We start from the raw sequence: 57,671 nt of genomic DNA, 5'->3' as shown, positions 1-57,671 counted from the left end.
ACCATTATAAAATTTTATCCATTCCAACTTCAACCACTTTTCGGAAGTGAAATCAAAATGACATAAAAAAGCACCGACTCACGTCGATGCTTCCCACATTTAAGAATCCACTTTCACTGCGGCCTTGTGATTGATTCCTCCCCATTGCCCTCGCATCGCAAACAGCAACGGAATCATCGGTTCATGGTATGGAATGAACTCGTGCTGTCGAATCATCTGCAGAATTGTCGCTTCATCCGCCCATTTCACGGCCTGCACTTCAGATTCTTGTAGCGTCAACTCGTTCAAATCCACTTCCGTTTCAACTAGGTAAATATCGTCAAACCCTTCGTCAAAATTGACCGTCAGATGCGGTCGTGTCTGAGATAGATCAAGCTTGAGCCCAATCTCTTCTTCGAGCTCACGCATCGCGGCTTGCTGGCTTGTATCCCCTACAGTTGCACTTCCTCCGACCGTGATATCCCACATGTTGGCCCAACCATCCTTGAACGGTTGGCGCTGTTGAATCAGCATTTCGCCCTTCTGGTTAAAGATACATACGTGGATGACAAGATGATACTCGTTTTCTGGCAATCGACTTCCTCGTTGCCATGTGCGGCCCGTCTTTTCACGGTCGACCGTATAAACATCCCAAAATTCCATTAGATACTCTCCCTTATGTTGCTGCACTTGATGCCGCTGCTTGATCGGCTTTCGCGCAATCGATGGCTACGACGATGGAGATGAGCAAATGTTCCATCTCCGGTTCTTCGACACGAATCTCGTAACTGTCTCCCCATGAGAACCATTTCTTCTGCACACTTCCGATGGATTGTCCGTTCTTCGTCACGTCAAAATCCATGTCCCACCAATCCCCTTGGACATCAATCCCGGCCGCATCGATCGAATATTTCGGTTTAAAGAATGAAAATTCTTTCGAGATGGTCATCATATCTGTGCCATCCACTTCCACAAAAAACTTTGGCAAGAAACTGAACGTCTTTTTCGTGATTGTTGTGACCGTCTGATCGTTCGTATCTTTGATTTCAAATGACTTTGGAAACTTCATAAAGCTACCTTCGATGAAATATTTGTCATGTCCGTCCGCGTCCTTGATGGTGAAGCGCCCGCGTAAGCTTAACACTTTTTGTTTCATATAGAGCGTGTGCATGATGATCCCTCCGATTTGTTGTAGTCCTTTACGTACGAGTCCAACTTAGAAATCGATTCACTTATCGCGAAACTGTCTCCTTTGATACAAGTTTAAGAACATCCGACAAGTGATTCGCAATATAATCCGCTTCTTTCAATTCCGCTTCTTGCGCAAAATCAAAACGGCAGCCAATCGAAGTCAGTCCGTTCGCTCGCGCAGCCATGATATCCGATAATCGGTCACCTACCACGAAGCCATCCTGTAGCTCATACTTATTCACAATTTCAGCCACCAAATCGCCCTTATCCAACGTGTCGATTTGTTGAATGCTATAAGTTTCTGTGATCCAACGATCCAATTCATAGTGCGTGACGATGGCTTGCAAATAGTCCACCAAACCATTGCTGGCAATGAAAATCGGATGTCCCATCTGCTTCAATTGTTCAAACAGCTCGAGTACCCCCGGATATAATGCTCCATTCCCGTTTTCAATGTTTTTGATGAGTCGTCGTAAGAAATAGACGTCCGTCGCCTCTCTAACCTGTACCCCGTGTTGCGGAAGCAGTGTCTCCCATACGACGGGTAACGGTACGCCCATGATGTTCCGATATTGATCAATCGGTGTCGGCCCATCCCATTCGCCATTTTTTCGTAGGTACTCAAACGTTTCATCCAACGCCAACTCTAAAATCAAATCTGTCCGAAACAATGTTCCGTCCATGTCAAAAATCACTGCGTGTTTCATCTGCTTCCCCCTCGTTGATTGAATCATCGCTTGTCTGTCTATCATACGACTGTTTCGTAAAAAAAGACTACGCAGGAATTCCCACGTAGTCTTAGCGTATACCCTTACTTATTTGATTTTCCCTTTATTCTCCAACAAGTTGAAAATTCGTTTTGCCTGATCCGTATTATCGCTCATACCGACGAACTTCTCTTGTTGTGGCCCGAACGCATATACCGGTACGTCGTCACCTGTGTGACCGTCCGTCGTCCAGCCCGTGCCTGAACGCTGATCGAAGATTTTCTCGATGGCGTTGTCGATTTCGGTCACATCATTCGTCTCAGCCGCTTTCTTCACAGAAGCAATCTCTTCAGATGTTAATTCCAAGTCAATGTTCTCACGTAAGACAGCTTCCACATCCGCTCCACCTTCAATTTCTTTCGCCATGAAGTCTGGTGTACGTTTCGCTGCTTGAATCGGTGTCGGATCCCAGTTGTAGTTCCCATCCGCTCCGATAGAAATACCGCCCGTCGAGTGGTCCGCTGTCACGACGACCAACGTCTCACCGTTCTCTTTGGCGAAGTCACGAACGACCTCGAACGCCTGCTCAAAATCCTTCATTTCACTCATCGCACCGACGACGTCGTTGTCATGTCCAGCCCAGTCGATTTGGCTTCCTTCTACCATGAGGAAGAAACCATCGTCGTTCCCTTTCAAACGGTTAAGCGCTGATGTCGTCATGTCCGCAAGACTCGGTTGCTCCTCGTCACGATCAATCATCTTATCCATGCCAACTTCTGCGAAGAGACCAAGCACTTGCTCGTTATTGTCTTGCTTCATTTCCTCAGCAGACGTGACGTAGCTGTAGCCGTCTTCTTGGAACTGCTTGGCGATATTTCGGTCCGAGCGTTCGAAGAATTTCGTTCCGCCTCCGAGCATGACGTCTACTTTATGTTCTCCATTAATCAAGTCATCATAATAATCGTTAGCGATGGCATTTTCACTCTTACGCTGCTCTTCATGTGCCCCGTAAGATGCCGGCGTCGCATGCGTGATTTCTGACGTGGCGACAAGTCCTGTCGACATGCCGTTCTCTTTCGCTTGTTCGAGTACCGTTTTCACGTCTGTTTTGTCGTTATCGACGGCAATTGCGTTGTTATACGTCTTGACACCAGAACTCATCGCCGTCGCTGCGGCTGCCGAATCTGTCACGTTCTCCGCGTCGTCTTCAGGATATGTCGATTGCATACCCACCAAATGTGAATCGAAGGCCGTCGGCTCCATCTCCACCGTCTCTTCATTGTCGTTCATGTAACGAAGCGCTGTCGTATAAGGCACGCCCATCCCGTCCCCGATCATAAAGATGACGTTTTTCGCCTTATGATTCTTTGAATCTTTCGCGGCTTCTGCTTCATTTTGTTGCTGAACGCCAACGATTCCCCCAAGTGCAAGCGTCGAAACGACCGCGAGTGGAACGAACTTCTTCATTGTCTTTTTCATCTGTAAACCCTCCCGAATGTTTGCTACTTCTGTAGCGTAACGGACGATTGTAAAGATATATTTTCAGAACGAATACAGGTGTGTATGGTTTTTGTAAATAGAGAAAGGACGCCTCATTGAGACGTCCTTGCATCCATTAACCGTTCTTCATACTAAATTCATCCGCAAGGGTGAAGGACACGTCCTTCACTTCTAGTCCGCTCAATGCGAAATAGAGTTGGAGATAATTATGCTGGTTCAAGAAGAAGACCTGCTTCGTCTGCGTCACCCATTCCCCGTCCGTCCCGTTAAACGTGAACGTCGCACCCGGGATATTGTTCGCAAACAACGTCACCGGCATCTGCGCCAACTCTCCAGCGTTCGAACGGGCCGTCAACGTGATGTCATACGTCCCCGTTTGGTCGACAGAGATAGCGAAGACATGTGTATTCCCGGTCGAGGTATCAATTCCTGACAAATCGACGTGTTCCCCGTTCTCGAGATGTTGATAGTCCAACTCGAAGGCATCCTGTTGGTTCGTCTCATCTTCAAAACCGAGCACCTCGACCGAACCATCATGAATTCCGAGAAGACGCTCCATCGCCGGTGATTTCAAGATGAATGAACAAATGTTCCGCGCGCTCCGCAACAACTCACCCCGCGTGACAACACCCTCTTCGAGCGATGCCATGGTATTGTCCTCGAATGAGTTGAGGTCCGGTCGGTCAACGACCATGTATAAGTCGTTTTGTGAGCGAACCATCGCCGCCGTATTTTGACGGTTGGCCGATTCATCCTCACGGAAGTTCACTTTTGCCCACCAGTCCGTCATGACGATGCCTTCAAAGCCCCACTCGTCACGTAAGATACGCGTATTTTGATCGTATAATCCTGCCGTCCAGATCCCGTTGACCGCACCATATGTCGTCATGATTGACGATGCGCGTCCTTCTTTCACCGCCATCTCGAACCCTTTCAAATAAATCTCGCGTAACGCCCGCTCCGAGACGACCGAATCGATATCGTGACGATGCGCCTCTTGGTTATTGGCACTGAAGTGCTTGAGTGTTCCCGTCACCCCGACACGATGCATGCCGTTCAGTTGAGCGACCGCCATCTTTCCAGTCAAATGCGGATCTTCTGAGAAATACTCAAAGTTTCGACCATTCAACGGATTTCGATGAATGTTCATCCCTGGTCCGAGCAACGTATCGACCCGGTTTTTACGCATCTCAAGCCCAGTCATCTCAAACAAGTCTTCGACGAGGTCGACGTTAAACGTGGAAGCCAAAAGCGTCCCGTTCGGAAGCGCGAACGCCTTCGTCCCGATATCCATACGAATGCCTGACGGACCGTCGGCACAACATGCCGCTGGAATCTCAAGTTCGTTCAATCGATCGGATACGCCACCAAACGCAGCTGCCGTCCCCGGTGTGACACGTGGTGAGTTCATCCCTTGTCCGCGGACAATCGTAGCCAAATCCTCATCCGTCAATTGATCCAAGAATGCGTCGAGCGACGCCTTTCCATGGTACACATCACTCAATTTGATGCCTTGGTCATCTGTGAACGGTCGCGTCTCAGGACGTTCTTCCAAATAACGTGTCTCAACATCAACGGCACGAAGCGGTGTCGATTCGTAGACCACTTCAATCCCTTGTTCTCCTTGGATTGGTTTCATCCGTTCAAACGGGAGGACGGGCGCCATGTTTTCACTTAACGTCTCGAGGACACGTTGCTCCTGTTGCTCGACTTCGAGAGCGAGTGAAGCCGAACGCACATCCGTTCCGACGTATAACCGATACGTTCCTGCCTCTAGGACGAAGCTCGATTCATGACCCGTCACGCCTGAGTCGTCATAGCTCGCAAAGTCAGTCATGTGAACGTTGAAAGAAAGGGTTTGGCGCTCGCTTGGTTCAAGGAGCAATGTTTTCTCAAACGCCACCAATGACCGGAGCGGGTTCCCAAGCTTCCCTTGCGGTTTCTCGACATAGAGCTGAACGACTTCTTTCCCGTCACAGTCACCCGTGTTCGTCACCTCCACATCAACCGTTAGGATGCCATCGACTTCCTTAGTCTGTTTGACCTCCGTTTTGAACGTCGTGTAAGACAGACCGAAACCGAATGGGTATAAAACATCATCCTTCGCGAACGTCTCGAAGTAGCGATAACCGACATAGATGTCTTCTTGATAAATGCCTTTGTCTGCATGACCGAAGTTCTTCGTCGACGGATAATCCTCAATCGAGCGAGCAATCGTATCCGTCAGTTTCCCGGAAGGACTTACATCTCCGACGAGAACGTCGACGAGTCCTTTCCCACCTTCCATCCCGCCTTGCCATGCATAAAGGATCGCACTCGGCTCATTTGCCCATTTCATGTCGATGATGTTCCCGACATTTAAGACGACGACCGTTTTGTTGAAGCGTTTCGTGACGCGCTCAATCATCGCATGTTCGATATCCGTCAATAAGTAACTGCCTGGGTCAGCCGTGTTGTCACGATCTTCTCCTGCCGTGCGTCCAATCATGATAAGCGCAACATCCGATTCCTGTGCCGCCTGTTCGACGAGTTCGTCCGTTACGTCCATCTCCTGTTGCGACCACGGTTCACCTGCCCAACCGACACCTTGGTCGAACGGATTCTCTTTCACCCATTCTTCATACGTTGTATAAAGTGACTCATTGATATGAATGTCCGTGCGTTCACGTAACGCCTCGAGCGGTGTCGTGACGTGACCGACGTTTACCATCCCACCTGAGCCCGTACCGCTCTTATAGTAATGGAACTGGCTACGTCCAAATACGGCGAGCTTCGTTCCAGACTGTAATGGGAGCGTCTTATGTTCGTTTTTGACTAACACGACGCCTTCCGCGACCGCTTGACGTGCCAATTCCTCATAACGTTTCCAATCCAATGTATACTGTTTCATTTCGTCAGCTCCTTTAATCCTTTTGCGATTTCATTCATACAATCTTCTGCCTGTGGGTAGTCTCCTAATTTGTCCATGAAGGCATGATCCATACCCCGATATTGAATGAGTCGAGTCGGAATACCCGCTTCTGAAAGTTTTCGGGCATATGCCTCCCCTTCAAGTCGTAAGTAATCGTACTCAGCCGTCACAATCAAGGCTGGCGGTAAAGTCGTGACGTCTTCTGCCAAAAGCGGTGAGACGAGCGGATGCGTGACATCCGCCTTTCCTTGAAGATAGAGGTCATTTAATAGCGAATCCGGGTCGGCGAGCGCGAGCACGACACCTCGAATCAGGTCGTGATGATTCGAAATATCATACGCATCGAGCGTCCATTCAAAATCATCTGTCGGAATCGATCCCAGATTGACGACGGGATAGACGAGCGCTTGATAACGAATGCGCGCTTTCCCGCGCTCTTGCTCCATCAGACAGCAAGCGGTCGCCAAGTTGCCACCGGCACTGTCACCGGCGACGCCGATTCGATTTTTCAGGATGTTCAACTCACTCGCATTGTCATACACCCATTCAAAGGCGCGGTAACAATCGTTCAATCCGGCCGGGAACGGATGCTCCGGGGCGAGACGATAATCGACAGAGATGACGACCGCGTTCGCCCGTTCCGCCAGCAACTTACATGGATTCTCGACTGTCTCGAGCGTCCCTCCGAAGAAGCCGCCCCCGTGGAAAAAGAGAATCGCTGGGACTGATTCGGTATGATGCGGGCGATACAGACGGGCCGGGATGTTTCCGTCTACACTTGGAATCTTTACATATTCGGTTTTGATAGCAGTCGTCGTCTGATCCCGGTTCGGCCAGCCCATGCTGGCACGTGCCACAGCGAGATTGAATTCGCCATCCGGTTCGTCACCTGAATGATTCGTGGTCAGTGTCGCAAACACGCGTGGATCGAGGTCGCCGGTACGATCTGAATCTGGAATCGGTTTGATGATGGTTTCGAGATGATTCGCTCTCGTAAGTTGTTGATGTTGATTCAGACGATCAATGAGATGTTCATAACTGTGTCCCACTATGTAAACTCCTTTCAATCAACCTTTGATATAGTCTATTTTTATGTGACATTCGCTTTCATACCGTCTTTCGGTCTATAATGGACTGTATTGCAAATAGACATTGAAATTTTCTGAAGCAGAAGTTTTCACGAAAGAATGAGGTTACCCATGAACAAACAGCAATTTACGGACTATCGCCTGAGCGACGAGATTACTCGTGCGTTAGGCATTATGAAATACGAATCACCGACCGAAGTACAACAACAGGTCATCCCACGTGCGCTCGAGCGCGAAGACTTAATCGTCAAAGCACAGACGGGAAGCGGAAAGACAGCTGCTTTCGGGATTCCGGTCATCGAGCTCATCGACTGGGCCGAAAACAAACCGCAAGTGCTCGTCTTGACACCGACACGAGAACTCGCCGTTCAAGTTCGAGAAGACATGACGAACATCGGACGTTTCAAACGAATCAAAGCGACTGCCGTCTACGGGAAAGAACCGTTCTCGAAACAGCGTGAAGAATTGAAACAAAAGACACATATCGTTGTCGGTACACCTGGTCGCATCATGGATCACATCGAGCGCGAGACCCTCTCACTCGACCGCATCGAATACTTGATCATCGATGAAGCGGATGAGATGCTCAACCGCGGATTCCTCGCTGACGTCGAGAAGATTCTTCAACAGTTGCCAAACGAGCGCGTGACGATGGTCTTCTCAGCGACATTCCCACAAGATATCGAACGTCTCTGCCAAAAGCATATGAATGCTCCGGCACGTGTCGCCATCGAGTCGACTGGCATGACCGCTTCAACAATCGAACACCGCCTACTTCCGGTTCACCGGAACGAGAAGTTAGCTGTGCTTCAAGACATCACGGTCGTCGAGAACCCGGACAGCTGTATGATTTTCTGTCGGACGAAAGAGAACGTCGACACGGTGTACGCCGAGCTCGACAAAGCCGGCTATTCAGCTGAACGCCTCCATGGTGGACTTGAACAAGAAGACCGTTTCGCCGTCATGAACGGCTTCAAGATGGGCAATTTCCGTTACCTCGTCGCGACAGACGTCGCAGCGCGTGGAATCGATGTAGACAACGTCGAACTCGTCATCAACTATGACGTTCCTGTCGAAAAGGAAAGTTACGTACACCGTACGGGTCGTACGGGACGGGCCGGCAAACAAGGAACGGCGATCACGCTCATGACTCGTCAGGAAGAACGCCTCATCGGAGCCATCGAATCATACGTTCAATTCGAGATTCCGATGATTGATGCTCCGACTGAAGCAGAAGTAGCAGCTAATCAAGATGCCTTTGAGCAAAAGTTGAGCGGACGACGCGTCGTTCGAAACAACAAGACGGCTCGCATCAACCAGGACATCATGAAGCTCCACTTCAGTGGCGGGAAGAAGAAAAAACTTCGCGCTGTCGACTTCGTTGGAACGATTGCCAAAATTCCTGGCGTATCCGCTGATGACATCGGCATCATCACAATCAATGACCAGATGACGTATGTCGATATCCTCAACGGAAAAGGCTCAATCGTCCTTCAAGCGATGGAGACAACGCCTGTCAAAGGGAAAAAACTTAAAGTGAGCAAAGCTCGTAAATAATCATGTGTAAGGACCTTAAAGTCGATATGACTCCAAGGTCCTTTTCTTATGTCCTTATGGTTGGAAAGGATTGAATCCTTCAATCGCATAAATTAACCAACCTGTTCCTGATACAGACTCCACACTTTTCATTGTCCAATATCCATTATTCGTACCAAGAAGCGAATACGGAACGCCACCTGTTCCGTAGAAATCCTGAATCTTGATGATCTCATTTAGGAAATAGTCAGCGTCAGCAGTTCTTCCTGCCATTTTAAATGAAACGACCATCTGTCCTTGACCTTCAAACCAAACATCGTTTTTATCGCCGTTAAAATCAAAACCATTGATGGTGATTGAGCTACCTTTTACACGCTTCGTTTGTGTGTTGCGATGTTGATTCATTACATAGTCCAACCCACGATCGTATTGATGTGTACCGGTTGTTCCAAGCGCTTGAACACCCCAAGCATTCGTGTCCATTGGATTGTTCGGATCATTTCGACCTGCCCAGAAGAATCCTTCTGCCTCTTGCCATACTTTCGTGTCTAAAAACGATTTAACGTTTGTAGCTTCTTGCGTGTAGCCATAGTGCTTGAGCATAGCGTAAGCATCTTGGTTATGCTCAGTTGAAGCCCATGTCAATACACTACCTGTTGTGTCGAGCCCACCATTGATTCCACCATCTGCTTGTTGGAACTGAAGTGACCAATCAATGGCACGAATGGCCATATCACGATAGGTCACCGTATCCCCTGTATCTACTTCATACTTGGCAATCGCCATCACGACCCATAAAACAGGACCGACATGTTGATTGAATTCTTGGACAGACAAGTTATTGCAGTAGTAGGCCGTATACCATGAACCTTGAGCAGTCTGTAAATTCTTCAATGTATCTAAGACCGACTTAGCGCTCGCGGTATCTCCTTTCACTAAGAAAGCGATAGCTGCTACCGCTTGATCATATGTATAAGAGATTTGTTGAGCATCTGAGAAACTGTCGACTAAACCAGTTGTACATTGTTGACCCTTTAACCAGTTATACGCCTTATTTGAAGCAGTTGATGTATCTGTTACCGCTAACGATGACGACGGGGCTGAAAAAATCACGATGAAACTCAATAAAACAAGTAATGCATTCTTCATTTTCAACATAGATAAGCCTCCTTATATCATTATCGAAAGCGCTTTCGTTGAATCGTAAAAAAATACACGTTTTCAAAGATATATTTTAACTTATAGAAAACGCTTTCACATGCATCATACCCATTACACTTATAAATTTCAACCTTCCTCACTCGATTGTCAAAAAAGAGCCCAATCTGTCGTTTGGGCTCAGTCTTCCAAGTGGAGAAAATCAAATTTTGAGTCGATGGTTGAACTGTGGCTCGTTTGATGAATCGATTCGTCACCACTCACGAGGTATGTGTACTCAGCATCCGGTTCTGTCGAAAATTTCACGAACAATGTATGAGGATTCATACTCTCAAAACCGTCCTCCCCATAAGGAATCGAGCGGACGGTGACCGTTTCGGTTGGATATCGATTCTTGAGATACGCTTCGAGCACTATTTTTTCTTCCTGCACCTGTTGATTCACCCAATAAGGACGAACTGCATAGAATATTCCGTACGCCAATACACAACATACCGTCACAATCCGTATACGCCTGCGCCATTTCCCGTGAAATTGAAACGACAGCAAAGCCAATACAATCACGATGGCGAACACAACTAACAGATCAATCAACTCAAGCGGATGCATTGCGTTTCCTCCGATCAGTCTAGCGACTCTTCAGAGATTAGTTTGAAGCCTTCAATCTCCGTCTCTTCTTCCACTTCGATCAACAAACATGGTTTCCCTTTATAGTTCACTTGCTTCACATATTTTAAATCTTGTGGACTGACAGAAATATTGGCCACTTTCGTATTGATTTTAATCGATTTCGACGTATATTTCGGAACGACACTCGTCGCTTTCATCTCATATTTCGTGTCATCCACGACTTGTTTGAACGCCTGCTCGACTTTTTCTGTCGTCACGTCTTCCACGCCGCTCGCCCGAAGGACGACCTCGACCGCACGGGAGTCGAGCATCGCTACCCGCTCTTCTTCCTGTTCGTTCTCTTCTTCAGCGACAATGATTTGATTGATCTCATCATAAACGGTCGCGAGCGTCCGGGAATTGACTTCTTCTCCGATGACCGCTTTCACCACTTCTTCGAAGACCGCCTTCTCTTCCACTGCTGTAACGATTTCCGAACCGTTCAGCACGCTCTCAATGAACGTCATATCCGGTTGATGCGCTTTATGTGCCGAATAGAGGACATGGTTCACATCGGCCGCATTATCCGTGAAGCATGGGAACAAGAAGCCACCGATAGGGGCCTCGAGTTTGATGATTGGATTCACAATCAGACTGGCTTTAAATTCCCGCTCGACGAAGTCGAAGACGAGTGATTTTTTCGGAAGTTCAGTCGGGCTGATGCTGCCGAGGATGAATTTCGTCGTATACACTTCATCGTTCGCGTGAATCTCAGACTCTTCCGAATATCGGTTCGTCGGCTTATTGTAATTCCCTCGGATGAACGTCACGACCATGTCTTTTTCAAATGGCGTGTCTTTCACCATCTTCAACGCGATGCGCTGCATATAGTCCGTCCATACGTCGGTCTCTTCCGTACGAAGTCCCTCATATAGCAATCCTTGCGTATGGTCGACCTGACCTTCCTCAGGATATTGGAACTTCACTTCGAACAATTTTTCATCGAGTTTTCCACCGAGCACTTTTTTGAAGTTCGTCAAAAACAGCTCCTGCTGCTCTTCTTCTAAGAACGGGAACGGACGCAACTCTTCATAATAAATCTCATTCGTTTCCTGTCGGATGTAAATCGTATATAAGTCAGCAATCTTTAATTTGGTCGCATTCACTTTAAACTGTCGGCGAATCGCCGCAATCTCTTTCTTGTTCATTCCATCCACCTCTTCTTTTCTCTCAATCCATGTCATTCATTATACCAGTCCTGATCGCTCACTAGTTCCAAAGAAATAACACCGAATTATCCATTAATGCTAGAGAAGGATTTGCGATAGTCTTTCTAATCATTTTGCAGATTTTCACACTTTTTCAAAATCGTCCTGTGTATGATCAAGTTGAATTTATTGCGTGATGTTTGTATCACTTCTTGTTCGACGAAAGGTTGCCCACTTGCTTCGACAAGTGTTCATTCCAAATACATAGTAGGAGGCTTTTTATGTTGAAGAAATTCATGTCTGTCGCACTCGTCACATTGCTTGTTTGGGTGGCCGCGTCATTTGACGCCACACCGGTATCTGCTTTCCCGCCGAACATTCCATCGAAAGCGGATGCGCTCACGAAACTGAATGCACTTACTGTCAAAAATGAAGGGTCGATGACAGGATACAGTCGAGACCTCTTCCCGCACTGGTCGAGTCAAGGAAGCGGTTGTAACACGCGTCACATCGTTTTGAAGCGAGATGCTGACTCGGTCGTCGACGAATGTCCGGTAACGACTGGCTCATGGTACAGTTACTATGACGGGATCACGTTCACATCAGCATCTGACCTCGATATCGATCACGTCGTCCCACTCGCTGAAGCGTGGCGTTCTGGCGCAAGTAGCTGGACGACGACAAAACGTCAAAGCTTTGCGAACGACTTGAACGGTCCTCAGTTGATTGCGGTCTCCGCTTCATCGAACCGCTCAAAAGGAGACCAAGATCCGTCGACATGGCAACCACCTCGCACCGGTGCTCGCTGTGCATATGCGAAGATGTGGGTCGAGACGAAGAGTCGTTGGGGCTTGAGCCTTCAATCTTCAGAGAAGTCAGCACTCACGACAGCCATCAACGCTTGTATTTATTGAGTTAGAAAAGGAGTCATCTATGAACAAACTTACTTCAATCTTTAAGGCAACCCACGGTGTCATGACGGAAGAAGTCGGAGTCATCAGTGGCGAGTTGGAATTGACGACGGCGTGTCAGGAAGATGGTTCCTTGACACTCCACATCACGTACGTCGGAGCAAAAGATGTGTATACGCTCCCGGGGAGTCCATATCAACTGCATGACCCGAACGATCATGACGTCATCCATCAGATGCTCGTGAACATTCTCGAGCGGACGTAAAAACATCGCCAACTCCGAATCAAGGGGTTGGCGATGTTTCGTCTTTCCGATATTTCATTAACAAGTCTTTCGGGATGTGACAATAATCATCCGGACAACGCGTCAATCGGTCCTGATGCTCGTCCGCACTCCGCACATAGTTGGTGAGCGGTTTGACTTCAACAGCGATCCGTTCCGCATCCGAGCGTCGATCGATAAACGCTTGCGCCTCCATTAAGTGCCGTGACTCCTCACTGTATACGCCCGTACGATACTTCTCCCCGACATCGATTCCTTGTTGATTGACGCTATATGGGTCGATGATTTCAAATAAATAGTGCATCAATTCATCTACCGTCACGCACTCTGGATCAAACGTTGTTTTGACACATTCGGCGTATCCGTCATACTCTCCGTCTAACGTATCGGTCGTTCCGTTCGCGCGTCCCGCTTCGGTTGATAGAACGCCAAGTAACGTCTTCACGAATTCCTGGACACCCCATAGGCATCCGCCGGCTAAATAGATTGTTTCGATGTGAATCACTCCCCGTCTATTTGAATCTTTTCTAAAAGCATACACGTAATGATGAGAGAAGGGAGAGATTCGATTGAATAAACAACGTTTTCTCACCACATTGACCAGCTCCATCATCCTCTTCGTTGCTATGACCTTTATTTTTCGCAACGACTTTTCTCTATTCGCTGAAATGGCGATCATCTTTTTAGCAGTCGTCTTCGGTCAAACCATCCTCGAACGACTATTTCGACGCTTTGCGGAGCAACGGGTATCGAATAAGACGGTATTCGTCTCGTTTCTGTCGATGCTAGTGATATTATGGACGTTCGCGGGTATCCTTTTTGATTGAATACGAAATCATTTTTCTTGAACATATCCCAATCGCTTCAAATCTTCATAAACGAGCGAAGACAACAGCGTCCGCCCATCACCGTTCAAATGGTCCGGGTTATGGAAGAACGACTGCTCATGAATGAATCGTTCATCCCCCATATAATTGAGGAACGGAACATCTAAATCCAGCTTCTTTAGGTGCTGAAACACGAGACGTTCCATGACTTCTTCATCAAAATACGTATGATATGACGCATGTACCGGCTCCATCGCCAAGACAACGCGATATCCTTTTTGTTCACAATAGTCGATGATGTTTTGTAAATGTGCCATATTCTCTTCAATCTCGTGATGGTTCATGGCATTCTCGTATTGAGCGGCCACTTCCTCATACTTACGCTCGGAATAGTTCAGTCCGCCATTCTCCCATGGCTTGTGCGCATCAAATCGAAAATCGCGAATTTCCCGGGAAATGGCAGCGTAAGCACTGCCACTATTCAGTGCAGGGAACTGTTCATGCGTATAATATTGAAACAGGCTGACCGGCTCGATGTCTTCACGGTCCAAGACACGATAATAGTTTGCCTTCCGACCGACATCTGAGTTGCTGAATGTGATCTGAGATAAAGAGACGATCACGACCCCACCTGGTTTCAAGTGTTTATCGTATTCTTTCAACATCTTTAAGTCATATTCAATCGGTTGACTTGGTAACGCCAAGTCGAGATGCGACAATCCGGTCGGTTTAAAATAATACCCATACATCGCATGAGACGTGCCCAAATTGATGATATCGACAGGATGAGGGTCTTCTTTAAACGCTAGGACGGCCCGATTGTTATTGTACTCCCACGAGTCTTTCACGAACTCGTTGACGGGAATAAAGATGGCGATAATCACGAGTAACACAACGACGATTTTAATTCCTAAACGCTTCATGCTAATTCCTTTCCTTGCATCTTAAAACCCACCGTATACAAATCCTTGGCCCGACACGCCAAACAAGAAGGCCGAGACAATTAAGAACAAGTTGATGGCCACGCTCGTCACGGCAGACTGACGTGCCATCCAATCCCAAGCCGAACCTTTCGTCCGTTCAATATGTTGGAATAAGTGAACGACGACAAAGACGACGAGGAAGATAATCAAATCGAGTAACGAGAACATCTGAATCGCCTGCACCATGCCTGACGGTGCCCATGAAGCAGGTGTCACGTACAATTTGGCATGCGAGAACGCCTCTGCCATCGAATGCGATTGAAAGAAGACGCGCGAGAAGCAGACGAGCTGGAACGTGATGGCGATTTTCCACCACCGATGCAGTGTCGGCACGCGGTCAAACCCGACCAACGATGCCATTTTTTCACGCTGCTGTTTCGTATGGTCTCCGAACACACGATAGATTCCATGAATGAGTCCCCATAAGACAAAGTTCCATGCGGCACCGTGCCAAATGCCACTCACTAAAAACGTTGCGAGGATGGCACCGTAAATCTGTTCGCGCTTCTTCTTCCCTTTCGCGAGCGGCATGAAAATATAATCCCGCAACCACATCGAGAGTGTGATGTGCCAACGATTCCAGAAGTCGGCAATCGATACGGCGAAGTGTGGCTGCTTGAAGTTTTCCGATAACCGAATCCCGAGCAATCTTGCACAACCGATCGCAATATCACTGCATGCCGAGAAGTCGGCGAATAGTTGAATCGAGAACAGCATCGTCGCGAGGACGATCTCCGAACCGGTCGGGTCCGGGCTATTGAACACACTTGCGACAATCGGGGCCAATCGGTCAGCAATCAACGTTTTCTTGAAGAATCCCCAAATAATACGCTGAATCCCATAGCTGATATTGTCGTAATCGAGATGTTGTTCCGTCTTCAGTTGCGGAAGCAGCTTTTTCGCCCGCTCAATCGGCCCCGCCACGAGTTGCGGGAAGAAGGCGAAATAGACCGAGAAATAGCCGTAATGACGCTCTGCTTTTTGCTTCCCTCGCGAGACGTCCACGACATAACTGATGGCTTGGAACGTATAGAACGAGATGGCCAACGGCAAGACGATTTCTTTGTACGGCACATCATAATCAAATCCGCTCCATGCGGCGAACGAACGGAGCGAATCATTGACGAAATTAAAATATTTGAACCATCCGAGGAAGAAGACGAGAACCGAGACACCGACCCACATGAGCCGCTTCTTCTGTTCTTTCTTTTCTTGCTTCTCAATCAGAATCCCAATCACATAAGTGAAGGCGGTACTGATCAACAGAAGCGGAATGAATTGGACGCTCAACGTGGCGTAAAAGACATAGCTCGCCAAGAGGAGGAGCATCCATCGGAAACGATGTGGGACCACGTAGTACGTTCCGACAATGATTGTTAAAAATAAGAGAAATTCAACCGAAATAAAAGTCATATTTACCACCTGATGTTATGAAACTTGACGATGTACCGATTCCTGACAATCAGGTGGTCACAAGTTCTCGCTTCGGCAATGCGGCATAACGAATCTTTCCGAACGAATTGCGTGGAATCTCGTCAATTTGCATCACCCGAACACCTTTCACCTTGATTTGTTCTTTGATGATTTTTTTAATGCGTGCGACGTCATCTTGTAGCGTATACACGTATAGTTGGTCGTCTTCTCCGGCACAGACGCAGTCATGTCCGTGCTCTCGAAGGAGAGCCTCGACTTCGTCTAAGCTGATACGACTCCCATATAGTTTAATCATGCGCTTGATCCGGCCGACGATGAAGAAATACCCATCCTCATCGCGATATGCCATGTCACCCGTACGCAAGACACCTTGATGGTCGTCACCTTTCGCAAGATCGGCCAACGAGGTCGCGTATCCGAACGACACGTTGTCGCCTTGATATACCAATTCGCCCGTCACGTCCGCATCTTTGATGTCGTTTCCGACCTCGTCTCGTAGTGAGAGTGTTCCACCTGGGATGGCGATTCCGATACTCCCCGCTTTTTCCGCATGCATCCGATCCGGCAAATACGACATCCGGGCCGTTGCTTCCGTCTGACCGTACATGATGAAAAATTGTATCCCTTTTTCTTCACACACCGTCGCGAAGTGCTGTGCGAGCTTCGAATCTAACTTCCCACCAGCTTGCGTCAACTTCTTCAAACTAGGAATGTCATACGTCTCAAATTTCAATCGTTTCAACATCTCGTAATGAAACGGGACTCCGCCAAACGTCGTCGCCTGCTCGGAACGACATAACTCCCAAAACTCTTTTTGAACGATTGAGCAATCTGTCAGAATGATGGTCGCCCCTTTCAACAGATGACTGTTAATGATGGAGAGCCCATATGAATAGTTCATCGGAAGGGTCGTGATCGGTTTATCCGTTTGATCAATGTCGAGATAGTCGATGATCGATGTGGCGTTCGCTGATAGATTCTTATAAGTGAGGCGGACAAATTTCGGACTTCCGGTACTCCCTGAAGTCGTCAACAGAAGGGCCAATTCATCATGAAGTTCATGGTGAACTGGTGCTCCTGTTTCAAACAAGGCGTAGCCGCCGTAACCGTAGTAAGCATTCAACGAGTTCGCCAAATCGTCTCTCGATTCCGGTGCCCATACGTGGGTCGGTCGATACCGTTCCATCAACTTCTGTAATTGCTCGGCTGGGATGTCCGCGTCCAACAAGACGGGTACGACGCGTCCCCGAAGGAAACCGACATACCCGAAGAGCGACTCCACCCGGTTGGCACACAAACAGAAGACGAGCGATCGTTCGCCGACTTCCTGACAAATCGAGTCTCCGACCTCTAACATCTCACTGTATGTGTAAGAGCGGTCCGCATAGACCGCCTCACGATCCGTGTACTGCTCGAGTGTTTGAAAAAGCGTCATGACTGAATGTCCACACCGAGGCGCTGCAGCAACGCGATGCCAGACTGATACGAATGGAACTCCGTCATTTCATCCGAATCGATATAGACGTCAAACGCATCCTCGATTTCTGCGATCAGCGTCATGTGTCCAATCGAATCCCATTCCGTCGACTCTCCGAGCTTCATGTCCTCGAGAACTACATCGTCCTCTAATTCCAATCCATTTTTAAATGCCTTGTTATATGCTTCAAGCGTGCTCATTGTATTCATCCTTTCACGTTCACTCCAACTGTTCGATTACATCTATTATTATTGACTGATAATGATAATCATTTGCCTTGTGATTCTATCACAATTTTTCGAAATCGGTCAATTCTTCATAGGAGAAAAAGCTTGGAGTTGAGCGATTTTGTACATGAAAAAGACCACATCGTTACGATGCGGTCTCAGAAGACGATAAAACATATTCGAGTTGTAAGTCGAGTGGTTCTTCTTCGTAGATTTCTGGCACGATTTCTTCGGCTACTTTGCATCCCATCGCTTCATAGAAATGATACGTATCGACGGCCGGGTTCGCCCCGATGTAGAGTTTCTTCGCACCTCGATCGACCGCTGCCTGACAGACCTGTTCAAATAAAACTTTACCAATCCCCTGTCCACGATTAGAACGACTCACATGAATAAATCCCAAATTCAAATACTGGGCTTCCGTTCCGAGCGGTTGTCCGTTCAGTCCAGCAAATCCAAGTAGCGTCTCGCCTTTCTGGATTGCCACAACAACTCCGCCACGGTCGATGTAGTAGTTGAGAATATCAATGACCTGTTGTTTTTTCGCATCATCCCATTCATCGATATAATGCTCATCTTTTGGATAAAGCTTACCATTCGAATCTACGGCATAGATGCGATGCGTTTCCTGAAAGCGTTCAAAGGTTGTTAGAAAATCGGGAGCGATTTGATTTGTTAGAAGACTGATGGTGTGGTTCATAAAACTCTCCTATTTTTATGATTAGTTATTTAAGAAACCGAATATGCGACTTCATTTCCTACTTCGATTCCAAGCAAACTTAAAAAACGTTCACCGAATGAATTCTTTAAAAATGTCACTTAACTCTTGTGGTGTTTCTTTCATACCGGTCTTCATCCACCTTTTCACAATACTTGCTAATGAATCTGCGTATACCGCATTCGCATACACTTCCGCTTTTTCAGATACATTGCAATTCTCATAAATTTGAAAATCTATACAAAGTAAATCGAAATGTTCCTCAAAGCGATTCAAAAGCGGAAGCAAATCATTTTCTTTTAAGAGATTCAAGAATTCGAGGTTGTCACTCCATATCTCAAAATACAACGTATCGAAATCAAGTTGCTCCTGTCCCGCTTCTGTTAATGCAAGTTGAATTCTATGCCTAAATATTTGATACATGTGATAGGTGAGTACATCCTCTTTCGTATCAAAATGAGCATAAAATGTATTTCGCGCCAATCCCGCAGTTTTAGTAAGTTCTGATATCGTAATACTCGTAAAGTTCGTTCGACGCATTAATTCCAACATAGTATCCACTAAAAGATTGATTGACCTCTTAGAATTCGTATTTACAGGTTTTTGCTTTAGCATAAGTACTCCTTAATTTGTACAGAATGAGAGATTTGTATGAATACCTCAATACTTATTGACGCAATGTCTACACTAACATTATATTGCAGGTATATTATTTGAGCAATTGTTCAAATAATATCAAATGCTCAAATTTATTTAATTTATTCAAATTCTAATCATACTAGGAGGATCACTTATGAAAACAACGATTATTTTGGCTCATCCATGGCATGGCAGTTTCAATAAATCCATCATGGATACAACAATCGAACAATTAGTACTCAAGAAAAAAGACTACCAAATCATTGACTTAAATAAAGATCAATTTAATCCTGTTTTAAATGAATCGGATTTATCTCTTTATTCGAAAGGTCAATCTCGAGATCAACTAGTGAACCAATATCAGAAGATGCTGAGCGATAGCGATGAATTAGTTTTTATTTTTCCTGTTTGGTGGTTTGATGTACCAGCTATTTTAAAAGGCTTTTTTGACAAGGTTATGTTGAAAAATTTTGCCTATGTAGAGGAATCTACCGGATTGAAAGGATTACTCACTCATATAAAAAAGACTACTGTCATTACCACTTCGGAAGTGCCTACGTGGTATTTAAGATTTTTAGCCGGGAACCCCATTAAGGGGACTCTTATTCGCGGAACATTTAAAGGAATTGGACTTAAAAATGTGAAATGGGTGAACAGCTCATTTACGAGTAGCGGGAAAGATCGTCGAAGAAAGAAATTTTTAGATAAAGTAGCGAAGAGTATCTTAGTGTAATCTGTAGTACACCATCAACTTTATGTAGGTTATATATCATCTATGACCTCAAATTTTTTTATTAATAACCAGATTAACAACATAAATTTGAGGTCCCGCTTAGATGATTTGAATTTCAATCGCGACTTTTTACGATTTTGTCAGATTTACTGACTTCATGCAAAGGATAAAAAGAACAGAATTCGTCAGTGTTCGAGCTTCAGAGATTTCACTCATTTATGATATGGTTCATTCCGATTGATCCGATATGCTCGATAAATCTGTTCACATAATACGAGCTTCATAAGTTGATGCGGGAACGTCATCTTCGAGAACGAAATCGTATCGTCCGCTCGTTTCATCACATCGTCCGACAGACCGAGCGAACCCCCGATGACGAAAGCAATTTTACTCTTTCCATACGTTGCGAGTTGATCGAGTTCACGGGCGAACTCTTCACTCGTTCGTTGCTTCCCTTGAATCGCCAAGGCGATGACGTGCGTGTCTGGGGATATCTTCGCCAAAATCCGCTCGCCTTCCTTTTGTTTTACTAGTAACATATCTGCCTCACTCAAATGCTCGGGTGCTTTTTCGTCTGAGACCTCGATTTCCTGCACTTTTGCGTAGGCAGAGAGCCGTTTTGTATACTCGGCAATTCCTTGCTTTAAATATTTTTCTTTTAGTTTGCCGACCGTGATAATTGAAATATTCATCCAATTCTTCCTTTTTCCACAGTTTTTTTGGAGTTATCCATAGGGTTATCCACAGAGTTATCCACAAATCCACATGTTGATAATTAGTTTTTGCTTGACACAACATATGTTGCATCGGCTTCACAGAACTCACATGTCACGTGTTCACTTGTGGATAATTCCTCTAACAACGGGTACTCCCCTGTTTCATCCACAATGATATCTAAAGCGATTTCAACATGTTCCTTGCATACTTTTTTTTCCACAGTTTTTCCTCCTTAAAAAAGAAGCGTCGCCGCTTCTTTAAGTTGCTTCAGTTAAAGTCGCCTCGGTTTCTCTCGTTTCCCCGCGACGTAAATACTCAATCGTAATCGTATCACCGACCGTCGCATCTCGATAGAGCGCATCGCGTAAATCAACGTATCGTTTAATCTCCCGATCTCCGATTTGCGTGATGATATCACCGACGCGGAGTCCCGCATCTTCAGCCGGACTACCTGGTGTCACCTCTTCGACGAAGACACCATCTTCTTGATCGAATGAGATGCCGTATTCTTCCCGGACGTTACCGGGTACGGCAATGACTTCTTGAATCGTGACCCCGAGCTGGGCCCGTGTCACTTTGCCGTCACGCTCTAACATGTCAATGACCGGTAGCGCCACGTTCACCGGAATCGAGAAGCCGACCCCTTCCACGCTCGCTTCGGCGATTTTCATCGAATTGATCCCGACGAGCTCCCCACGAACATTGATAAGGGCACCGCCCGAATTTCCTGGGTTGATCGCTGCGTCGGTCTGGATGACTTCTGCGTTGTAATCCATCAAGCCGTCGCTATTCGTATCGACCGGCACCGTCCGTTCGACACCACTGACGATACCACGGGTGACCGAGTTTGAGAAGACACCGAGCGGATTTCCGATGGCCATGACGGTCTCACCGGCCTGTAGCACGGTGGAATCGCCAAGCACGATCGGTTTCGCATCGATATTGTCCGGCAACTCGACTTCCGCAACCGCCAAATCGTTGAGCGGGTCCTCGCCTAAAATGGTCGCTGACGCAATCTGACCGTCGGAGAAAGCGATGTTGATTTCGTCCGCCTCTTCGATGACGTGGAAGTTCGTGACGATATACGCCGTGTTCCCTTCGACTTTATAAATGACGCCAGAGCCTGCGCCCGCCTCCCACTGCGAGTCCGAGGTGAAGGCACGCTGGATGTTCGTAATGCTGACGACGGACGTCTTCGCCCCGAGGACAGCGGTCGTGACGTCAGATTCGGTGACGGTCACGGCTTGCTCGGTCCGGGTCAGTTCGTTCGTCACAAAACGAGAGGTCGGCGAATCCCAGAGCATCACTGTGACAAAAAACAAAGCCGCTCCTAAGAATCCGCCAACCCCTCCGAGTAACAACGGTTTTATATTCGGTCTCGGCTTGTGGCGTACGTGCTCTTCTTGCTTCGGACGCCATTCACTCCGAGACGGATACGTCGGTTTTTCTTCTTTTGCTTCGTGTGCTTCAGGTTCGACGTCTTGAGGTTCATACTCATGGTGTCTCTCTTCGTTCACGACGCGTCCCCCCTTCAAGACAGTGTGATAACTGTCTTTTCCCAAGTTTCCTTATAAAGAAACGAGCGAAGTTGGGATTGTTGGGTCCGTATCGCACAATTTGATACGACCTAAGTCGACGTCCCGCATGCCGAGTGTTTGCGAGACGCTCATTTGCGCGAGCTCTTTCATGTTGTTGTCCTTGCTTAAGTGCGCCAAGTAAATCCGTTTCGTCCGGTCACCGATGACCTCGCTCATCGCAATCGCCGCATCCTCATTCGAGACATGCCCATAATCTCCAAGAATCCGTCGTTTGACGCTCCACGGATAACGCCCCATCTGGAGCATCGAGACATCATGGTTCGACTCGAAGATGAAGTCGTCGGCCCCACGGATGACCCCTTTCATGCGGTCTGAGACGTAACCAGTGTCCGTGATGTGGGCCAAACGTTTCCCATCGTGGGCAAACTGATAAAACATCGGGTCTGCTGCATCGTGACTCACGTTGAACGTCTCGATTTCAATATCACCGAACTGCTTCACGTCACCTACCTCGATATGAAACTTCAAAGCCGGGTCAATCTTTCCGATGAGTGATTCCATCGCTGCCCACGTCTTCGCATTCGCATAAATCGGTAAGTTATACTTTCGTGCTAATATCCCTACACCTTTAATATGGTCGGAGTGCTCATGGGTGACGAGCAGTGCATCGATCCCATCAAACGACCGACCGATGGCTTCGATGCGTTGTTGCATCGCTTTCCCGGTCAATCCGGCATCGACGAGCAGCTTCGTCCGTTCCGTCTCGATATAGAGGGCGTTCCCGGTCGATCCGCTCGCTAACACACTATACTGTAAACTCACACCATCACTCCTTTCATTCTTTCGTTTCGAACTCGACGCGCTCTACCGTTCCATCGATGGCATTGACGAAATACACATAATCGTCGATCGCGACCGACCAGAGCGGTGGCATGATAATCAAACCGCCAGAGCTGTCGAGTGGTAAGCTATAAAACCCTGTGTTGATGGCCCGCATCTCTTGGTTCGGTTGGAAATACTTCCGTGACGCGAGTTGAGAGATGGCTTCACTAGCCGTTAACACGAGATCGTCCTGCGGTTTTGATGAGATGTCTTTCAAGTGACGTTGTTTATAATCCGTCACTTCATATTCCTCATTCAATTGAATCAAGATGAGGGATGGTCCGATATACATCTCCGAATCTCCCTCGACTTCGGGTGCCGAGAAAATCTTATTGTCTTCAAACGTTTGGACGAAGGCGATTTGTCTCGTCTTTTCATCATATCGCCAGTATGCATACTCTTCTCCGAACGGGACATATTCTGCCACGAACGTCGAAGCGGTCGTTCTCAAATCTTTTGCATCGAGCGGCACCGGCTGCTTCAGTTCGACTTCGAGTTGCATGTTGTCAAGCGTCGTCGCCAGTTGGGCATCACGATTTTTCGTGATCATCGCGGCCGACATCTCTTCAGACGACCCCGTCAAATATCCGATGTCCCGACCCATTCGTGGCAATTTTGCCGGGTCGACGTTTCGTTGATCTAAAATCTGTGCAATCGACGTATTGTCATTCGTCACGACTTCAGTCGCCCATGTTTCGGTCACCAATTGGAACAACAGATAGATGTTCAAGGCGAGGAAGGCGAAGATTAAAATCGTTTTCGCTTTACTCCAATCCACGATACATCATCCTTTCTGTCCAATCTTCTGATTTGTCGTACGGGACCCAACGTCCCGCTTCACGTACGAACCAATTCGGTGAGAACGTCACATATCGACTCGTATCTTCGTTATATTCAATCTCGTAACCGATTCGAATCTCGGTCACGTTCTCAAACCGTCCAGAATTGATAAGTGTCCCGAGTACTTCTTCCGCGTCAGCCAGCTGCGTCGTACCGACCGTAATCAAACGGTCAATCTCTAAGTGATGTCGTGTGATGGACCGGACTTGCGCCCCATCGTTTTCCACACGCAATGTGGATAAGTCGATGGCGTCATTGTTGATAAACGCCTCACGTTGACTAAAGACCGGATATCCTTTCACGTGGAAACGGAAGACAGTCGTTTCAAAACCTTTGTTCGCCGGTGTGATGGCATCGAATCGAAGCGAGAGTCCTTGATTCTCAGAAGACTCGTCAACCCATCCACCATGGAAATTCACGAATTCGACAATCGAATCCAAACCGAGTGCCGTTTCACGCTCGGTGCTGTTCCGAGACAAGTTCCGATAGCGACTCGCGTTCAGCTTCGCATCATATTCTGCTACGCTGACACCGTTCGTCAATGCACCGATCGAACTTGCCGAATCGACTTCTTGGACGTTCGGGTCGCCTGGGAAGAACGTGTCCCGCATCCAGTCGAGACGCGCATCGATTTGAATCGACGATACGTCATACGCGAACAACTCATTCATCTCCGGTCCGACGACCGGGATGTAGTTCACGCGTTCATCCGTATACGTCACCCGTTTCATCGTACGACCCGAGTTTTTCAGGAATAAACTGTTCACGTCGCCGTTTCCGACATTCGTCAACTTTCCTTCCCAAATCGATTGGTCACTCATGATCGTCCGGATAGTAAACGCATTGTCATCCATGTAGATGAGCACACGTTGCGGAATCTTCCCAGACAGACTGTACGTACCCGGTAGCATATAGCTGAGCGTATCCGCATAGTAAGCTTCCGGTAAAATCAACTCGAGCCCTTCGTTGATATCTGTGTAAAAGCTCGGCACGTTCTTCGTAGCGAGCGGTTTGAACTCACTCGCTTCAAACGTATCCCGAATGACCCGCATCAACTGCTTCGGGGTGTTCTTCGAAGCGAAGACGGCGTTGTTGTCATGAACGACCGCCTGCACCGGAATGACGACTTGATTCGCCCGGCGTTGTAATGATTCGTCCACCGTCGTCAGCTGTGTCTCCGATTGGACTGACTGATAGGTGGGATGATAATCCCACAAAATGATGGTTTGAACAATCGACGTGACGATTAACGTGAGCAAAAGCAACGACTTCCACAGTTCTGGCTTTGCAATCGTAAACCGTTTCATCAATCATTCACCTCCACAATCGTATCGAACGGAATCGTGAAGTAAATCGTCGTGCCGCGACCAAATTCACTCTCTGCCCAGATGTCCCCACCGTGAGCGGATACGACTTCTTTGGCAATCGATAGACCGAGTCCGGTTCCACCGATATTACGCGCCCGCGCCTTATCGACACGATAGAAGCGTTCGAAAATTTTCTTCAAGTTCGACTTCGGAATCCCGACCCCTTCATCCTTGATGCCGATGACGAGGCGTTTCGCCCGAAGCATCGTCCGGAACGTGATCGTACCGCCCTCCGGCGAGAACTTGATGGCATTCGTGATGATGTTATCAATCACTTGTGTCATCTTATCCTGGTCGGCATGCACATACACGCGGCGTTTCATCAGTTTCCGGCGGAATTGAATCGCGTCACCTTTCGTCATCTCGTGACGGTCGATGATGTCGTTAAAGAACTGCACGAAGTCGAACTTCACTTTCTGCATCTTATATTCTTTACTGTCCATCTTCGAGAGTTGCAACAAGTCGTTGACGAGGCGAATCATTCGCTCCGTCTCGTTTTGCGTCGTCTCTAGGAAACGCGGTGCCAACTCATCGTCCTGATAGGCGCCTTCTGCAAGGACCTCCAAGTAACTGCGCATCGTCGTGAGCGGTGTCCGCAACTCGTGACTGACGTTTGCGACGAACTCACGGCGATCTTGTTCGACCTGCTCTTGTTCAGTGACGTCGTGCAAGACGACGATGAGACCTGTGATCGGCCCGCTATGTTTTTGAATCGGTGAGAAATAGGCTCGGACGAGGAACAGTTCCTCATCCGTACTGAGGTCAATCAGTTTCGCCGGCATCGTCCCATCCTCCGGGATGACAATCTCTTCTTCGAACGCGAGGAGGCTTTGTAAATTCATTCCCATCGCCTCTTCTTCGTCGACCCCGATCATATCGCGTGCCTGGTCGTTCATTAAAATGACCCGTAACGAACGGTCGGTCGCGACCACACCGTCCGACATGTTCTCGAGGACACTCGTCAATCGTCGACGCTCGGCTTCCGTCGTTGCGTTCGCCTCCATCAACTCGTCTGTCAATTCGTTGAACGCATATGCGAGTTGACCGACCTCGTCATCCGAGTACACTTTAACCTTCCGCGAGAAGTTCCCTTTTCGCATCTCGACGGCTTGCCGACGCATATCGGCAATCGGTCGTGTGATCGTTCGAGATAACAGGATACCGAGGAAGGACGTGATGATCAATGCGATGACCGTCCCTGTTGCGAGGATGCGGATGACTTGTTCCATCTGGTTATAGATGGATTGCATCGATGCCTCGATATAGATCATGCCGATCGTGGTCCCATCTATTTCCGATTTGACTGGAACGGCGACGACACGCATCCGATCATTCGAATCTTCATAGACGAGCGTCTCTTGTGCGCCGCCCGTCGCGAATGATTTTTGAATAAACGTACTCGCCGTCCGTTGTCCGACGAGACTTTGATTGTTCTGGTTCGAGGTCGCCCGTACGACACTGTTCGTGTCGATGATTTGGACTTCTCGAATGTCGTCAGCTAGCGTCGTGCTCTCGGTAAAGTCAGACAGCAGCTGATCCAGTAACTGGTTCAACTGCTGGTCCGTGGTCGAGTCACTCTCGTTCGCGGCGATCCCCTCACTGACGTTATAACTCAGTAGGTTCGCCCGGTCGACGAGTGACTGCGAGAAGTTGTTGATGTATTGCCGTTCCAAAGAACGCACAAAGTACACGCCGATGACTTGCATCGCAACGAGAATGAGCAGCGCATAGATGACGACGAGCTTCCACTGGATTGATTTAAAGAAGTTCGTCCGTTTCATCGTTTAATCTTCTTCTCCTGCCTTCAAATAATACCCGACTCCGCGACGTGTGATAATATACGTCGGTGTCGATGGGTTGTCTTCTACTTTTTCGCGAAGACGGCGTACGGTGACATCCACGGTACGAACGTCCCCGAAGTAATCATAGCCCCATACGGTTTGGAGCAAATGCTCACGCGTCATCACTTGGCCGATATTTTGCGCGAGGTAATGAATCAATTCGAACTCGCGATGCGTCAGCTCGATCTTCTCTTCCCGTTTCGTCACCATGTACGAGTCCGGGTGAATCGTCAAGTCGCCGATCACGATATCGTTCGCGTTCGCACCTTTTGCTTCAGGCGCCGGCGCTGTCGCATGACGTCGCATGTTCGCTTTGACGCGAGCCAACAACTCACGTGAGCTGAACGGTTTCGTGACGTAATCATCCGCACCAAGCTCTAGCCCGAGCACTTTATCGATTTCTGAGTCTTTTGCCGTCAACATGATGATTGGCATGTCATACTTCTTGCGTACCTCACGGCATACTTCCATACCGTCTTTGAGCGGAAGCATGATATCGAGTAAGATGAGATCCGGTTGAATCTCTTCCACTTTCACGAGCGCTTCTTCGCCGTCATAGGCGACATGCACCTGATAACCTTCTTTTTCAAGTTTAAACTTCAATATATCTGCGATTGGTTGTTCGTCATCTACCACTAAAATCGTACGATCCATTCAGTGAGTCCTCCTCTTATCATTAAACGTACATGCCTACATTGTAACTCTTTTTATACAGCTTAGAAAGCGTGGTCCATTTCCGTGGAAATGAAAAAGAGAGCCACAATGGCTCCCTTTCTTATGCTTCGTAAATGTCACGCAAGATGACCGTCTGCTCACGAGCCGGTCCGACCGAGAAGGTCAATAACTCAATACCCGTCAATTCTTCGATGCGACGCACGTAACGCTTCGCATTCTCTGGAAGATCGTCGAAGTTACGGACGCCCGTAATATCTTCTGTCCAGCCAGGAAGTTCTTCGTACACTGGTACACACTTCTCAAGGACACGGAAGTTCGGTGGGTATTCGTCAAGATGCTTTCCTTCGTACTCATACGATGTACAAATCTTGAGCGTCTCAAGACCTGTCAATACATCGATTGAGTTGAGGCAAAGATCTGTGATCCCGCTGACACGACGTGAGTGACGGACGACGACCGAGTCGAACCAGCCGACACGACGTGGACGGCCTGTTGTCGTTCCGTATTCTTTCCCGACTTCACGGATTGTATGACCAATCTCATCATCGAGTTGTGTCGGGAACGGACCGTCACCGACGCGTGACGTGTATGCCTTACAGACGCCGACAACATGATGAATTTTCGATGGGCCGATTCCGGCACCACTTGATACACCACCAGACGCTGCGTTCGACGATGTGACGAACGGGTACGTTCCGTGGTCGATATCGAGAAGGACACCTTGTGCTCCCTCAAAGAGAACCTTCTTCTCTTCGTCGAGCGCATCGTTCAAGACGACAGATGTATCACACACGTATTTCGCGAACTGTTGGCCATACGCGTAGTACTCTTCAAAGATATCATCAAATTCGACTGGGTCGACCTCATACATTTTCACGAACATGCGGTTTTTCAATTCGAGAACGGTCTTTAATTTCTCCGCAAACACTTCTTTGTCGAGAAGGTCCGCGATACGAATCCCGATGCGTGCCGCTTTGTCCATGTATGCTGGACCGATCCCTTTAAGTGTCGTCCCGACTTTCGCATCACCTTTTGCATCTTCCTCTAAACGATCTTGAAGTTGGTGATACGGCAAGATGATATGCGCCCGGTTCGAGATACGGAGGTTATCCGTGCTCACACCGCGTTCATGTAAGTAAGCAAGTTCCGTCACGAGTGATTTCGGGTTGACGACCATTCCGTTCCCGATGACACACGTCTTATCCGAATAGAAGATACCCGACGGAATGAGGTGAAGTTTATATTTCGTATCATTGAAGACGATCGTGTGACCAGCGTTGTCTCCCCCTTGATAACGCGCGACGACTTCGGCTTGTTTCGATAAGAAATCGGTGATTTTCCCTTTCCCTTCATCGCCCCACTGCGTTCCCACTACGACTACTGATGACATAATGAATCCTCCTTATTAATCAACGTTCTGTTCAAACCATCCGTAAGTGTACACTTGAAAAGCAAGAAAGTCAATCCAATACCGAACGTTTTATACAACATGTAACTATTCGTTCGTCATTTTACGACTGACCTATATAAAAAAAGACACCACCGACGTTACATCGGTGGCGCGAAGGCTTGTGTCTCCATATTGACGAACTTGTTGTACTCTTTCCGGAAGGAGAGCTTGACCGTACCGGTCGGACCGTTACGTTGTTTCGCAATGATGATTTCAATCGTATTGGCGTCTTCACTCTCTTTATCGTAATAGTCATCACGATAGAGGAAGGCAACGATATCGGCATCTTGCTCAATCGCTCCCGATTCACGGATATCCGACATCATCGGGCGCTTGTCTTGACGGCTCTCTACCCCACGTGAGAGCTGCGACAAGGCGATGACAGGTACTTGAAGTTCCCGTGCAATCGCTTTGAGCGTACGCGAGATTTCGGAAACTTCCTGTTGGCGGTTCTCGCCCGGTTTCCCGTTCCCGACGATGAGCTGCAAGTAGTCAATCATGATCATCCCGAGACCATGTTCTTGCTTCAAGCGACGACATTTCGCCCGAATCTCGTTGACACGAAGACCTGGCGTATCATCGATATAGATGCCCGCTTGGGAGAGCGATGACATCGCAAGTGACAAGCGCCCCCAGTCTTCCGCTTCAAGACGACCGGTCCGGAGGCGTTGGGCATCGATATTCCCTTCCGCACACAACATACGCATGACGAGCTGTTCCGCACCCATCTCTAAACTGAAGATGGCGACGTTCTCGCCCGTACGGACGGCAACGTTTTGCGAGATGTTCAAGGCGAATGCGGTCTTCCCGACAGATGGACGAGCGGCCACGATAATCAAATCGTTTCGTTGGAAACCGGCCGTCATCTTATCCAAATCGGTAAACCCTGTCGCAATACCAGTGATTTCACCGCTCGACTGATGCAGCTTTTCAATCGTCGAATAGGCATCCGATAGGACGGAACCAATCGGATGGAAACTCGATTGCCCCTTACGTTGCGATACTTTTAAAATGTTCCGTTCTGCATCTGAGAGGACAGAATCGACCTCATCTTGGCGCTCATAACCATCTGAAACGATATTCGTCGCCGTTCGAATCAGGCGACGAAGTGCCGCTTTTTGGTCGACGACATTCAAGTAATAGCCGATGTTCCCGATGGCCGGGACCGATTCCGCGACCTCGGCCAAATAGTTGAGGCCGCCGATTTCGTCTAAGATGCCTTGTGCCTGAAGCTCTGAACTGAGCGTGACCAAGTCGACAAGTTCACCCCGGTCATTGATCTTTAACATCGCTTCAAAGATGCGTTGGTGGCTGACGCGATAAAAGTCGTCCGGGTCGACCCGCTCTGAGGCCGTGATCAGCCGGTCCGAATCGAGGATGATCGCCCCTAAGACGGCTTGCTCCGCTTCCACGCTATGTGGTGGTGTATTGACTTGAATCGCATCACTCATCCGTCTCTACCTCACCTTCAGGCTTCTTGTACATGTACGTTCAACGTCGCGACGACGTCATGGTGCAACTTCACTGGCACTTTTGTGAAACCGAGCGCCTTGATCGGGTGCTCGAGCTCGATTTTACGCTTATCGATTTTGTAGCCCATCGATTTGAGGGCATCTGCGATTTGTTTGCTCGTGACCGATCCGAACACGCGTCCACCCTCACCGGCTTTCGTCGTAACGGCAATCGTCTCTTTTTCAAGTTTCGCTTTGAGTTGTTGCGCTTCTTTCAACTCTTCTTCTGCCGCTTCTTCGGCACGACGCTCTTTCGCTGCGAACGCTTTTAAGTTTCCAGGTGTCGCTTCAACCGCCAAGTTTTTCTTGAACAAGACGTTTTTCGCGTAAGCATCGGCTACGTTCTTCACTTCTCCAGCTTTCCCTTGCCCTTTTACATCTACTTTCAAAATAACTTTCATTCTAATTCCTCTCCTTCAGTATCATCTGTCAAATAATGATCAATCGCCTCTTTTAACAAGACGTTTGCTTGTTCGCGACTCATCTCGAGTTGTGTCGCCGCATTCGTCAAATGTCCGCCCCCATCAAGCATTTCCATGATGACTTGGACGTTGACGTCACCAAGCGACCTAGCGCTGATGCCCGTTCGCCCATCTGGTAAAATCGCGATGACGAACGAGGCTTTGACACCTTCCATATTGAGCAATTGGTCTGCCGACTGGGCAATCAATACTTGATGATGAGCCTCGTCGTCAGAAGCGACCGCAATCGCCATACCATCTGCGTAAATCTCGGTGTTTTTCAAAATCTGTGACTGCTCGATATAGGCATCGAGGTCTTGACGCATGAAGTGCTGCACGAGCACTGTGTCAGCTCCCTGAATGCGTAAGTAGGACGCCGCATCGAACGTACGTGAACCTGTGCGGAGCGTAAAGCCTTTCGTATCGACCATGATTCCTGCAAGAAGTGACGTCGCCTCGAGAATCGAGAGCTTGCGACTTCCCGCCTGATACTCGATCAACTCCGTGACGAGCTCACATGTCGATGAGGCGTAAGGCTCCATGTACACCAGGACCGGGTCCTCGATGAATTCTTCCCCGCGACGATGGTGGTCGATTACGACGACACGCTCCGCCCGATACAAGATATCCTTTGAAATGACGAGTGAAGGACGATGCGTGTCGACGACGACAAGGAGTGTCTGTTCGTCGATGAGCGGCTGTGCTTCATATTCGGTCAAGAACTGACTATATAAGGAGTCATCGTTCTCCACTTCTTGAACGAGCCGTTGAATACCGATGCTCGTCTCACCTGACGGCATCACTACGTACGCCTCACGTCCAACAAACTCAGCCAATTTCATGATCCCGATGGAAGCTCCGAGCGAGTCCATATCTGGATTTTTATGTCCCATGATGAGGACGCGGCTCGACTCCCGAATCAAATCACGCATCGAGTTCGAGATGACACGTGCCCGGACGCGCGTCCGTTTCTCCGTCGGATTTGTCTTTCCTCCAAAGAAGCGGACTTTTCCGTTATGACGTTTGACGACGGCCTGGTCACCACCGCGACCTAGTCCGAGATCGAGGCTCGATTGCGATAAATTACCGAGCTCCGTCAATGTCGTCTCTCCACATCCAATTCCAATCGATAACGTCAACGGAATTTTTTGTTCCTTTGTCGCATCGCGCACTTCATCCAAAATCGAAAAACGATTGTTTTCAAGTTCAGATAACGTCCGCTCGTTCATGACGAGGAAAAAGCGGTCTGCTGCCGTACGGCGCATGTAGACATGATGACGCTGCGCCCATTGGTTGAGAAGCACCGTCACACGACGATTCACGTCACTGCGCACTTGCTCATCCACCGCAGTCGACATCTCGTCATAGTTATCTAAATACAAAATACCAATGACCGTTTGTGTTTGAACATACTTTTGCTCAATCTCCGCTTCTTCGGTCATGTCAAACAAATAGAGTGTTTGATGTGTTTGATTGTAATAGACACGGTAGACGCGGTCACCCACTTCAATCGTGGCTTCATCCTCTTCTTCTTCAATCAATTCATCGAATGCGGAATGGAGCGCATCGAGCGGTACACCAATCGCCATATCGAGTTCGAAGATCAATCGCGATTGTTCGTTAAACCAACTGATGCGTCGGTCTTGATCAAAGACTAAAATCCCGATCGGCATCGTCGTCAACGCTTCTTTCCCGACCTCCTCGATTTGATGAGAGAGTGAGAGGACATACTGTTCCCAATTTTTACGTTCCCGTCGCATCGTCACTTGCTGATAGATATAAAAGATCAGCGTGCCCATAAACAGGGTGATTGCTGCCACAATGCTGTAGAACGCCAATCCAAACGAGACAAAAAATCCAATCACATATGGAATCATGTGCCGCGCGTATTGGTTCTTCACGGATGTTATTGCTTCACCACTGTGCATGTATGCCTCCTAAAATGAGTAATGTTCACCCATGGAATCGTAAAGGTTTCTGCTCTATCATACCATATTCGTCGGTTTCACTTACACACTTACAAACGAGGTAAAATACAAAAAAACGACTTATCCAAAAGGATAAGCCGTTCGTCAAACATTACTCTGCAACGTATGGAAGCAAAGCCATTTGACGTGAGCGCTTGATAGCGACAGTAAGTGGACGTTGGTATTTCGCTGAAGTACCAGTCACACGACGTGGAAGAATTTTACCACGCTCCGAAACGAAGCGTTTGAGCAATTCTACGTCTTTATAATCGATATGAGTGATGTTGTTCGACGTAAAGAAACATACTTTACGACGACGACGACCTCCTGGACGACGTGCCATGTGAAGACCTCCTTTATAAGTTAGTTTTTGTTGTCAATGATGATTAGAATGGCAGATCATCATCTGACAAGTCGATTTTGCCGCCACCCGAGAACGGATCTGCGTCAAAACCTTTATTCGAATTCGAGGACTGAGATGAAGTCGAAGCAGCTCCTGCGCCCCATCCTGATCCACTTGATTCACCACCACCGAAGACATCTCCAGATGGTGCTTGCTCACGTTGCCCTGAGGCTCCGCGTGGTTCAAGGAAGCGTACGCTGTCGGCGACTACTTCTGCCCGGTAACGACGTTGGCCATCTTGTCCTTCGTAACTACTGATTTGAAGGCGACCGTCAACGCCGGCCATGCTGCCCTTTTTCAAGTATTGTGCTACGTTCTCTGCTTGTTTGCGCCAAACGACGCAATCAATAAAGTCCGTCTCGCGCTTCCCATCTTGTCCAGCGAATGGACGATCGCAAGCGAGAGTAAGGCGTGTTACGGCGATTCCGCTCTGCGTATAACGCATTTCCGGATCGCGAGTCAATCGACCAACTAACACAACTCGGTTAATCATCTCCAAGCTCCCCTTTCACGATACGAGACGTTAAGGATTAACGCTCGTCTTTTGTTGTCATTTGACGGACAACGTCGTCAGAGATCTTCATGAGACGCTCTGTTTCTTGGATCGCTTTAGGTTCAGCAACGATGTTAAGAAGAACGTAGTGTCCTTCGCGCATCTTGTTGATTTCATAAGCGAAACGACGTTTACCCATGTCTGTTGTTTTTTCAACAGTACCACCGTTTTCAGTGATGACGTTGTTGAAGCGCTCGATTAAAGCTTTCTTCGCTTCCTCATCAACTGATGGACGGATAATGTAAAGAAGTTCGTATTTACGCATTATCTTTCACCTCCTCTTGGACTAACGGCTCCTACCGGTTTGTAGGAGCAAGGAGCAAACAATTGTTTTACTCACGTCATAATATACTATCAAACTTCCTTGGTTTTTACAACACGTTTCCGTAAATCAACTTATACGTTGAATCGGAATGTGACAACGTCGCCATCTTGGAAGACATATTCTTTACCTTCCGAACGAAGTTTCCCTTGTTCTTTCACCGTCGCCATGTTGCCAGCTGCAGAAAGATCTTCATACGCCACGACTTCGGCACGAATGAAGCCACGTTCGAAGTCAGAGTGAATGACACCGGCACATTGTGGTGCTTTCATTCCTTGTTTGAACGTCCAAGCGCGAACTTCTTTCTCACCTGCCGTGAAGTACGTCGCAAGACCAAGTGTCGAATACGCCGCACGAATCAATTGATCGAGCCCTGACTCTTCAATACCGAGATCTTGTAAGAATTCGAGACGTTCTTCCGGTTCGAGCTCTGAAATTTCTTCTTCGATACGCGCACAGATGACGATGACTTTCGCACCTTCTGTTGCCGCATGGTCACGAACTGCTTGAACGTATTCATTTGAGTCCGCGTCTGCCACTTCGTCTTCACTCACGTTCGCCACATAGAGCATTGGCTTCATCGTCAACAATTGGAAGTGTTTCACGATTGCTAACTGGTCATCCGTGAGCTCTGCGACACGGGCTGGACGTTCTGCTTCTAAGACAGCTTGCACGATTTCGAGTGCCTCAAGTTCTTGCGCGGCACCTTTATCTTTTGATTTGACCATTTTTTGAACACGTGTGATACGTTTTTCAACTAACTCTAGGTCAGCTAAAATCAATTCAAGGTTGATCGTCGTGATGTCGTCAATCGGTGAGACGCGTCCCGAAACGTGCGTGATGTTCTCATCTTCAAAACAACGAACGACTTGGCAAATCGCATCAACTTCGCGAATGTTCGCCAAGAATTTATTTCCGAGCCCTTCACCTTTTGATGCTCCTTTAACGATTCCAGCGATATCTGTAAATTCGAACGCTGTCGGCACCGTCTTTTTCGGTTTGACGAGTTCCGTCAAACGATCAAGGCGCGCATCTGGTACTTCTACGACTCCGACGTTCGGGTCGATTGTCGCGAACGGATAGTTAGCCGCTTCGACTCCTGCTTGTGTAATCGCATTAAACAAAGTCGATTTCCCGACGTTTGGTAATCCGACAATTCCTGCTGTTAATCCCACTAGTAGTTCCTCCTCATCCGGTGTTTCCCGGGAAATGTTAAGCCGTCTGTGGAGTGGGTACCTTCAGTACACCACACCGTCACATCCTTCACAATTATAGTTAGTCCACGATTAAACCGCAACTCACGTTCATAACCTAAAGAAAAACGCCGCTTATTCTGCGGCGTTCCCTTGCTCAAGCACTTTCTTGAATCGCTTATCAAAGTCTCGGCGTTGCATGAGTACACTTGCTCCGCAGCCTTGACACTTGATGCGAATGTCCATCCCTACACGTGTGATTTGCCAGCGGTTCGTCTTGCAGGCATGTGGCTTTTTCATTTCCACAACATCGTTCAACGCATAAGTTTTACTGTGCATTTTCTGCTTCTCCTCCTTTAGGAGCTGGGTTCGGCGGTAACATGACCGTCCGTGGGTACGGAATTTCAATGCCTCGTTGGTCGAATCCTGCCTTCAACTCTTTATGCAAAATCCGTCCAGCTGCGAAGTGTTGAGTCGGTGGTACTTCTGCCATCAAGCGATAGACGACTTCCGAAGCTCCAAGTGATTGTACACCGGCGAGTGTGATCGGTTCGATGAAGAGGTCGTGATATTTCGCCTCAACTTCTTTTGCGATCTCTTTAATCGCCGACTCGACACGCTCCATATCCTCTTCATAGGCGACACCGACATCGACAACCGCCACACTATTTTCAAGCGAATAGTTCGTCACTTGCATAATTTGTCCGTTCGGAATGATAGAAACTTGTCCGTTCAACCCTTTTAGTTTCGTCGTTCGAATGCCGACCTCGATGACGACTCCTTCGACCTGTTGATTCAAACTGACATAATCCCCATTTTTATATTGGTTTTCAAAAATGATGAATGCGCCCGTAATGACGTCCTTCACCAAACTTTGTGCACCGAATGAAATCGCAAGACCTGCGACCCCGGCCGATGCGATCAAACCGGCGATATTGACGCCGAACTGTCCGAGCACCGTCAGGACCATGATCAACCCAATCACGTAACGAATCGTGTTTTGTGCGAGTTTTAATAATGTTTCATTTTGACGTTGAGCGACAATGTCATGCTCTTTTATTTTCCGAAGCGTAAACACGCGTTCGACCATCGTCGTCAAGATTCTTGTCGCAATGTATAAACCAAGAATGATGAGCGCTACCCCAGCGAGCTTAATCCCCAAGCCAATCCACATGTCTGTATCTTTAAAGTACTCCACGAATTGGTTCACGCTATCCATCGTTTCGTCTGCCACCGTGCTTAAATCTTTTTCTGTATTTTGCGAAGCCATCTTTTCACCTCAAAGTCGTAGATTCTAAATCATCAAAACATATTTCACGACTTTTCTCAAACGCCGCATTCGGAAGTTTAGAAGTTTTCCACTTTTGGGAATGGGTTAATACGAGATCAATCCCCTAACTGCAACTAGGAATAGGCAGCTCAGAAGAGAGGATGAGATTCATGCCGTTTCGCCTAAAACCTCATAAACCATACTCTTTCTTCATTGAACACACTGAGCGGAGTGGATCCAGATTACTTGCGGACCAGCTTCATGAACAGTTGGTCAATGAAACCCATCGCCCCATCGTCCTTGTTTGCATCGGTTCAGATCGTTCGACCGGTGATTCACTTGGTCCACTCGTCGGAACGTTTTTAGAAGAACGTCGCATTCGTAATTTACACGTATACGGTACGTTGACGAAACCCGTACACGCGCTAAATTTAGTAGAAACATTACATGAGATTCAAACGCGATTCCACCAACCACTCATCATCGCCATCGATGCCTGCCTCGGACGACTGTCGAGTGTCGGCTACGTTTTCTTCTCCGAAGGACCTCTTGCCCCAGGTGCAGGTGTCCAAAAAGAACTCCCTGCAGTCGGCGCTTATAATATCAAAGCCGTCGTGAATGTCAGTGGGTTCATGGAAATGATGATTCTACAAAACACACGTCTCCATCTCGTATACGAACTCGCCCGCTTCATCACGGAAGGCTTTGTCGATTTTGATTCACGCATCGGACGCCTTCATCAAGAAGAAGCCGCGATCACAAGGCTTCGTCAGTCACGGGACGAGTCAAAGTCTTGAGGAGACAACAGCGTAAGTAGTTGTTCTAAATCGTCTTGTGAAAAGTACTTTAATTCTAAGACCCCGCCCTTTCGGCGAGGACGAATCGACACATCCATTTGAAGACGCTCTGCAAGCACCGCTTCGACCGCTTCGATATCTGCGTTCGATTGCTTCAGCGTCTTTTTTGCTGTGCGCTCTTTTTGTAAGTAACGCTCGAGTCGACGTACCGTCCAGTGCTCAGCAATCACCCGTTTTGCAATCTGTTCCATCGCCTGTTCCGATTTCATGCCTGTAATCGCCCGTGCATGACCCATCGTCAAATCCCCGACCATGACCGCGTGCTGGACCGCGCTCGGTAAACGAAGCAAGCGCAAACTGTTCGTCACATGACTTCTGCTTTTTCCGACCCGATCTGCCAGTTGCTGTTGCGTCAGTCCGAGCGTCTGCATCAATTGCTCGTAGGCGACTGCTTCTTCGATGGCGTTCAAGTCGGCCCGCTGAATGTTTTCAATCAATGCCAACTCCATGACGCGATCCGAGTCCGCCGTGACGACTAAAGCGGGAATATCTTCTTTACCGGCGAGTTTTGCCGCTTGGAATCGTCTTTCACCGGCGATGATCTCATAGTACCCGGTCGCTTTTCGAACAACGATCGGCTGCAACACACCATACCGTTCAATCGACTGACGCAATTCTTCTAGCTTTTCCACCTCAAATTGTTTACGTGGTTGGTTCGGGTTTGGGCGAATGAATTTTAAAGCTAATCGTTCCATCTACAAACCTCCTTCATCGTATGAAAAAGCACGGACTCATTTTTGAGGCCGCGCTTTCGGGATGCGAATTCGAATTTCAACAAATTCCTCTTCGTCTACTTCTTCAGTTTGGACATCAATCCCTGTTTTCCCAATCAAATCGATCGAGTCACGAATCGTATTGATGGCGATTCGTGTATCACGCGCAAAACTCTTCGTTCGACGACGTTGCTTTTTCGGCTTACGTTTTTCTTCTTCGATTGGTGTTGTCAAAAAGGCGACTCGTTCCTCAGTCTCTTTGACGTTGTAATCCTGTTCCAACACTTCCACGAGCACTTGGAGCTGTAACCCCTCTTCTTTTAATGGCAAGAGTGCACGGGCGTGTCGCTCGTTGATGCGACGATCACGAAGCGACTGCTTCACGTCCTCAGGCAACTTCAACAGTCGCAACTTGTTCGCAATCGTAGACTGGCTCTTCCCTAAACTCTTCGCTAACGCATCTTGCGTCAATCCGTTCAAGGCGAGCAACCGGTCATACGCCTCCGCCTCTTCAATCGGACTCAACTGCTCGCGTTGTAAGTTTTCAATCAATGCGAGCGCAGCCGTCGTATCATCATCCATATCGCGAACAATTGCCGGAATCGCCGACCAGCCAAGCGATTTCACGGCTCGGAAACGGCGCTCCCCTGCGATGATTTCATAGCAGTCCCCGTCTGCCTTTCGAACCACGATCGGTTGAAGCAGTCCATGTTCCGAAATCGTCGTTGCCAACTCTTCAATTTTTGCCGGTTCGAATACTTTACGCGGTTGATATCGGTTCGGACGCAATCGTGACAACGAGAGCTCCTGCACCGTGTCGTCCGCTCGAACTTCCGCAATCTGCGTCACGGCAACTTCATCTTTTCGATTCACACCGAACAATTTCGCAAATCTATTCTTCAACGTCGGGCACCCCTTTTATGTAAAAAAATAAGCAGACTCCACCACTGGAATCTGCTTTTGTTTCACGTGAAACGACATCATCAGATAAGTGGCTCTTTCGCCGGGGTTCCCGCTTTACGCGGATATTTCCCGGGCGTTTTTCGTAGTTTATCTACAACTACGATATTACGCTCACTCATCTCTCCTGGCAATAGGAACTGGTGTGTCGCTTTTTCTTTCCCACCTAGAACAGCCAACGCATTTTCAGCGTCTTTCATCTCATCAGAAACTTTAGCCGCCTTAAGCGCGACAAAGCTTCCGCCCACTTTCGTGAGCGGCAGGCAATACTCAGCCAACACTGTCATGCGGGCAACGGCTCGCGCTGTGACGACATCAAACTGTTCGCGGAATTTTTTATTTTTCCCAAACTCTTCGGCACGACCATGATGGAAAGCGACACCTTCGAGTCCGAGGGCAAGAGCCAACTCATTCAAGAACGTGATGCGCTTATTCAATGAATCAATGATCGTGACATGTAAGTGAGGGAATAAAATCTTAAGAGGAAGACTCGGGAATCCCGCTCCCGCCCCTACATCACATACCGTTTCGACTTGCGTGAAGTCGAAGTGAAACGCTGCGCTGAGCGAATCGTAAAAGTGTTTCAAATACACTTCTTCCTGGTCCGTGATGGCCGTCAAATTCATTTTTTCATTCCATTCAACGAGCATCTCGAAGTAGCGCTTGAACTGAGCGAGTTGTGTCTCGTTCAGTTCAAATCCTTTAGCCCGTAACGCTTCAATAAATTGAGATTCGTTCATCGTTTCACTCCACCGTCGCATATTGTCCTTGTTCGATATAGACGAGCAAGATTGACACGTCTGCAGGGTTTACGCCCGAGATTCGTGACGCTTGTCCGATCGAAAGTGGACGAACTTGTTTTAATTTTTGTTTCGCTTCTGTCGCAAGACCGCCGATCGCATCGTAATCTAAGTTCTCTGGAATTCGTTTTTCTTCCATGCGCCGCATCTTCTCGACTTGTTCGAGTTGTTTTGAAATATAGCCTTCGTACTTCACTTGAATTTCGACTTGCTCTTTTACTTCGAACGACAGCTCGTCCATGGATGGGACGACCGTCATGAGCGCCTCATACGTCACTTCTGGACGTTTCAACAAGATGTTGGCATGCGTCGCTTCTTTCAACGGATGTGCACCGACTGATTCAAGCATCGCGTTCACTTCAGGTGTCGGTTTGACGACAAGTGAGGCGAGTCGCTTTACTTCTTTTTCAATCGCTTCACGCTTCTCATTGAGATGTGCATGGCGTTCCTCTGAAAGTAAGCCGATCTCGTGTCCGATGTCACTGAGGCGTAAGTCCGCGTTGTCGTGACGTAACAAGAGGCGATACTCGGCACGTGATGTGAGGAGACGATATGGTTCGTTCGTTCCTTTCGTCACCAGATCATCGATCAAGACACCGATATATGCTTGGGAACGATCAAGGATGACAGGGTCTTTACCAAGCACTTTGCATGCAGCGTTGATCCCTGCCATGATTCCTTGTCCTGCCGCTTCTTCGTAGCCACTCGTTCCGTTGATTTGTCCCGCTGTAAAGAGTCCAGGGACTGCTTTCGTTTCAAGGGTCGGCCAAAGTTGCGTCGGTACGACCGCATCGTACTCAATCGCATAACCAGGACGCATCATCTCTGACTTTTCAAGACCCGGGATCGTCCGAAGCATTTGGTGTTGAACGTCTTCTGGCATACTCGTCGAGAAACCTTGAACGTATACTTCTTCTGTGTCGCGTCCTTCTGGTTCTAAGAAGATTTGGTGACGCGGTTTGTCATTGAAACGTACGACTTTATCTTCAATCGATGGACAGTAACGCGGCCCTGTACCTTTGATCGCACCTGAATACATCGGTGAACGGTGTAAGTTCTCATCAATCAACTGGTGCGTGCGCTCACTCGTATACGTGAGCCAGCATGGGATTTGTTCGATCGGATTCAAATCAGTCGACGTGTACGAGAAGAACGATGGGTTCTCATCCCCCGGCTGAACCTCAGTCTTCGAGTAATCGATGGTCTTCCCATCAATCCGCGGCGGAGTCCCTGTTTTGAATCGAACCAAATCGAGACCGAGTTCTTCTAAATGTTTCGACAGCTCGACCGATGGCATTTGGTTATTTGGACCACTCTCGTATGCCAATTCACCGATGATGATTTGACCTCGCATGAACGTTCCTGTCGTGACGATGACCGCTTTCGCGCGATATTCTGAACCCGTGTTCGTTACCACGCCACGCACTTCTCCATCTTCAACGAGCAATCGTTCGACAAGTGCCTGACGAAGCAATAGATTCGGCTCGTCTTCTAGCACTTTCTTCATATGATTTTGGTATTGGAATTTGTCCGCCTGTGCACGTAACGCACGTACCGCTGGACCTTTCGATGTATTAAGCATCTTCATTTGGATGTACGTCGCATCAATCGCACGCCCCATCTCTCCGCCGAGCGCATCGATTTCACGTACGACGATTCCTTTCGCCGGTCCGCCGATTGACGGGTTACAATACATGAACCCGACCATATCAGGGTTCATTGTCAGCATCGCTGTTTTGGCACCCATTCGAGCTGATGCGAGTGCCGCTTCAATCCCTGCGTGTCCGGCCCCGATGACGATTACGTCATATTCGCCTGCCGTATAAGCCATATTTGTTCCTCCTTATTATTTCCCAAGACAAAACTGTGAAAAGAGCTGGTCAATCAAGCTCTCTTGTACCGTATCTCCGTTGATTTCACCGAGCGTATCCCACGCTCGACGTAAATCGATTTGGACCATATCAATCGGCATATTCATGACAGCACTACCGAGCGCCTCATCAATTTGACCAATCGTTCGTTTGATCAACTGAATGTGTCGAGCGTTTGAGATATATGTCATATCTTGTGACTCGACGCCTTTTGCAAAGAAGAGGTTCGCGATTGCCGCTTCAAGCGCATCGATTCCCTCATCTAGTAAGAGCGACGTCGCCACGATTGGACGTCCTGCCGCTAGTTTCTCTAGCTTAGAAGAATCCATGTTTTGTGGCAAGTCTGTCTTGTTGATGATGATGATCGCATTCATCCCTTTGACCGCCTCAAACAACGCCTCATCTTCGACCGTCAATCCTTCATGCCCGTTCAAGACGAGAAGAACCAAGTCCGCCGCTTCCAACGCCTTCCTTGATTTTTCTACACCGATGCGTTCAACGATATCTTCCGTCTCACGAATACCGGCAGTGTCCACCAATTTGAGTGGGACTCCTTTCACGTTGACATATTCTTCAATCGTGTCACGTGTCGTTCCGGCAATTTCAGTGACAATCGCTTTCGTCTCCTGCACGAGCGTATTCATGAGCGAGGACTTCCCGACGTTCGGTCGTCCGATAATCGCCGTAGCCAAGCCTTCACGCAAGATTTTTCCTTGTCGCGCCGTTTCGAGCAACTCCTCGAGGATACGTTTGACTTCGCCCGCTTTCTCTTCGACGATCGCTTGCGTCATCTCTTCCGCGTCATACTCTGGATAATCAATATTGACCTCGACTGCCGCAATCGTCTCGAGCAATTGTTGACGGAGTTCGCGGACGAGTCGTGACAGCCGACCTTCCATTTGAGACATCGCGACGTTCATCGCCCGATCGGTTTTCGCCCGAATCAAGTCCATGACCGCCTCTGCTTGTGACAAATCGATTCGACCGTTTAAAAAGGCGCGTTTTGTGAACTCGCCCGGTTCTGCCAAGCGGATGTCGGGTTGGTCGAGAATGAGTTCAAGGACACGATTGACCGCAACGACGCCTCCGTGACAATTGATTTCGACGACATCTTCTCGTGTAAACGTCTTCGGCGCCCGCATGATACTGACCATGACTTCATCGACGACTTCGCCCGTGTCAGGACGCTTTAACGTACCGTAATGAATTGTATGTGAATCGACCGTTGTTAAGTCTTTTCCAGAAAACACATTGTTCACCGTTTCGACCGCCAAATCGCCTGATAATCGGACGATGCCAATGGCACCTTCACCCATCGGCGTCGAAATCGCTGTAATCGTGTCAAACTCTAGCATCTTTCTCCCTCCAAACCTAAACCATCTTCTTCTATCATATGCATAACGAACCTACTATACACGATATTCGACTTGAACGAAAGAGTTCACCCGTCGATGAAGTCATTGCAGTTCCTATCATTATTTTCGTACAATAAAGGAATATATTGACAGAGAAGAGAGGGTATACACATGAAGCAACTAGAAGCGATTCAAATCATCACGGAACGATTAGAACAGGATGAAGCGGTTCAAGCGATTTTTATGAAAGGCTCATTCGGTCGTGGAGAAGCCGATGAGCATTCAGATATCGATCTTTACGTGATGGTAAACGCAGATCAGGAAGAATTGTTTTTATCGAGACGACTCGATCACCTTCGTTCGTATCGACCTGTTCTGTTGAAAGACGACATCTTCATAGTCGCCCCTCAACTCATTGTGGTATTCGATGATTTTCTTCACCTCGACTTATTCACTGTCACAAAAGAGACGTTGAATCATCAAGACTCGATCCATATCCTCTATGATCCGCACCAGCTCCTCACTGCACATGAAAGTTCGTTACAGATTGAAGAAGAGTCGACAAGTGATCATGCCTTCGACACCGTTTGGTTCTTTTTCCAATATACGAAATCACGAAGTCGTGGCAATGACATCTGGGCAACCGAGATGCTGCGGCAAGGGATGGTTCATTTCGCGTACGTTTTGGCCGCGCACCATACGCCCGATCGAGCCTCACTTGGTTTGAAAGACGTATCACAACGAAACGAAATCGACTTACGCTTCTTTTATGAACAATTGACCCCAATGAATCATGAAAACGCCGCTCGAGTCTATATCGAGCGACTCAAAGAAGAACAACCTTTCTTCCAATCATTATCGGGATATAACGTGTTCGGACCGTTTATGGAACAGTTGCATCAACGAGAAACAAACCGCCCTTGAAAAAGGACGGTTTGTTTTTTTAATATCTTGCATGTCGCTTCGTCGAACGAATCGTGAAATAGAGGAATAGTTCTAGAATTGCAATGGCGATGAGGATTCCACCGAACAGTTGGAATAAGACAAGTAGGCTACTGAACGGATTCGTGAGCATAAGAATCCCGACGCCAATCCATAATATACTTCCAATTAAAAACCAGAGCCATCGTCCTGCCATCGATTGGCGGTAACCGAGTGCCTGAATGAGGCGAATGATCCCTCCAAATAAGAACAGTGCTCCGATTAAAATCGGGAGAAGACTAGCTAGCGTCTCAGCGAAGAAAAAGACGACCGCTGCCAAAATCAAATAGATGAGACCCATAAAGAAAGCCGGTGGTAACCCACCCTGTCGTCTACGAACCCCTTGAAACATCATCCATACGCCCATGATCGCCAAGTATCCCGCAATCACGTACACCATGACGTCAAAGAAAAATCGAGGGTACAGTAGAATAAGAACACCGAGCACAAAGTAAATGATTGCTTGCCATAACGTCGAACGTTCTACACGATGAATAAATGCCTCCATGTTTCTACACCTCCGTTTACCCGTTTCTTTCATTATTCCCGTCTCATCAAACTACAACCCTACAAAAAAAGCTGAGTGTCAGATGACACCCAGCTTAACGATTATTTACGTTTTTTCTTTTTGTTTTTCTTCTCTTCTTCAGCAAGTGCTGCACGCTCTGCTTCTTTCGCGGCAATTTTTGCTTCTGCTGCTACCTTCATCTTCTCACGCATCGGGAGCATGATTGCCATCGTGACGATGATCGAGATGATATAACCGACTACCCAGTACAATGAAAGGGCGGCTGGAAGGTTGATCGACATGATGAAGATCATGACCGGGAAGATATAGAGCATCATCTTCAATTGTGGGTTCTGTTCTTGACCCGCCATTGAGATTTTCTGTTGAACGAACGTCAAAATCGCCGCTAAAATCGGCAAGATGAACGTCGGGTCCGGAGCTCCAAGGTCGAACCATAAGAAGTCCGCTTCGAAAATCTCAGGTGTACGACGAATCGCATCATAGAATGCGAAGAGAATCGGCATTTGAATCAAGATTGGCAAACACCCTGCGAGCGGGTTGATTTGGTATTCTTGATAAAGTTTCATCATCTCTTCTTGGAGTTTACGCTGTGTTTCTTGGTCTTTTGAGCTGTACTTCTCACGAAGCTTCAACATTTCCGGTTGCAAGACTTGCATGGCACCCATACTCTTCGTCTGTTTGATCATGAGCGGGAGAATCAATAAACGAACGATAATCGTTGCGATAATGATTGAAATCCCATATTGCCACGGGCCACCGACTAAATAAGCAACTTCCTTCAAAAGCCATGCGAGCGGCCATACAAAGTACTTCGCCCAGAAACCTTCTGTGTCAGCCGTAATTGGTTCGGCTTGGATGGTAGACGGATCCACACAGCCTGCCATCAGCATAATGACCGCAGTCATGGCAGCGAGTAATCCTAATTTTAGCTTTTTGCTCATAGTTCCTCCTACGCTTTCTTTATCAATTCTTTTTTAACGCACACGTCGATCGGGCAATCTTATAAGACTCTAATTATATGAGAGAACAAATTCAGATTGTCATGGTCACCGGCCTTGCTTTTGCCAAACTTTTGACCGTTTGAATACGTGTTTCAAACTCTCGGTCACTTCCGACTGCGTCAGTGCAGTCGCAGGCTTCCGAGCGATGATGACATAATCATTCGGCGCAACGTTCGGTTCGAGCAAGCGAAGCGACTCACGCATCAATCGTTTCATGCGGTTTCGTTCCACAGCATTTCCAAGCTTTTTGCTGACAGAAAGACCCACTCTGAAATGCGCTTGATCCGCTTTGAGCGTGTAGACGACAAACTGACGATTGGCCACGGAGCGTCCTTCGCGAAACACCGCTTGGAACTCTTCATTCTTTTGCAGGCGGTATTCTTTTTTCAAAATTCTCACTCCATCCTTCGCTTCAAAAATCGTCAACTAACATCATATCATATCCACATCATTTGAACGAGGGAGAATCCATGAAATGCTACGTTTCTGTGACAAACTAAAAAATTGCCCGAGGAAAGGATCCCCGGGCAATCTTCATTCGAAATTATACAGTCAAGGCTTTACGGCCTTTACGACGACGAGCAGCAAGAATGTTGCGACCGTTTTTAGTCGCCATGCGTGCACGGAATCCGTGGACTTTCTTACGCTTACGGTTGTTAGGGTTGAAAGTTGGTTTCATGGTTACAGCACCTCCTCAAGATTAACGCTCTATTAGCAAGTTATAGTTTCATTTAAGGCAGTCTTTAATATTATATAAATCGAATCAACAATTGTCAATGTATTTTCGAACGGTTTTCGAATCAGATAAATTACGTGATCGAGAGGCATCATTTGGGATGGTTCAACTTTGTCTAGAACGGCTTATATGAATCCAGATTGACACGAAACCTTTACGTATTTCTTAAACGGTCTTTATAAATAGCGATGTTGAGCCATTTTATCCACATATTCACGAAGTTATCCACATTTATATGTGAATAACTCTTCTTTTTTCACATCCGAATTCTTCATTTTTTCATTTTCTTCTTTTACAAAAACTTTTCTTCCCTTCACTTCCTCCTCTTTTGTGTATAACTTTTTCACTCTCTTATCTCTCATAATCTCTTTATCCACAACATATCCACAGGTTATCCACAAAACACACAGCATGTGGATAAGTGAGTGTGGATACTTTTCTTTATCTGTGGATAAATACCAAAAAGCATTGCCACGTCTATTTTATTTTGCTAAACTGAATGTGCACAAACTTGTGGATGAACAATTCGTGATTCCAAGATATACACAGGCTGTGGATAAGTGTTATCCCCATAATGAACACCATGTGGATAACTTTATCCACAGTTTTTGTTCTCTGGGGATAACCCTAGTTTCTACTATAAAATAGTGTATGTGTATATCGTGTGAATAAGTTTTACCAAACATGTGAGTAAAGGAGGTCTTTCATTGAAGAATGCTCGCGAGATTTGGAGAAACGTCTTATCTGTAATTGAAGAAGAGGAACGAACTCCAAAAGCTAGTTTTGACATGTGGTTGAAATCAACCGAAGGGATATCATTGATGGGAACGACACTCGTTGTGTCGGCACCTGCCAGTTTTATCGTTACATGGTTAGAGCGACAGTACTTGTCACTTTTACAAGATACGGTCGAAGAAATTACGAACAACAAGCTCGAAATTCATTTTATTGAAGAATCTCAAGCACACAAGTATGCTCCAGCTGATGGATCGTCACACGAATCCATTGCCGTGACGGAAACAAGAGAACAGCCCTTACCATTACCTTCAAAAGAGGAAGGGGATCTCGGACAGCTGAATGACAAATATATCTTTGAGACGTTTGTCATCGGATCGGGGAACCGATTTGCCCACGCCGCATCACTAGCTGTCGCTGAAGCGCCGGCACGTGCATATAACCCACTATTCATTTATGGGGGAGTCGGACTCGGCAAAACGCATTTGATGCATGCAATCGGTCATTATGTAAAAGCTCAAAAACCAGGAGCGCGCATTGCATATGTCTCGTCTGAAAAATTTACGAATGAATTCATTAACTCAATTCGAGACAACAAAACTGGGGAATTCCGCAATCGCTATCGGAATATCGATGTATTGCTCATTGATGACATTCAGTTCTTAGCCGGGAAAGAACAAACGCAGGAAGAGTTTTTCCACACGTTCAATGCGCTACACAATGATCAGAAACAAATCGTCATTTCAAGTGATCGACCACCTAAAGAAATCCCGACGTTAGAAGATCGTCTGCGTTCACGTTTCGAGTGGGGACTCATTACGGACATCACACCACCTGACCTTGAAACTCGGATTGCGATTCTTCGTAAAAAGGCGACTGCTGAAGGTCTCGATATTTCAAACGAGGTCATGCTTTATATCGCAAATCAAATCGATACGAACATCCGTGAGCTAGAAGGGGCATTGACACGCGTTGTCGCTTACGCAAAACTAGTTGGGCGACCAATCGACCCAGACGTAGCAGCAGAAGCGCTTCATAATATCATGCCAGTCCAAGAAGCGAAAAAGATTGTCATTCGTGACATTCAAGAAGTTGTCGGTCAACACTTCAACATTCAAGTAGAAGAATTGAACTCGAAGAAACGTACAAAAACGTTAGCATTCCCACGTCAAATCGCAATGTACCTGTCTCGAGAAATGACAGAGAGTTCATTGCCGAAAATTGGGGAAGAGTTCGGAGGGCGTGATCATACGACTGTTATTCATGCGCATGAGAAAATTAGTACGCTTCTGAAAAATGATGTGGAAATGCAAGAGACGATTCAAACGTTGAAAAAGGCGCTTTCAAACTAATAACGGATTCTCTGTGGATATCCTGTGGATAAACCACCTTAGTTATCCACAAGTTATTCACAGGCTAAATGGCTTTGTACGTATGCTTAAGGGGACTTATCCCCAGTATCCACAGCCCTTATTACTATTATGACTTAATTAATACTATTATTATCATTAGTAAAATGACTCATTTCACCTTAGGAGGAATTATCCACATGCATTTAACGATTCAACGAGATGTATTCATGCAAGCCGTACAAGACGTATCAAAAGCTGTGGCTTCACGAACGACTATTCCAATTTTGACAGGGTTGAAGCTTGAAGCACATGCAGATGGTTTAACACTGACAGGAAGTGATACTGAAATTTCGATTGAACGTTTGATCCCAATCGAAGAAGGTGGAATCGAACTCATTCAGATTCAACGCGCTGGGAGTGTCGTGTTAAACGCACGCTTCTTAGGAGAAATCGTGAAAAAGTTGCCGACGAACGAAGTTACACTCGAAGTGTCACCGAACTTTATGACACGAATTGAGTCTGGCCAAGCAGAATTCCACTTAAACGGTCTCGACCCGGACGAATATCCTCGTCTCCCAGAACTTGCAAGTGACCGTCGTTTCTATCTACCAGCTGATCTCTTGAAGACGATCATCCGTCAGACAAGTTTCGCTGTTTCATCGCAAGAAACGCGCCCTGTTCTAACGGGAGTCAACTTCTCTGCTGAGAAAGGCTTCCTCACATGTGTGGCAACAGACAGCCACCGCTTGGCACTTCGTCGTGCCCGCTTTGAGACAGATAACGACTTAACGTTCCAAAACGTCGTCGTCCCAGGTCGTTCACTCAACGAATTGGCTAAATTACTCGACCGTGAAGAGTTGCCGATTGAAATCGTACTGACGGATCAGCAGATTTTGTTCCGAATGAAAAATATCTCGTTCTTCTCTCGTTTGTTAGATGGTGCGTACCCAGACACGTCACGTCTCATCCCGGAAGAATATCGTACAGCGGTCCGCATGAATGCAAAAGAATTCTTGCAAGCCATCGACCGTGCGTCACTCTTGGCACGTGCCGACCGAAACAACGTCATTAAATTTGTCGCGGAAGATACAACAGCAGTAGAAGTATCTTCACATTCACCTGAAGTCGGTAAAGTGTCTGAGCGTGTCAGCATTTTATCGCTTGAAGGGGAAGAATTGAAAATCTCCTTCAACTCTAAATTTGTAATGGATGCGCTTCGTGCGCTCGATGCATCTGAAATCGAAATCCAATTCACGGGTTCGATGCGACCGTTCATTTTACGACCGGTTGAACAAGATAGCGTTCTTCAACTGATTTTGCCAGTCCGCACATCGTAAGCAGCGGATAGGGATGATGAGGTGTCTGACCTTGTCATCCCTTTTTTGCCTTATTCGACGATTTTCGATAAACTAATATGTATGGCGATTTTTTCAGATCAGCATGTGAGAAAGGAAGTGACGACATGGAAAAAGTGTCGATTACAACCGAGTATGTGACACTCGGACAATTTTTAAAATTAGCAGATATCATCTCAAGTGGGGGACAAGCAAAGTTCTTTTTAGAAGATGTCATGATCAAAGTGAACGGTGAACAGGACCAACGCCGTGGCCGTAAATTGAGAGATGGAGATACGATCGAAGTCGAAGGCTTCGGTGAATATCAAATCGAGGGAAACTGACGTGCATTTAAAGTCGATCCGATTGCAAAATTATCGCAACTACGAAACCCTCGAGCTAGATTTCTCAGAACAGACGAATGTTCTAATTGGTGAGAATGCCCAAGGAAAAACGAATCTTCTCGAATCGATTTACGTACTTGCGCTCGCAAAGTCGCATCGGACGACACAAGACCGAGAATTGATCGGTTGGGAAGCTGATGCCGCAAGTATCGAAGGACGGATTCATAAGCGTACCGGCGAATCGGTGCAGAGTCTCTCATTTTCTCCTAAAGGAAAAAAAGCAAAGCTCAATCATTTAGAACAACGTCGTCTCAGTGACTATGTCGGCGCATTTAACGTCGTCTTGTTCGCCCCTGAAGACTTAGCCATCGTCAAAGGCAGTCCACAAGGGAGACGGCGATTTTTAGATATGGAAATCGGTCAGGTCAGTCCCGTGTACTTACACGAGCTCAATCAATATTTGAAAACGTTAAAACAACGAAACGCCTTATTAAAGCAGTTATCCACAAAGGGTGGGGATGAGACGTTACTTGAAGTGTTGACGGACCAATTGATTGAACTCGCCGTGAAAATTGTGATGAGGCGCTATCATTTCATTGATCAACTCGAAAAATGGGCCAATCCGATTCATTCAGGGATTACACGAGAGTTAGAAACACTGACGATTCAATACGTTTCTGACACGTTCCAAAAAGAACGTTTCTCAAAAGAACAGATGTTTGAAACGTATCGTCAAAAGTTTGATAAAATAAGAGAGAACGAACGACGAAGAGGTGTGACCTTATTTGGTCCGCACCGTGACGATTTTGAATTGTACGTAAACGATCGAAACGTTCAAACGTTCGGTTCACAAGGTCAGCAACGAACGGCTGCCTTGTCATTGAAGCTAGCTGAAATTGAATTGATTCATGAAGAAGTGGGCGAATATCCTCTTTTGTTATTAGACGATGTGTTATCTGAACTTGACGATCATCGCCAAACCCATCTACTCGATACGATGGGACGAAAAGTACAAACGATTTTGACGACAACAAATATTGATGGAATCGCACACGAAACCATTCAACAAGCCAAAGTGTTTCACGTGAAACAAGGTGAAGTCGAAACAGAATCCGTGTAATCGTGGTAAGAAGGAACACCAAATCATGTATAGTAGGTGAAAATAACCGATGAGTAATGAAAACGAAAAAGAATTGCAAGCGTACGGCGCCGATCAGATTCAAGTTCTTGAAGGCTTAGAGGCTGTCCGTAAACGTCCAGGTATGTATATCGGTTCCACAAGCTCTCGCGGTCTCCACCATTTGGTATGGGAGATTGTCGATAACTCGATTGATGAGGCGCTTGCGGGTTATTGTGACACGATCACAGTAACGGTCGAGCCAGGAAACTCAATCGTTGTCGAAGATAACGGACGCGGGATTCCAGTCGATGTCCAAAAGAAAACAGGTCGACCTGCCGTTGAAGTTATTTTCACGGTATTGCACGCTGGCGGTAAATTCGGCGGTGGTGGATACAAAGTTTCCGGTGGTCTACATGGTGTAGGGGCGTCGGTTGTTAACGCACTATCGACGAAACTTGAAGTGTTCGTTCGTCGCGACGGAAACGTGTACTATCAATCGTTCAAACGTGGCGTTCCGCAAGGCGAACTCGAAATCGTCGGGACGACAGATACGACAGGAACGACTGTCCGCTTCTTCCCGGACGGCGATATCTTCCAAGAAACGCTCGAGTATGACTTCGATTTGTTGGCAACACGTCTTCGTGAGCTTGCCTTCTTAAACAAAGGGCTACGGATTGTCGCAAAAGATGATCGTAGCGATGAGACGATTGAACGCAATTATCACTACGAGGGTGGAATCAAGTCCTACGTAGAGCATTTGAACCGTTCAAAAGCATCGATTCATGAAGAGCCTGTGTATGTACATGGTACAAAAGACGGGATTGAAGTAGAGATTGCCCTTCAGTACAACGAAGGTTTCGCAAGTAACATCTACTCATTCACGAACAACATCCCGACACATGAAGGTGGAACGCACGAGACTGGATTTAAAACAGCGCTCACACGTTCAATCAATGATTATGCGAAGCGATTCGGATTGATGAAAGAGGCCGACGGCAGTCTTTCAGGAGATGATGTCCGTGAAGGATTGACGGCGATTGTCTCCGTCAAACACCCGTCTCCTCAGTTTGAAGGACAGACGAAGACGAAACTGGGAAATGCCGATGCTCGTACGGCGACAGATACGTTATTCAGTGACACGTTCGAACAATTCTTGCTCGAGAACCCATCAGTCGGTCGTCTTATTGTCGACAAAGGATTGATGGCAGCACGCGCACGCCTTGCTGCGAAACGCGCACGTGAGATGACACGTCGTAAAGGTATTCTCGAAGTCAGTTCATTACCAGGGAAATTGGCTGACTGTTCGTCGAAAGACGCTTCGAAATCTGAACTATACATCGTTGAGGGTGACTCAGCGGGTGGTTCGGCGAAATCTGGTCGTGACCGTCACTTCCAAGCAATCTTGCCGATTCGCGGGAAAATCATCAACGTCGAGAAAGCACGTCTTGATAAGATTTTGGCCAACCAAGAAGTTCGGACGATCATCACGGCTCTCGGAACAGGGATTGCGGATGAGTTCGATTTATCAAAAGCACGTTACCATAAACTGATCATCATGACCGATGCCGATGTCGACGGAGCGCACATTCGTACGCTGTTGTTGACGTTCTTCTATCGCTATATGCGTCCACTTGTGGAAAGTGGATACGTCTATATCGCTCAACCACCGCTCTATGGTGTGAAGCACGGTAAAGAAACGATCTATGTTCAAAACGAGCGAGAGTTGCAAGCGACACTCGCACAACTTCCTGAAAATGCACGTTATAGCGTTCAACGTTACAAGGGTCTTGGAGAGATGGATCCTGAACAGTTATGGAATACGACGATGAACCCAGAAACGCGTTCGATGCTTCGTGTCGATCTTCAAGATGCGATTGAGGCAGATGAGATTTTTGAAACGCTCATGGGTGACAACGTCGAACCACGCCGTGACTTTATTCAATCTCACGCCCATTACGTGAAGAACCTCGATATTTAATAAGAAGGGTAGGCAATAACGAATGGCAGAACAAGAAAATATCAAGGATATAAATATTAGCCAAGAGATGCGAACGTCGTTCATGGACTATGCGATGAGCGTCATCGTATCACGTGCCCTTCCGGACGTGCGTGATGGTTTGAAGCCGGTTCACCGTCGTATTTTGTATGCGATGAACGAGCTCGGGATTCGCGCGGACAAGCCACATAAGAAGTCGGCGCGTGTCGTCGGGGACGTTATCGGTAAGTACCATCCACACGGTGACTCAGCCGTTTACGAAACGATGGTTCGTATGGCTCAAGACTTCAGTTATCGTTATGAATTAGTCGACGGTCACGGGAACTTCGGTTCAGTCGATGGCGACTCGGCCGCTGCGATGCGTTATACCGAGGCACGTATGTCCAAAATTGCAATGGAACTCGTACGAGACATTGGCAAAAACACAATCGATTACCAACCGAACTTCGATGGTGAAGAAAAAGAGCCGGTCGTTCTTCCGGCTCGCTTCCCGAACTTCCTTGTCAACGGGACGAGCGGGATTGCAGTCGGTATGGCAACGAACGTGCCTCCACATAACTTGAATGAAGTCATCGATGGGGTGTTGGCTCTTTCTCATAACCCGGACATCACCATCGCCGAATTGATGCAGCACATCCCAGGTCCTGACTTCCCGACAGCGGGAGAGATTTTGGGACGTAGTGGAATTCGTCGTGCGTATGAGACTGGACGTGGATCGATTACGATGCGTGCGAAAGCCGAAATCGAAACGTTGAAAAACGGCCGTGAACGAATCCTCGTTCATGAAATCCCATATCAAGTCAACAAGGCACGTCTCGTTGAGAAAATTGCGGATTTGGTACGTGATAAAAAAATCGAAGGAATCACAGACTTACGTGATGAATCCGATCGTAACGGAATGCGTGTCGTTATCGAAGTTCGTCGAGACGCGAATGCAAGTGTGATCTTAAACAACTTGTATAAGCAAACGCCGATGCAGACGACGTTCGGGGTGAACATGCTTGCCCTCGTAGGCGGTCGCCCGAAAACGTTGAACATCAAACAAGCAATCTATTACTACATCGAACACCAAAAAGAAGTCGTCCGTCGTCGTACGCAATTCGATTTGGATAAAGCAGAGGCACGTGCCCACATCTTAGAAGGACTTCGTGTTGCCCTCGATCACTTGGATGAAGTTATCGCTATCATCCGTAGTACACGTACTGGTGACGAGGCGCGTGAGAAGTTGATTGCCCGCTTCGGACTTTCTACTGAGCAAACGCAAGCGATTTTAGATATGCGTCTTCAACGATTGACTGGTTTGGAACGCGAAAAAATCGAAGGCGAGTATCGCGAAGTGAAAGCACTGATTGAGGAGCTTCGTGCGATTCTTGGTGATGAGGAATTACTCCTTGATATCATTCGGAACGAGTTGCTTGAAATCAAAGAGCGATATGGTGATGCACGTCGTACCGTGATTCGTACGGATATCGTTGAACTTGAGGATGAGGATTTGATCCCAGTTCGCGACATGATGATCACGCTCACGAGTGAAGGATACATTAAATCAATTCCATCCGATTCATATCGCGCACAGCGTCGTGGTGGACGTGGGAAACAAGGGATGGGGACGAATGATGAAGACTTCGTACTTCGTTTGCTGTCCGCGTCAACACATGACACGATTCTCTTCTTTACGAACTTTGGACGTGTCTTCCGCCTCAAAGGATACGAAATTCCTGAGATGAGTCGTACCGCAAAAGGAATGCCGATCATCAACTTGCTTCAAATTGATAAAGGTGAAAAAGTCGAAACGATGATTCCTGTCGATTTCAACAGTTACCTGGCAAACCAAACGGTAGCAGAAGATGCGCAAAACGAATCGGAAGAAGAAGTGGCAGACGAACAATTGTCTCTCGTCTTCATTACGAAAGAAGGTTTGATTAAGCGTTCGCCACTTTCGGCATACGCCCGAATCAACAAAAATGGTCTTCGTGCCATCAGCTTGAATGAAACAGATGAGCTCGTTACCGTCCGCTTGGCGAAGAGCGATGATGAAATGTTGATTGTCACACGCCAAGGAATGTCGATCCGTTTCCCTCTCGAAGGAGAAGTTCGCTCGATGGGACGTACGGCACGTGGTGTGCGCGCGATTCGTTTGAAGAAAGACGATGATTTGGTCGTCTCAATGGAAATCGTTCGTACGACGCAAGACGTCTTGATCATCACGGAAAAAGGATTTGGAAAACGTACAGCCATGGAGCAGTTCCGTACACAAGGTCGTGGTGGTTCCGGAATCATCGGAATTAAAACAGATCGCGGAACGGTCGTTGGAATGCGTGTCGTTGATGAAGATGATGACATCATGTTGATGACTGAACATGGCGTTGCCATTCGTATCGATTCACAAACCATCTCTCAGATGGGCCGTAGCACACGTGGTGTGAAAGTGATGAACATTGAAGATGGCGATCGTTTAGCGACAATCGCAAAATTGAAAAAAGATGAGTTAGAAGAGGAATCAGCAGTCGATTTGGAGAATGGGTTTGAGGATGAAGCACCTGAAACCGACGAATCGTCTGATGTGAATGAGTAAGACGAAAGGTCGAACGGTGTTTCCGTTCGACCTTTTTCATATATAGGAGGGATTCGCGTGCGTTTGAACTTATCCGCTGTACATGTTGGCATGACGTTATTGTCACCCGTTTCTTCCTTAGAAGCAGGAACCCATTTAACGAATGAACATTTGCGTTTACTCCGTTTCTTAAAGATCGAAGCTATTGATGTTGCACCAGTTGAACAAACAATCTTTACTTCTATAGAGGAAAGGTGTCTTTGTGAACAGGTTCTTCAATATGAGAAACATTATAATCAGTGGGAAGAGCGAATCGCCCCGAACCCATATGAAGGTCTAGAGTTCGTTCATCAACTATTTCGTCAAGAACTGCCGCTTTCGGCAGTCGTTCATTTTTTTACACATCAACCGTTGCGAAAAAACCACGTCATCTACCATGCGATCTATCGAGCACTCGTTGCTCGCACATTATCAAAGTACCGAGGCGATGAACATCAACTTCAATTTGATTATGGAATTGCTTCTTATTTTGCAGATGCGAGTTACGCTAAAATTAGAAAATGGTCTCATATGCGTTATTTCACGAAAATGGAACGTGAACTACTATACCAACATCCACTCGTCTCAGCTGCTATGCTTCCGAGTAATCAAACGTTACGGGGACGTGTCTATCAATTGATCACCGAGCATCACGAACGTTTAGATGGGTCTGGGTTCCCAAACCGTCTAACCGAGCGTGAGTTGAATCCCGCGTCGCCTTTATTTATTGTTGCGGACCGTTTTTGTCAGTTAACGGCACCCCGAACGTTTCGGAAACCACTTTCACCAGAAGAGGCGTACTTCTATATGTGGCAAAACAAAGCCTACGATGAGGAAGCTTTGACGCTTCTCGCTACATTGCTCGGGTTTTATGAAATCGGTCGACCTGTTTTATTAAGTAGTGGAGTGCGGGGGAAAATTCACGCCTACACGAATCGTATTGAGCGACCTGTCATTATAGAAGATACAGACAGGACAGAATACGATTTATCACGGTTGGCCGAAGTAAAAATTATATCGTTTCAATAAGAGATAACTGGCGATTCCTTGCATCGAAAATAATAGGAATCGTCTTTATTTATTCTTTTTTAAAAAACTTTATTTTTATAGTTGACGGATATAAAGTCAGGTGCTATTATAAATGAGTCGCTAAGAGCGGCAGACGAACTTTGAAAACTGAACGATGAGGTAAAAATAAGTTTTACAATTTTTGAATGAAGCGCAAGCTTCGTCAATTTAAGAGCTATATCAAATTCTTTGGAGAGTTTGATCCTGGCTCAGGACG

The 57,671-nt window shown here is 47.2% G+C and carries 58 protein-coding genes; 14 read left to right on the top strand and 44 right to left on the bottom strand.

Going from position 1 to position 57,671, the window contains the following annotated elements:
• Positions 1-99: 99 nt before the first annotated feature.
• The 6 genes from KNO85_RS10885 to KNO85_RS10860 all read right to left on the bottom strand — a co-directional run bounded on the left by KNO85_RS10885 (position 100) and on the right by KNO85_RS10860 (position 7,337).
• Positions 100-642, bottom strand: a complete 543-nt coding sequence (locus tag KNO85_RS10885; RefSeq protein ID WP_214790010.1) for an NUDIX hydrolase — start codon at positions 640-642, stop codon at positions 100-102.
• A 13-nt stretch (positions 643-655) separates the two neighbouring features.
• Complete coding sequence (locus tag KNO85_RS10880) at positions 656-1,150, bottom strand: LURP-one-related/scramblase family protein (protein ID WP_214790009.1); 495 nt, start codon at positions 1,148-1,150, stop codon at positions 656-658.
• A 61-nt stretch (positions 1,151-1,211) separates the two neighbouring features.
• Positions 1,212-1,877 carry an HAD family hydrolase gene (locus KNO85_RS10875; RefSeq protein WP_214790007.1) on the bottom strand — a complete coding sequence of 222 codons (666 nt, stop codon included), beginning with the start codon at positions 1,875-1,877 and terminating at the stop codon, positions 1,212-1,214.
• Positions 1,878-1,985: 108 nt separating this feature from the next.
• Positions 1,986-3,356, bottom strand: coding sequence for an alkaline phosphatase (locus KNO85_RS10870; protein ID WP_214790005.1), 1,371 nt, complete (start codon positions 3,354-3,356; stop codon positions 1,986-1,988).
• A gap of 136 nt (positions 3,357-3,492) precedes the next feature.
• Positions 3,493-6,267: a glycoside hydrolase family 3 protein gene (locus tag KNO85_RS10865; RefSeq protein WP_214790003.1), complete on the bottom strand. Its 2,775-nt coding sequence runs from the start codon at positions 6,265-6,267 to the stop codon at positions 3,493-3,495.
• Entirely contained in the window at positions 6,264-7,337 is a 1,074-nt protein-coding gene (locus tag KNO85_RS10860) for an alpha/beta hydrolase (protein ID WP_214790001.1), read from the bottom strand. Before KNO85_RS10860 ends, KNO85_RS10865 begins: the two co-directional genes overlap by 4 nt.
• A gap of 150 nt (positions 7,338-7,487) precedes the next feature.
• Here KNO85_RS10860 and KNO85_RS10855 point away from each other — a divergent pair, with 150 nt between their 5' ends.
• Entirely contained in the window at positions 7,488-8,933 is a 1,446-nt protein-coding gene (locus KNO85_RS10855; protein WP_214789999.1) for a DEAD/DEAH box helicase, read from the top strand.
• A 54-nt stretch (positions 8,934-8,987) separates the two neighbouring features.
• On the opposite strand, the gene KNO85_RS10850 is transcribed toward KNO85_RS10855, so the two are convergent.
• From KNO85_RS10850 to KNO85_RS10840, 3 genes are all read right to left on the bottom strand, one after another.
• Positions 8,988-10,070: a hypothetical protein gene (locus KNO85_RS10850; RefSeq protein WP_214789997.1), complete on the bottom strand. Its 1,083-nt coding sequence runs from the start codon at positions 10,068-10,070 to the stop codon at positions 8,988-8,990.
• Positions 10,071-10,250: 180 nt separating this feature from the next.
• Entirely contained in the window at positions 10,251-10,679 is a 429-nt protein-coding gene (locus KNO85_RS10845) for a hypothetical protein (RefSeq protein ID WP_214789995.1), read from the bottom strand.
• Between the two features lie 14 nt (positions 10,680-10,693).
• On the bottom strand, positions 10,694-11,887 hold the full coding sequence (locus KNO85_RS10840; protein ID WP_214789993.1) for a DUF4317 domain-containing protein: 1,194 nt from the start codon (positions 11,885-11,887) through the stop codon (positions 10,694-10,696).
• A gap of 281 nt (positions 11,888-12,168) precedes the next feature.
• On the opposite strand from KNO85_RS10840, the gene KNO85_RS10835 reads away from it, so the two are divergent.
• Together KNO85_RS10835 and KNO85_RS10830 are read left to right on the top strand one after the other, a co-directional pair.
• A complete protein-coding gene (locus tag KNO85_RS10835) occupies positions 12,169-12,801 on the top strand; it encodes an HNH endonuclease family protein (RefSeq protein ID WP_214789991.1) in 633 nt (210 codons plus the stop codon).
• Between the two features lie 19 nt (positions 12,802-12,820).
• Entirely contained in the window at positions 12,821-13,063 is a 243-nt protein-coding gene (locus KNO85_RS10830; RefSeq protein ID WP_214789989.1) for a hypothetical protein, read from the top strand.
• Positions 13,064-13,082: 19 nt separating this feature from the next.
• Here KNO85_RS10830 and KNO85_RS10825 read toward each other — a convergent pair whose 3' ends face one another.
• The gene (locus tag KNO85_RS10825) at positions 13,083-13,577 is read right to left on the bottom strand and encodes a peptide-methionine (S)-S-oxide reductase (protein ID WP_214790451.1); all 495 of its coding nucleotides are present in this window, start codon (positions 13,575-13,577) and stop codon (positions 13,083-13,085) included.
• A 73-nt stretch (positions 13,578-13,650) separates the two neighbouring features.
• Here KNO85_RS10825 and KNO85_RS10820 point away from each other — a divergent pair, with 73 nt between their 5' ends.
• The gene (locus tag KNO85_RS10820) at positions 13,651-13,908 is read left to right on the top strand and encodes a hypothetical protein (RefSeq protein ID WP_214789987.1); all 258 of its coding nucleotides are present in this window, start codon (positions 13,651-13,653) and stop codon (positions 13,906-13,908) included.
• Between the two features lie 8 nt (positions 13,909-13,916).
• On the opposite strand, the gene KNO85_RS10815 is transcribed toward KNO85_RS10820, so the two are convergent.
• From KNO85_RS10815 to KNO85_RS10790, 6 genes are all read right to left on the bottom strand, one after another.
• Positions 13,917-14,831, bottom strand: a complete 915-nt coding sequence (locus tag KNO85_RS10815) for a hypothetical protein (protein ID WP_214789985.1) — start codon at positions 14,829-14,831, stop codon at positions 13,917-13,919.
• Between the two features lie 21 nt (positions 14,832-14,852).
• Positions 14,853-16,304: an MBOAT family O-acyltransferase gene (locus KNO85_RS10810; RefSeq protein ID WP_214789972.1), complete on the bottom strand. Its 1,452-nt coding sequence runs from the start codon at positions 16,302-16,304 to the stop codon at positions 14,853-14,855.
• 49 nt (positions 16,305-16,353) lie between these two features.
• Positions 16,354-17,760 carry an AMP-binding protein gene (locus KNO85_RS10805; RefSeq protein ID WP_214789970.1) on the bottom strand — a complete coding sequence of 469 codons (1,407 nt, stop codon included), beginning with the start codon at positions 17,758-17,760 and terminating at the stop codon, positions 16,354-16,356.
• Positions 17,757-18,002 carry an acyl carrier protein gene (locus tag KNO85_RS10800; protein WP_214789968.1) on the bottom strand — a complete coding sequence of 82 codons (246 nt, stop codon included), beginning with the start codon at positions 18,000-18,002 and terminating at the stop codon, positions 17,757-17,759. The genes KNO85_RS10805 and KNO85_RS10800 overlap by 4 nt, the downstream gene beginning before the upstream one ends.
• Before the next feature lie 172 nt (positions 18,003-18,174).
• Entirely contained in the window at positions 18,175-18,729 is a 555-nt protein-coding gene (locus KNO85_RS10795) for a GNAT family N-acetyltransferase (RefSeq protein ID WP_214789966.1), read from the bottom strand.
• A 90-nt stretch (positions 18,730-18,819) separates the two neighbouring features.
• A complete protein-coding gene (locus KNO85_RS10790; protein WP_214789964.1) occupies positions 18,820-19,362 on the bottom strand; it encodes a TetR/AcrR family transcriptional regulator in 543 nt (180 codons plus the stop codon).
• 178 nt (positions 19,363-19,540) lie between these two features.
• Between KNO85_RS10790 and KNO85_RS10785 the strand changes: the two genes are divergently transcribed.
• Entirely contained in the window at positions 19,541-20,119 is a 579-nt protein-coding gene (locus tag KNO85_RS10785) for an NAD(P)H-dependent oxidoreductase (RefSeq protein WP_214696558.1), read from the top strand.
• Between the two features lie 212 nt (positions 20,120-20,331).
• On the opposite strand, the gene rlmH is transcribed toward KNO85_RS10785, so the two are convergent.
• The 18 genes from rlmH to KNO85_RS10695 all read right to left on the bottom strand — a co-directional run bounded on the left by rlmH (position 20,332) and on the right by KNO85_RS10695 (position 37,109).
• Positions 20,332-20,811 carry a 23S rRNA (pseudouridine(1915)-N(3))-methyltransferase RlmH gene (gene rlmH / locus KNO85_RS10780; RefSeq protein ID WP_074034007.1) on the bottom strand — a complete coding sequence of 160 codons (480 nt, stop codon included), beginning with the start codon at positions 20,809-20,811 and terminating at the stop codon, positions 20,332-20,334.
• 83 nt (positions 20,812-20,894) lie between these two features.
• Positions 20,895-21,056 (bottom strand): CxxH/CxxC protein, encoded by a 162-nt coding sequence (locus KNO85_RS10775; protein ID WP_214789962.1) that lies wholly within the window; start codon positions 21,054-21,056, stop codon positions 20,895-20,897.
• Between the two features lie 37 nt (positions 21,057-21,093).
• Positions 21,094-22,353 (bottom strand): S1C family serine protease, encoded by a 1,260-nt coding sequence (locus KNO85_RS10770; RefSeq protein WP_214789960.1) that lies wholly within the window; start codon positions 22,351-22,353, stop codon positions 21,094-21,096.
• 51 nt (positions 22,354-22,404) lie between these two features.
• The gene (locus KNO85_RS10765; protein ID WP_214789958.1) at positions 22,405-23,196 is read right to left on the bottom strand and encodes an MBL fold metallo-hydrolase; all 792 of its coding nucleotides are present in this window, start codon (positions 23,194-23,196) and stop codon (positions 22,405-22,407) included.
• 13 nt (positions 23,197-23,209) lie between these two features.
• On the bottom strand, positions 23,210-24,034 hold the full coding sequence (locus KNO85_RS10760) for a two-component system regulatory protein YycI (RefSeq protein WP_214789956.1): 825 nt from the start codon (positions 24,032-24,034) through the stop codon (positions 23,210-23,212).
• Positions 24,021-25,403 carry a two-component system activity regulator YycH gene (yycH, locus tag KNO85_RS10755; RefSeq protein WP_214789954.1) on the bottom strand — a complete coding sequence of 461 codons (1,383 nt, stop codon included), beginning with the start codon at positions 25,401-25,403 and terminating at the stop codon, positions 24,021-24,023. Before yycH ends, KNO85_RS10760 begins: the two co-directional genes overlap by 14 nt.
• A complete protein-coding gene (walK, locus tag KNO85_RS10750; protein ID WP_214789952.1) occupies positions 25,403-27,244 on the bottom strand; it encodes a cell wall metabolism sensor histidine kinase WalK in 1,842 nt (613 codons plus the stop codon). Before walK ends, yycH begins: the two co-directional genes overlap by 1 nt.
• A gap of 3 nt (positions 27,245-27,247) precedes the next feature.
• Positions 27,248-27,958 (bottom strand): response regulator YycF, encoded by a 711-nt coding sequence (gene yycF, locus KNO85_RS10745; RefSeq protein ID WP_214696534.1) that lies wholly within the window; start codon positions 27,956-27,958, stop codon positions 27,248-27,250.
• A 121-nt stretch (positions 27,959-28,079) separates the two neighbouring features.
• Positions 28,080-29,369, bottom strand: a complete 1,290-nt coding sequence (locus KNO85_RS10740) for an adenylosuccinate synthase (protein WP_214789946.1) — start codon at positions 29,367-29,369, stop codon at positions 28,080-28,082.
• Positions 29,370-29,527: 158 nt separating this feature from the next.
• Positions 29,528-30,880 carry a replicative DNA helicase gene (gene dnaB, locus KNO85_RS10735; protein ID WP_015880235.1) on the bottom strand — a complete coding sequence of 451 codons (1,353 nt, stop codon included), beginning with the start codon at positions 30,878-30,880 and terminating at the stop codon, positions 29,528-29,530.
• A 17-nt stretch (positions 30,881-30,897) separates the two neighbouring features.
• Positions 30,898-31,341, bottom strand: coding sequence for a 50S ribosomal protein L9 (rplI, locus tag KNO85_RS10730; protein WP_214696532.1), 444 nt, complete (start codon positions 31,339-31,341; stop codon positions 30,898-30,900).
• The gene (locus tag KNO85_RS10725; RefSeq protein WP_214789944.1) at positions 31,338-33,329 is read right to left on the bottom strand and encodes a DHH family phosphoesterase; all 1,992 of its coding nucleotides are present in this window, start codon (positions 33,327-33,329) and stop codon (positions 31,338-31,340) included. The genes rplI and KNO85_RS10725 overlap by 4 nt, the downstream gene beginning before the upstream one ends.
• 151 nt (positions 33,330-33,480) lie before the next feature.
• Positions 33,481-33,711, bottom strand: coding sequence for a 30S ribosomal protein S18 (gene rpsR / locus KNO85_RS10720; protein WP_015880232.1), 231 nt, complete (start codon positions 33,709-33,711; stop codon positions 33,481-33,483).
• A 43-nt stretch (positions 33,712-33,754) separates the two neighbouring features.
• Positions 33,755-34,264 carry a single-stranded DNA-binding protein gene (ssb, locus tag KNO85_RS10715; protein WP_015880231.1) on the bottom strand — a complete coding sequence of 170 codons (510 nt, stop codon included), beginning with the start codon at positions 34,262-34,264 and terminating at the stop codon, positions 33,755-33,757.
• A 37-nt stretch (positions 34,265-34,301) separates the two neighbouring features.
• On the bottom strand, positions 34,302-34,589 hold the full coding sequence (gene rpsF, locus KNO85_RS10710) for a 30S ribosomal protein S6 (RefSeq protein WP_074034039.1): 288 nt from the start codon (positions 34,587-34,589) through the stop codon (positions 34,302-34,304).
• Positions 34,590-34,720: 131 nt separating this feature from the next.
• Positions 34,721-35,821, bottom strand: coding sequence for a redox-regulated ATPase YchF (gene ychF / locus KNO85_RS10705; RefSeq protein WP_214789942.1), 1,101 nt, complete (start codon positions 35,819-35,821; stop codon positions 34,721-34,723).
• A gap of 153 nt (positions 35,822-35,974) precedes the next feature.
• Entirely contained in the window at positions 35,975-36,178 is a 204-nt protein-coding gene (locus tag KNO85_RS10700) for a DUF951 domain-containing protein (protein ID WP_214696523.1), read from the bottom strand.
• Positions 36,168-37,109 (bottom strand): mechanosensitive ion channel family protein, encoded by a 942-nt coding sequence (locus tag KNO85_RS10695; RefSeq protein ID WP_214789939.1) that lies wholly within the window; start codon positions 37,107-37,109, stop codon positions 36,168-36,170. The genes KNO85_RS10700 and KNO85_RS10695 overlap by 11 nt, the downstream gene beginning before the upstream one ends.
• Before the next feature lie 170 nt (positions 37,110-37,279).
• Between KNO85_RS10695 and yyaC the strand changes: the two genes are divergently transcribed.
• The gene (gene yyaC, locus KNO85_RS10690; RefSeq protein WP_214789937.1) at positions 37,280-37,906 is read left to right on the top strand and encodes a spore protease YyaC; all 627 of its coding nucleotides are present in this window, start codon (positions 37,280-37,282) and stop codon (positions 37,904-37,906) included.
• On the opposite strand, the gene KNO85_RS10685 is transcribed toward yyaC, so the two are convergent.
• The 5 genes from KNO85_RS10685 to mnmE form a co-directional block, all read right to left on the bottom strand.
• A complete protein-coding gene (locus KNO85_RS10685; protein ID WP_074034048.1) occupies positions 37,879-38,661 on the bottom strand; it encodes a ParB/RepB/Spo0J family partition protein in 783 nt (260 codons plus the stop codon). The genes yyaC and KNO85_RS10685 overlap by 28 nt on opposite strands.
• Positions 38,662-38,697: 36 nt before the next feature.
• On the bottom strand, positions 38,698-39,582 hold the full coding sequence (gene noc / locus KNO85_RS10680; RefSeq protein ID WP_074034050.1) for a nucleoid occlusion protein: 885 nt from the start codon (positions 39,580-39,582) through the stop codon (positions 38,698-38,700).
• 80 nt (positions 39,583-39,662) lie between these two features.
• A complete protein-coding gene (gene rsmG / locus KNO85_RS10675) occupies positions 39,663-40,379 on the bottom strand; it encodes a 16S rRNA (guanine(527)-N(7))-methyltransferase RsmG (RefSeq protein ID WP_214789935.1) in 717 nt (238 codons plus the stop codon).
• Between the two features lie 4 nt (positions 40,380-40,383).
• On the bottom strand, positions 40,384-42,270 hold the full coding sequence (mnmG, locus tag KNO85_RS10670; RefSeq protein WP_214789933.1) for a tRNA uridine-5-carboxymethylaminomethyl(34) synthesis enzyme MnmG: 1,887 nt from the start codon (positions 42,268-42,270) through the stop codon (positions 40,384-40,386).
• Between the two features lie 15 nt (positions 42,271-42,285).
• Entirely contained in the window at positions 42,286-43,665 is a 1,380-nt protein-coding gene (gene mnmE / locus KNO85_RS10665; protein WP_214789931.1) for a tRNA uridine-5-carboxymethylaminomethyl(34) synthesis GTPase MnmE, read from the bottom strand.
• 171 nt (positions 43,666-43,836) lie between these two features.
• On the opposite strand from mnmE, the gene KNO85_RS10660 reads away from it, so the two are divergent.
• Entirely contained in the window at positions 43,837-44,589 is a 753-nt protein-coding gene (locus KNO85_RS10660) for a nucleotidyltransferase domain-containing protein (RefSeq protein ID WP_214789929.1), read from the top strand.
• 19 nt (positions 44,590-44,608) lie between these two features.
• On the opposite strand, the gene KNO85_RS10655 is transcribed toward KNO85_RS10660, so the two are convergent.
• The 5 genes from KNO85_RS10655 to KNO85_RS10635 form a co-directional block, all read right to left on the bottom strand.
• Positions 44,609-45,154: an HdeD family acid-resistance protein gene (locus tag KNO85_RS10655; RefSeq protein WP_214789927.1), complete on the bottom strand. Its 546-nt coding sequence runs from the start codon at positions 45,152-45,154 to the stop codon at positions 44,609-44,611.
• Between the two features lie 101 nt (positions 45,155-45,255).
• Entirely contained in the window at positions 45,256-46,116 is an 861-nt protein-coding gene (gene yidC, locus KNO85_RS10650; RefSeq protein ID WP_214696490.1) for a membrane protein insertase YidC, read from the bottom strand.
• A gap of 105 nt (positions 46,117-46,221) precedes the next feature.
• A complete protein-coding gene (rnpA, locus tag KNO85_RS10645) occupies positions 46,222-46,566 on the bottom strand; it encodes a ribonuclease P protein component (protein WP_214700767.1) in 345 nt (114 codons plus the stop codon).
• A gap of 154 nt (positions 46,567-46,720) precedes the next feature.
• Entirely contained in the window at positions 46,721-46,855 is a 135-nt protein-coding gene (gene rpmH, locus KNO85_RS10640; RefSeq protein ID WP_015880216.1) for a 50S ribosomal protein L34, read from the bottom strand.
• A gap of 278 nt (positions 46,856-47,133) precedes the next feature.
• A complete protein-coding gene (locus tag KNO85_RS10635) occupies positions 47,134-47,289 on the bottom strand; it encodes a hypothetical protein (RefSeq protein ID WP_214789925.1) in 156 nt (51 codons plus the stop codon).
• 330 nt (positions 47,290-47,619) lie between these two features.
• On the opposite strand from KNO85_RS10635, the gene dnaA reads away from it, so the two are divergent.
• From dnaA to KNO85_RS10600, 7 genes are all read left to right on the top strand, one after another.
• Positions 47,620-48,999: a chromosomal replication initiator protein DnaA gene (gene dnaA, locus KNO85_RS10630; RefSeq protein WP_214789923.1), complete on the top strand. Its 1,380-nt coding sequence runs from the start codon at positions 47,620-47,622 to the stop codon at positions 48,997-48,999.
• A gap of 197 nt (positions 49,000-49,196) precedes the next feature.
• Entirely contained in the window at positions 49,197-50,336 is a 1,140-nt protein-coding gene (gene dnaN, locus KNO85_RS10625; RefSeq protein WP_026824743.1) for a DNA polymerase III subunit beta, read from the top strand.
• Positions 50,337-50,461: 125 nt separating this feature from the next.
• The gene (gene yaaA / locus KNO85_RS10620; RefSeq protein WP_015880213.1) at positions 50,462-50,677 is read left to right on the top strand and encodes a S4 domain-containing protein YaaA; all 216 of its coding nucleotides are present in this window, start codon (positions 50,462-50,464) and stop codon (positions 50,675-50,677) included.
• 1 nt (position 50,678) lies between these two features.
• Positions 50,679-51,797 (top strand): DNA replication/repair protein RecF, encoded by a 1,119-nt coding sequence (gene recF, locus KNO85_RS10615; protein WP_074034078.1) that lies wholly within the window; start codon positions 50,679-50,681, stop codon positions 51,795-51,797.
• A 49-nt stretch (positions 51,798-51,846) separates the two neighbouring features.
• The gene (gene gyrB / locus KNO85_RS10610) at positions 51,847-53,775 is read left to right on the top strand and encodes a DNA topoisomerase (ATP-hydrolyzing) subunit B (protein ID WP_214789921.1); all 1,929 of its coding nucleotides are present in this window, start codon (positions 51,847-51,849) and stop codon (positions 53,773-53,775) included.
• A 22-nt stretch (positions 53,776-53,797) separates the two neighbouring features.
• The gene (gene gyrA / locus KNO85_RS10605; protein WP_214789919.1) at positions 53,798-56,368 is read left to right on the top strand and encodes a DNA gyrase subunit A; all 2,571 of its coding nucleotides are present in this window, start codon (positions 53,798-53,800) and stop codon (positions 56,366-56,368) included.
• A 57-nt stretch (positions 56,369-56,425) separates the two neighbouring features.
• A complete protein-coding gene (locus KNO85_RS10600) occupies positions 56,426-57,415 on the top strand; it encodes an HD-GYP domain-containing protein (protein WP_214789917.1) in 990 nt (329 codons plus the stop codon).
• Positions 57,416-57,671: the final 256 nt, after the last annotated feature.

This window comes from Exiguobacterium sp. s124 (assembly GCF_018617485.1).
Taxonomy (GTDB): domain Bacteria; phylum Bacillota; class Bacilli; order Exiguobacteriales; family Exiguobacteriaceae; genus Exiguobacterium; species Exiguobacterium aestuarii.
Note: the sequence above shows the minus strand (reverse complement) of the source record. Positions and strands in the feature narration are given on the sequence as shown.

What these genes read in the sequence shown, in the direction of transcription:
- KNO85_RS10885 (WP_214790010.1), bottom strand. Translation starts at nt 642, where the DNA reads ATGGAATTTTGGGATGTTTATACGGTCGACCGTGAAAAGACGGGCCGC.
- KNO85_RS10880 (WP_214790009.1), bottom strand. Translation starts at nt 1,150, where the DNA reads ATGCACACGCTCTATATGAAACAAAAAGTGTTAAGCTTACGCGGGCGC.
- KNO85_RS10875 (WP_214790007.1), bottom strand. Translation starts at nt 1,877, where the DNA reads ATGAAACACGCAGTGATTTTTGACATGGACGGAACATTGTTTCGGACA.
- KNO85_RS10870 (WP_214790005.1), bottom strand. Translation starts at nt 3,356, where the DNA reads ATGAAAAAGACAATGAAGAAGTTCGTTCCACTCGCGGTCGTTTCGACG.
- KNO85_RS10865 (WP_214790003.1), bottom strand. Translation starts at nt 6,267, where the DNA reads ATGAAACAGTATACATTGGATTGGAAACGTTATGAGGAATTGGCACGT.
- KNO85_RS10855 (WP_214789999.1), top strand. Translation starts at nt 7,488, where the DNA reads ATGAACAAACAGCAATTTACGGACTATCGCCTGAGCGACGAGATTACT.
- KNO85_RS10850 (WP_214789997.1), bottom strand. Translation starts at nt 10,070, where the DNA reads ATGTTGAAAATGAAGAATGCATTACTTGTTTTATTGAGTTTCATCGTG.
- KNO85_RS10845 (WP_214789995.1), bottom strand. Translation starts at nt 10,679, where the DNA reads ATGCATCCGCTTGAGTTGATTGATCTGTTAGTTGTGTTCGCCATCGTG.
- KNO85_RS10840 (WP_214789993.1), bottom strand. Translation starts at nt 11,887, where the DNA reads ATGAACAAGAAAGAGATTGCGGCGATTCGCCGACAGTTTAAAGTGAAT.
- KNO85_RS10835 (WP_214789991.1), top strand. Translation starts at nt 12,169, where the DNA reads ATGTTGAAGAAATTCATGTCTGTCGCACTCGTCACATTGCTTGTTTGG.
- KNO85_RS10830 (WP_214789989.1), top strand. Translation starts at nt 12,821, where the DNA reads ATGAACAAACTTACTTCAATCTTTAAGGCAACCCACGGTGTCATGACG.
- KNO85_RS10815 (WP_214789985.1), bottom strand. Translation starts at nt 14,831, where the DNA reads ATGAAGCGTTTAGGAATTAAAATCGTCGTTGTGTTACTCGTGATTATC.
- KNO85_RS10810 (WP_214789972.1), bottom strand. Translation starts at nt 16,304, where the DNA reads ATGACTTTTATTTCGGTTGAATTTCTCTTATTTTTAACAATCATTGTC.
- KNO85_RS10805 (WP_214789970.1), bottom strand. Translation starts at nt 17,760, where the DNA reads ATGACGCTTTTTCAAACACTCGAGCAGTACACGGATCGTGAGGCGGTC.
- KNO85_RS10800 (WP_214789968.1), bottom strand. Translation starts at nt 18,002, where the DNA reads ATGAGCACGCTTGAAGCATATAACAAGGCATTTAAAAATGGATTGGAA.
- KNO85_RS10795 (WP_214789966.1), bottom strand. Translation starts at nt 18,729, where the DNA reads ATGAACCACACCATCAGTCTTCTAACAAATCAAATCGCTCCCGATTTT.
- KNO85_RS10790 (WP_214789964.1), bottom strand. Translation starts at nt 19,362, where the DNA reads ATGCTAAAGCAAAAACCTGTAAATACGAATTCTAAGAGGTCAATCAAT.
- KNO85_RS10785 (WP_214696558.1), top strand. Translation starts at nt 19,541, where the DNA reads ATGAAAACAACGATTATTTTGGCTCATCCATGGCATGGCAGTTTCAAT.
- rlmH (WP_074034007.1), bottom strand. Translation starts at nt 20,811, where the DNA reads ATGAATATTTCAATTATCACGGTCGGCAAACTAAAAGAAAAATATTTA.
- yycH (WP_214789954.1), bottom strand. Translation starts at nt 25,403, where the DNA reads ATGAAACGGTTTACGATTGCAAAGCCAGAACTGTGGAAGTCGTTGCTT.
- walK (WP_214789952.1), bottom strand. Translation starts at nt 27,244, where the DNA reads ATGAAACGGACGAACTTCTTTAAATCAATCCAGTGGAAGCTCGTCGTC.
- yycF (WP_214696534.1), bottom strand. Translation starts at nt 27,958, where the DNA reads ATGGATCGTACGATTTTAGTGGTAGATGACGAACAACCAATCGCAGAT.
- KNO85_RS10740 (WP_214789946.1), bottom strand. Translation starts at nt 29,369, where the DNA reads ATGTCATCAGTAGTCGTAGTGGGAACGCAGTGGGGCGATGAAGGGAAA.
- dnaB (WP_015880235.1), bottom strand. Translation starts at nt 30,880, where the DNA reads ATGAGTGATGCGATTCAAGTCAATACACCACCACATAGCGTGGAAGCG.
- rplI (WP_214696532.1), bottom strand. Translation starts at nt 31,341, where the DNA reads ATGAAAGTTATTTTGAAAGTAGATGTAAAAGGGCAAGGGAAAGCTGGA.
- KNO85_RS10725 (WP_214789944.1), bottom strand. Translation starts at nt 33,329, where the DNA reads ATGCACAGTGGTGAAGCAATAACATCCGTGAAGAACCAATACGCGCGG.
- rpsR (WP_015880232.1), bottom strand. Translation starts at nt 33,711, where the DNA reads ATGGCACGTCGTCCAGGAGGTCGTCGTCGTCGTAAAGTATGTTTCTTT.
- ssb (WP_015880231.1), bottom strand. Translation starts at nt 34,264, where the DNA reads ATGATTAACCGAGTTGTGTTAGTTGGTCGATTGACTCGCGATCCGGAA.
- rpsF (WP_074034039.1), bottom strand. Translation starts at nt 34,589, where the DNA reads ATGCGTAAATACGAACTTCTTTACATTATCCGTCCATCAGTTGATGAG.
- KNO85_RS10700 (WP_214696523.1), bottom strand. Translation starts at nt 36,178, where the DNA reads ATGCACAGTAAAACTTATGCGTTGAACGATGTTGTGGAAATGAAAAAG.
- KNO85_RS10695 (WP_214789939.1), bottom strand. Translation starts at nt 37,109, where the DNA reads ATGGCTTCGCAAAATACAGAAAAAGATTTAAGCACGGTGGCAGACGAA.
- yyaC (WP_214789937.1), top strand. Translation starts at nt 37,280, where the DNA reads ATGCCGTTTCGCCTAAAACCTCATAAACCATACTCTTTCTTCATTGAA.
- KNO85_RS10685 (WP_074034048.1), bottom strand. Translation starts at nt 38,661, where the DNA reads ATGGAACGATTAGCTTTAAAATTCATTCGCCCAAACCCGAACCAACCA.
- rsmG (WP_214789935.1), bottom strand. Translation starts at nt 40,379, where the DNA reads ATGAACGAATCTCAATTTATTGAAGCGTTACGGGCTAAAGGATTTGAA.
- mnmG (WP_214789933.1), bottom strand. Translation starts at nt 42,270, where the DNA reads ATGGCTTATACGGCAGGCGAATATGACGTAATCGTCATCGGGGCCGGA.
- mnmE (WP_214789931.1), bottom strand. Translation starts at nt 43,665, where the DNA reads ATGCTAGAGTTTGACACGATTACAGCGATTTCGACGCCGATGGGTGAA.
- KNO85_RS10660 (WP_214789929.1), top strand. Translation starts at nt 43,837, where the DNA reads ATGAAGCAACTAGAAGCGATTCAAATCATCACGGAACGATTAGAACAG.
- KNO85_RS10655 (WP_214789927.1), bottom strand. Translation starts at nt 45,154, where the DNA reads ATGGAGGCATTTATTCATCGTGTAGAACGTTCGACGTTATGGCAAGCA.
- yidC (WP_214696490.1), bottom strand. Translation starts at nt 46,116, where the DNA reads ATGAGCAAAAAGCTAAAATTAGGATTACTCGCTGCCATGACTGCGGTC.
- rpmH (WP_015880216.1), bottom strand. Translation starts at nt 46,855, where the DNA reads ATGAAACCAACTTTCAACCCTAACAACCGTAAGCGTAAGAAAGTCCAC.
- dnaN (WP_026824743.1), top strand. Translation starts at nt 49,197, where the DNA reads ATGCATTTAACGATTCAACGAGATGTATTCATGCAAGCCGTACAAGAC.
- yaaA (WP_015880213.1), top strand. Translation starts at nt 50,462, where the DNA reads ATGGAAAAAGTGTCGATTACAACCGAGTATGTGACACTCGGACAATTT.
- gyrB (WP_214789921.1), top strand. Translation starts at nt 51,847, where the DNA reads ATGAGTAATGAAAACGAAAAAGAATTGCAAGCGTACGGCGCCGATCAG.
- gyrA (WP_214789919.1), top strand. Translation starts at nt 53,798, where the DNA reads ATGGCAGAACAAGAAAATATCAAGGATATAAATATTAGCCAAGAGATG.